At 40.5% G+C, this 57,671-nt stretch carries 55 protein-coding genes and 2 tRNA genes (1 of these 57 running past the window's edge); 40 read left to right on the plus strand and 17 right to left on the minus strand.

Features of this window, described 5'->3' with window-relative positions; translation table 11 throughout:
- Window positions 1-775 precede the first annotated feature (775 nt).
- On the minus strand, window positions 776-1,933 hold the full coding sequence (queG, locus tag ACTH6U_RS03095; protein ID WP_294104288.1) for a tRNA epoxyqueuosine(34) reductase QueG: 1,158 nt from the start codon (window positions 1,931-1,933) through the stop codon (window positions 776-778).
- A gap of 216 nt (window positions 1,934-2,149) precedes the next feature.
- On the opposite strand from queG, the gene tsaE reads away from it, so the two are divergent.
- The 16 genes from tsaE (at window position 2,150) to rplI (ending at window position 18,537) form a co-directional block, all read left to right on the plus strand.
- The gene (gene tsaE, locus ACTH6U_RS03100) at window positions 2,150-2,614 is read left to right on the plus strand and encodes a tRNA (adenosine(37)-N6)-threonylcarbamoyltransferase complex ATPase subunit type 1 TsaE (protein ID WP_294104287.1); all 465 of its coding nucleotides are present in this window, start codon (window positions 2,150-2,152) and stop codon (window positions 2,612-2,614) included.
- A gap of 14 nt (window positions 2,615-2,628) precedes the next feature.
- Window positions 2,629-3,924 carry an N-acetylmuramoyl-L-alanine amidase AmiB gene (amiB, locus tag ACTH6U_RS03105; RefSeq protein WP_441831572.1) on the plus strand — a complete coding sequence of 432 codons (1,296 nt, stop codon included), beginning with the start codon at window positions 2,629-2,631 and terminating at the stop codon, window positions 3,922-3,924.
- Between the two features lie 12 nt (window positions 3,925-3,936).
- Entirely contained in the window at window positions 3,937-5,910 is a 1,974-nt protein-coding gene (mutL, locus tag ACTH6U_RS03110; protein ID WP_441831573.1) for a DNA mismatch repair endonuclease MutL, read from the plus strand.
- Complete coding sequence (miaA, locus tag ACTH6U_RS03115; RefSeq protein ID WP_294104279.1) at window positions 5,903-6,841, plus strand: tRNA (adenosine(37)-N6)-dimethylallyltransferase MiaA; 939 nt, start codon at window positions 5,903-5,905, stop codon at window positions 6,839-6,841. The genes mutL and miaA overlap by 8 nt, the downstream gene beginning before the upstream one ends.
- Before the next feature lie 235 nt (window positions 6,842-7,076).
- Entirely contained in the window at window positions 7,077-7,379 is a 303-nt protein-coding gene (gene hfq, locus ACTH6U_RS03120) for an RNA chaperone Hfq (protein ID WP_294104277.1), read from the plus strand.
- Between the two features lie 92 nt (window positions 7,380-7,471).
- Window positions 7,472-8,752 (plus strand): ribosome rescue GTPase HflX, encoded by a 1,281-nt coding sequence (gene hflX, locus ACTH6U_RS03125; protein ID WP_294350776.1) that lies wholly within the window; start codon window positions 7,472-7,474, stop codon window positions 8,750-8,752.
- A 152-nt stretch (window positions 8,753-8,904) separates the two neighbouring features.
- Window positions 8,905-10,107, plus strand: a complete 1,203-nt coding sequence (gene hflK, locus ACTH6U_RS03130; protein ID WP_441831574.1) for an FtsH protease activity modulator HflK — start codon at window positions 8,905-8,907, stop codon at window positions 10,105-10,107.
- 2 nt (window positions 10,108-10,109) lie between these two features.
- Window positions 10,110-11,114, plus strand: a complete 1,005-nt coding sequence (gene hflC / locus ACTH6U_RS03135) for a protease modulator HflC (protein ID WP_294104269.1) — start codon at window positions 10,110-10,112, stop codon at window positions 11,112-11,114.
- A 296-nt stretch (window positions 11,115-11,410) separates the two neighbouring features.
- Complete coding sequence (locus tag ACTH6U_RS03140) at window positions 11,411-12,712, plus strand: adenylosuccinate synthase (protein ID WP_294104268.1); 1,302 nt, start codon at window positions 11,411-11,413, stop codon at window positions 12,710-12,712.
- A gap of 447 nt (window positions 12,713-13,159) precedes the next feature.
- A complete protein-coding gene (gene nsrR, locus ACTH6U_RS03145) occupies window positions 13,160-13,582 on the plus strand; it encodes a nitric oxide-sensing transcriptional repressor NsrR (RefSeq protein ID WP_294104267.1) in 423 nt (140 codons plus the stop codon).
- 40 nt (window positions 13,583-13,622) lie between these two features.
- The gene (gene rnr / locus ACTH6U_RS03150; protein ID WP_336429370.1) at window positions 13,623-16,094 is read left to right on the plus strand and encodes a ribonuclease R; all 2,472 of its coding nucleotides are present in this window, start codon (window positions 13,623-13,625) and stop codon (window positions 16,092-16,094) included.
- Window positions 16,095-16,165: 71 nt separating this feature from the next.
- A complete protein-coding gene (gene rlmB / locus ACTH6U_RS03155; protein ID WP_294104264.1) occupies window positions 16,166-16,903 on the plus strand; it encodes a 23S rRNA (guanosine(2251)-2'-O)-methyltransferase RlmB in 738 nt (245 codons plus the stop codon).
- A gap of 193 nt (window positions 16,904-17,096) precedes the next feature.
- On the plus strand, window positions 17,097-17,492 hold the full coding sequence (rpsF, locus tag ACTH6U_RS03160; protein WP_294104262.1) for a 30S ribosomal protein S6: 396 nt from the start codon (window positions 17,097-17,099) through the stop codon (window positions 17,490-17,492).
- 7 nt (window positions 17,493-17,499) lie between these two features.
- A complete protein-coding gene (priB, locus tag ACTH6U_RS03165; RefSeq protein ID WP_294104260.1) occupies window positions 17,500-17,817 on the plus strand; it encodes a primosomal replication protein N in 318 nt (105 codons plus the stop codon).
- 4 nt (window positions 17,818-17,821) lie between these two features.
- Window positions 17,822-18,049 carry a 30S ribosomal protein S18 gene (rpsR, locus tag ACTH6U_RS03170; protein WP_000135199.1) on the plus strand — a complete coding sequence of 76 codons (228 nt, stop codon included), beginning with the start codon at window positions 17,822-17,824 and terminating at the stop codon, window positions 18,047-18,049.
- Between the two features lie 38 nt (window positions 18,050-18,087).
- Window positions 18,088-18,537: a 50S ribosomal protein L9 gene (gene rplI, locus ACTH6U_RS03175; protein WP_294104240.1), complete on the plus strand. Its 450-nt coding sequence runs from the start codon at window positions 18,088-18,090 to the stop codon at window positions 18,535-18,537.
- A 276-nt stretch (window positions 18,538-18,813) separates the two neighbouring features.
- Here rplI and ACTH6U_RS03180 read toward each other — a convergent pair whose 3' ends face one another.
- On the minus strand, window positions 18,814-19,431 hold the full coding sequence (locus ACTH6U_RS03180; RefSeq protein WP_441831575.1) for a LysM-like peptidoglycan-binding domain-containing protein: 618 nt from the start codon (window positions 19,429-19,431) through the stop codon (window positions 18,814-18,816).
- Window positions 19,432-19,675: 244 nt separating this feature from the next.
- Here ACTH6U_RS03180 and fklB point away from each other — a divergent pair, with 244 nt between their 5' ends.
- The gene (fklB, locus tag ACTH6U_RS03185) at window positions 19,676-20,296 is read left to right on the plus strand and encodes an FKBP-type peptidyl-prolyl cis-trans isomerase (RefSeq protein WP_294104236.1); all 621 of its coding nucleotides are present in this window, start codon (window positions 19,676-19,678) and stop codon (window positions 20,294-20,296) included.
- Window positions 20,297-20,450: 154 nt separating this feature from the next.
- Window positions 20,451-21,191, plus strand: a complete 741-nt coding sequence (gene cysQ / locus ACTH6U_RS03190; protein WP_294104233.1) for a 3'(2'),5'-bisphosphate nucleotidase CysQ — start codon at window positions 20,451-20,453, stop codon at window positions 21,189-21,191.
- A gap of 50 nt (window positions 21,192-21,241) precedes the next feature.
- Here the strand turns inward: cysQ and mqo are convergent, their stop codons facing one another.
- The 4 genes from mqo to ACTH6U_RS03210 form a co-directional block, all read right to left on the minus strand.
- Complete coding sequence (gene mqo, locus ACTH6U_RS03195) at window positions 21,242-22,735, minus strand: malate dehydrogenase (quinone) (protein ID WP_294104232.1); 1,494 nt, start codon at window positions 22,733-22,735, stop codon at window positions 21,242-21,244.
- A gap of 12 nt (window positions 22,736-22,747) precedes the next feature.
- Complete coding sequence (locus ACTH6U_RS03200) at window positions 22,748-23,140, minus strand: cupin domain-containing protein (RefSeq protein WP_294104229.1); 393 nt, start codon at window positions 23,138-23,140, stop codon at window positions 22,748-22,750.
- Window positions 23,141-23,601: 461 nt separating this feature from the next.
- Complete coding sequence (locus tag ACTH6U_RS03205; protein ID WP_294104227.1) at window positions 23,602-24,192, minus strand: NUDIX domain-containing protein; 591 nt, start codon at window positions 24,190-24,192, stop codon at window positions 23,602-23,604.
- Between the two features lie 161 nt (window positions 24,193-24,353).
- Window positions 24,354-24,782, minus strand: a complete 429-nt coding sequence (locus tag ACTH6U_RS03210; RefSeq protein WP_294104223.1) for a YgiW/YdeI family stress tolerance OB fold protein — start codon at window positions 24,780-24,782, stop codon at window positions 24,354-24,356.
- Between the two features lie 177 nt (window positions 24,783-24,959).
- Between ACTH6U_RS03210 and qseB the strand changes: the two genes are divergently transcribed.
- Window positions 24,960-25,622 carry a quorum sensing response regulator transcription factor QseB gene (qseB, locus tag ACTH6U_RS03215; protein WP_434719696.1) on the plus strand — a complete coding sequence of 221 codons (663 nt, stop codon included), beginning with the start codon at window positions 24,960-24,962 and terminating at the stop codon, window positions 25,620-25,622.
- A complete protein-coding gene (gene qseC / locus ACTH6U_RS03220; RefSeq protein ID WP_441831576.1) occupies window positions 25,619-26,968 on the plus strand; it encodes a quorum sensing histidine kinase QseC in 1,350 nt (449 codons plus the stop codon). Before qseB ends, qseC begins: the two co-directional genes overlap by 4 nt.
- Window positions 26,969-27,164: 196 nt before the next feature.
- Here qseC and ACTH6U_RS03225 read toward each other — a convergent pair whose 3' ends face one another.
- On the minus strand, window positions 27,165-27,725 hold the full coding sequence (locus ACTH6U_RS03225) for a YtfJ family protein (RefSeq protein WP_441831577.1): 561 nt from the start codon (window positions 27,723-27,725) through the stop codon (window positions 27,165-27,167).
- 314 nt (window positions 27,726-28,039) lie between these two features.
- Between ACTH6U_RS03225 and ACTH6U_RS03230 the strand changes: the two genes are divergently transcribed.
- Window positions 28,040-28,246 (plus strand): DUF1107 domain-containing protein, encoded by a 207-nt coding sequence (locus ACTH6U_RS03230; RefSeq protein WP_294104215.1) that lies wholly within the window; start codon window positions 28,040-28,042, stop codon window positions 28,244-28,246.
- A gap of 117 nt (window positions 28,247-28,363) precedes the next feature.
- Here ACTH6U_RS03230 and ACTH6U_RS03235 read toward each other — a convergent pair whose 3' ends face one another.
- Window positions 28,364-29,746: a hemolysin family protein gene (locus ACTH6U_RS03235; RefSeq protein WP_336429357.1), complete on the minus strand. Its 1,383-nt coding sequence runs from the start codon at window positions 29,744-29,746 to the stop codon at window positions 28,364-28,366.
- A gap of 450 nt (window positions 29,747-30,196) precedes the next feature.
- Entirely contained in the window at window positions 30,197-30,826 is a 630-nt protein-coding gene (gene msrA, locus ACTH6U_RS03240; RefSeq protein WP_441831578.1) for a peptide-methionine (S)-S-oxide reductase MsrA, read from the minus strand.
- A gap of 151 nt (window positions 30,827-30,977) precedes the next feature.
- Here msrA and tamA point away from each other — a divergent pair, with 151 nt between their 5' ends.
- The 3 genes from tamA to ACTH6U_RS03255 are packed head-to-tail and all read left to right on the plus strand — an operon-like array spanning window position 30,978 to window position 36,853.
- Window positions 30,978-32,720 (plus strand): autotransporter assembly complex protein TamA, encoded by a 1,743-nt coding sequence (tamA, locus tag ACTH6U_RS03245; RefSeq protein WP_441831579.1) that lies wholly within the window; start codon window positions 30,978-30,980, stop codon window positions 32,718-32,720.
- Window positions 32,717-36,496, plus strand: coding sequence for an autotransporter assembly complex protein TamB (tamB, locus tag ACTH6U_RS03250; protein WP_441831580.1), 3,780 nt, complete (start codon window positions 32,717-32,719; stop codon window positions 36,494-36,496). Before tamA ends, tamB begins: the two co-directional genes overlap by 4 nt.
- 3 nt (window positions 36,497-36,499) lie before the next feature.
- Window positions 36,500-36,853 carry a gamma-glutamylcyclotransferase family protein gene (locus ACTH6U_RS03255; protein WP_294104207.1) on the plus strand — a complete coding sequence of 118 codons (354 nt, stop codon included), beginning with the start codon at window positions 36,500-36,502 and terminating at the stop codon, window positions 36,851-36,853.
- Between the two features lie 174 nt (window positions 36,854-37,027).
- On the opposite strand, the gene ppa is transcribed toward ACTH6U_RS03255, so the two are convergent.
- Together ppa and fbp are read right to left on the minus strand one after the other, a co-directional pair.
- Complete coding sequence (gene ppa / locus ACTH6U_RS03260) at window positions 37,028-37,558, minus strand: inorganic diphosphatase (protein ID WP_294104206.1); 531 nt, start codon at window positions 37,556-37,558, stop codon at window positions 37,028-37,030.
- Between the two features lie 217 nt (window positions 37,559-37,775).
- Entirely contained in the window at window positions 37,776-38,783 is a 1,008-nt protein-coding gene (gene fbp / locus ACTH6U_RS03265; RefSeq protein ID WP_294104204.1) for a class 1 fructose-bisphosphatase, read from the minus strand.
- A 161-nt stretch (window positions 38,784-38,944) separates the two neighbouring features.
- On the opposite strand from fbp, the gene mpl reads away from it, so the two are divergent.
- Complete coding sequence (gene mpl, locus ACTH6U_RS03270; RefSeq protein ID WP_294104202.1) at window positions 38,945-40,324, plus strand: UDP-N-acetylmuramate:L-alanyl-gamma-D-glutamyl-meso-diaminopimelate ligase; 1,380 nt, start codon at window positions 38,945-38,947, stop codon at window positions 40,322-40,324.
- A gap of 89 nt (window positions 40,325-40,413) precedes the next feature.
- Here mpl and ACTH6U_RS03275 read toward each other — a convergent pair whose 3' ends face one another.
- The gene (locus ACTH6U_RS03275; protein ID WP_441831581.1) at window positions 40,414-40,830 is read right to left on the minus strand and encodes a DUF6122 family protein; all 417 of its coding nucleotides are present in this window, start codon (window positions 40,828-40,830) and stop codon (window positions 40,414-40,416) included.
- Window positions 40,831-41,021: 191 nt separating this feature from the next.
- Window positions 41,022-41,492, minus strand: a complete 471-nt coding sequence (gene argR / locus ACTH6U_RS03280; protein WP_294104200.1) for a transcriptional regulator ArgR — start codon at window positions 41,490-41,492, stop codon at window positions 41,022-41,024.
- 493 nt (window positions 41,493-41,985) lie between these two features.
- Between argR and mdh the strand changes: the two genes are divergently transcribed.
- A complete protein-coding gene (gene mdh, locus ACTH6U_RS03285) occupies window positions 41,986-42,924 on the plus strand; it encodes a malate dehydrogenase (protein WP_294104198.1) in 939 nt (312 codons plus the stop codon).
- Window positions 42,925-43,391: 467 nt separating this feature from the next.
- On the opposite strand, the gene ACTH6U_RS03290 is transcribed toward mdh, so the two are convergent.
- On the minus strand, window positions 43,392-43,664 hold the full coding sequence (locus ACTH6U_RS03290; protein ID WP_336429347.1) for a helix-turn-helix domain-containing protein: 273 nt from the start codon (window positions 43,662-43,664) through the stop codon (window positions 43,392-43,394).
- Window positions 43,665-44,176: 512 nt separating this feature from the next.
- On the opposite strand from ACTH6U_RS03290, the gene ACTH6U_RS03295 reads away from it, so the two are divergent.
- Window positions 44,177-44,524, plus strand: a complete 348-nt coding sequence (locus ACTH6U_RS03295) for a DNA-binding protein (protein ID WP_294104194.1) — start codon at window positions 44,177-44,179, stop codon at window positions 44,522-44,524.
- Window positions 44,525-44,656: 132 nt separating this feature from the next.
- Complete coding sequence (locus tag ACTH6U_RS03300; protein ID WP_294104192.1) at window positions 44,657-45,019, plus strand: DNA-binding protein; 363 nt, start codon at window positions 44,657-44,659, stop codon at window positions 45,017-45,019.
- A gap of 31 nt (window positions 45,020-45,050) precedes the next feature.
- Here the strand turns inward: ACTH6U_RS03300 and ispB are convergent, their stop codons facing one another.
- Complete coding sequence (ispB, locus tag ACTH6U_RS03305; RefSeq protein WP_294104190.1) at window positions 45,051-46,022, minus strand: octaprenyl diphosphate synthase; 972 nt, start codon at window positions 46,020-46,022, stop codon at window positions 45,051-45,053.
- Between the two features lie 333 nt (window positions 46,023-46,355).
- Between ispB and rplU the strand changes: the two genes are divergently transcribed.
- The 3 genes from rplU to cgtA all read left to right on the plus strand — a co-directional run bounded on the left by rplU (window position 46,356) and on the right by cgtA (window position 48,244).
- Complete coding sequence (gene rplU / locus ACTH6U_RS03310) at window positions 46,356-46,664, plus strand: 50S ribosomal protein L21 (RefSeq protein ID WP_294104188.1); 309 nt, start codon at window positions 46,356-46,358, stop codon at window positions 46,662-46,664.
- Window positions 46,665-46,682: 18 nt separating this feature from the next.
- A complete protein-coding gene (rpmA, locus tag ACTH6U_RS03315) occupies window positions 46,683-46,940 on the plus strand; it encodes a 50S ribosomal protein L27 (RefSeq protein ID WP_219244886.1) in 258 nt (85 codons plus the stop codon).
- A 128-nt stretch (window positions 46,941-47,068) separates the two neighbouring features.
- The gene (gene cgtA, locus ACTH6U_RS03320) at window positions 47,069-48,244 is read left to right on the plus strand and encodes an Obg family GTPase CgtA (RefSeq protein WP_294104180.1); all 1,176 of its coding nucleotides are present in this window, start codon (window positions 47,069-47,071) and stop codon (window positions 48,242-48,244) included.
- A 103-nt stretch (window positions 48,245-48,347) separates the two neighbouring features.
- Here the strand turns inward: cgtA and dacB are convergent, their stop codons facing one another.
- Window positions 48,348-49,796, minus strand: coding sequence for a serine-type D-Ala-D-Ala carboxypeptidase (gene dacB / locus ACTH6U_RS03325; protein ID WP_336429340.1), 1,449 nt, complete (start codon window positions 49,794-49,796; stop codon window positions 48,348-48,350).
- Between the two features lie 257 nt (window positions 49,797-50,053).
- On the opposite strand from dacB, the gene greA reads away from it, so the two are divergent.
- Window positions 50,054-50,530: a transcription elongation factor GreA gene (gene greA, locus ACTH6U_RS03330; RefSeq protein WP_336429338.1), complete on the plus strand. Its 477-nt coding sequence runs from the start codon at window positions 50,054-50,056 to the stop codon at window positions 50,528-50,530.
- A gap of 118 nt (window positions 50,531-50,648) precedes the next feature.
- On the opposite strand, the gene yhbY is transcribed toward greA, so the two are convergent.
- Complete coding sequence (yhbY, locus tag ACTH6U_RS03335; RefSeq protein WP_294104176.1) at window positions 50,649-50,942, minus strand: ribosome assembly RNA-binding protein YhbY; 294 nt, start codon at window positions 50,940-50,942, stop codon at window positions 50,649-50,651.
- Between the two features lie 135 nt (window positions 50,943-51,077).
- Between yhbY and rlmE the strand changes: the two genes are divergently transcribed.
- The 8 genes from rlmE to rimP all read left to right on the plus strand — a co-directional run.
- Entirely contained in the window at window positions 51,078-51,707 is a 630-nt protein-coding gene (gene rlmE / locus ACTH6U_RS03340) for a 23S rRNA (uridine(2552)-2'-O)-methyltransferase RlmE (protein WP_294104175.1), read from the plus strand.
- Between the two features lie 57 nt (window positions 51,708-51,764).
- Window positions 51,765-53,777: an ATP-dependent zinc metalloprotease FtsH gene (gene ftsH, locus ACTH6U_RS03345; protein ID WP_294104174.1), complete on the plus strand. Its 2,013-nt coding sequence runs from the start codon at window positions 51,765-51,767 to the stop codon at window positions 53,775-53,777.
- A gap of 71 nt (window positions 53,778-53,848) precedes the next feature.
- Window positions 53,849-54,697 (plus strand): dihydropteroate synthase, encoded by an 849-nt coding sequence (gene folP / locus ACTH6U_RS03350; RefSeq protein WP_441828911.1) that lies wholly within the window; start codon window positions 53,849-53,851, stop codon window positions 54,695-54,697.
- Window positions 54,690-56,027, plus strand: coding sequence for a phosphoglucosamine mutase (gene glmM / locus ACTH6U_RS03355; protein ID WP_294104172.1), 1,338 nt, complete (start codon window positions 54,690-54,692; stop codon window positions 56,025-56,027). The genes folP and glmM overlap by 8 nt, the downstream gene beginning before the upstream one ends.
- A gap of 313 nt (window positions 56,028-56,340) precedes the next feature.
- Window positions 56,341-56,679 (plus strand): preprotein translocase subunit SecG, encoded by a 339-nt coding sequence (gene secG / locus ACTH6U_RS03360; RefSeq protein ID WP_294104171.1) that lies wholly within the window; start codon window positions 56,341-56,343, stop codon window positions 56,677-56,679.
- Window positions 56,680-56,782: 103 nt separating this feature from the next.
- A tRNA-Leu gene (locus tag ACTH6U_RS03365) sits at window positions 56,783-56,872 on the plus strand.
- Window positions 56,873-56,932: 60 nt separating this feature from the next.
- A tRNA-Met gene (locus ACTH6U_RS03370) sits at window positions 56,933-57,009 on the plus strand.
- 279 nt (window positions 57,010-57,288) lie between these two features.
- Window positions 57,289-57,671, plus strand: partial view of a ribosome maturation factor RimP gene (gene rimP / locus ACTH6U_RS03375; protein ID WP_294104432.1) — the 5' portion only. The gene runs 70 nt beyond the window's last position; the window shows 383 of its 453 coding nt (coding positions 1-383); its start codon is at window positions 57,289-57,291; the stop codon falls past the right edge of the window.

A 57,671-nucleotide genomic window follows, 5' to 3' on the forward strand; every position in this document is an offset into this window, starting at 1 on the left:
AGCACGACCTTGCCAAGGTCGGGGTCGCGAGTTCGAGTCTCGTTTCCCGCTCCAAAAATTCAATTCAGTATATTGAAACTCTTATTTTTAAAATTCCAATCAGTGTCCTTATTCTTCCTATTTATATGCTTTTATCTCATTCCTTATGACTTAGTCAGTAAGATCATTCAAACTGTGATTAATTCTATAATATGCAATTTTTTGATCTCTTAATTCACTGAAAATAATGATCAATATCCATATTGGGATCTTTTTTAGATCTTGTTGGGGGTTTTTACTTGCATTCATTAACTCGTCACCATAGAATAGCCACCCCTTAGCAATAGGGCTATCAAGACAAACTCACGTTTTGCTTATATGAGTTTGAACATCGCATAAAAAGTGATTTTTTCATCGATTCAGTTAAATTTTCTTTACAACCTGATTTTTTCACATCATTAGTATGATTTGTTAACCTAAAATCAGCCTTATCATTAGTTTTTTATTATCGAATAGTTATCCACAGGACAATGATATTAAGGTTGTCGTTATCGCTATTTGAAATAAGTTATTACACAGAGTTATCCACAGGTTTGAATGTTAACAATTTAAGTATTGTCTTGAAGATATTAGCATTGAGGATTATGTAACAAATTGATTTAAATGTATTAATTTATTTATTCAAAATGTGCTAAGCATAGCTTGTAAATTCTTTACCTATTGTCTACTAAGCAATTTTTATTTTATTCACACTTATTTGACAAATTCTGAATTGAGATATATAGCCGCATTTTTTTTAAGCATCTCTCGGTAAACCTTTGGTAATAACGCGTACAAGTCGTTTTTGTTGTGAAGTCTGAATAGTAACTTGATTCTCCTCCCGACGATTAAGCTGTTGTAAAATGGCCCAATGAAAGTGCTCATCCAACATTTCATTGATACCCAGTTTTTCTTGTAATGCTAATACGATACGATCTTGATAGGCGGCATTACCTAACGCGACACTAATATTTCTTAGCCATTTTATGTAACCGATACGACGTATGGCTGAACCTTCCGTGACCCGTAAAAATTTCTCTTCATTCCAAGAAAAAAGATCAAGTAGCTCAGGTGTATGTAATGCTTGCCTTGGACTAAAATCTTCTTCATCTGTTAATTGAGAAAAACGATTCCATGGGCAAATCAGTTGGCAGTCATCACAGCCATAGATTCGATTACCCATCAATGAGCGGAATTCTTCAGGAATAGCAGTATCGAGCTCAATAGTTAGGTATGAAATACAGCGCCTAGCATCAATGGTATAAGGCTCGACAATTGCACCTGTTGGACAAGTTGTCATGCAGGCAACGCAGCGGCCACATTGTTCTTCAACGGGTTGATCAACGGGTAAGGGGAGATTGACCAACAATTCTCCCAAGAAAAACCAAGATCCGGCTTCTTGATTTAAAACTAAAGAATGTTTACCTGTCCAGCCTAAACCGGCCTTAACGGCCAGAGGACGTTCTAAAATAGGTGCAGAGTCAACAAAAGGGCGAAAGTTCAACGCATCTGGATAATCGAATTCAAGACAATAGGCTAAAATCTTATCCGCTAGTATTTTTAAGCGTTTTTTTAATAGCTTATGATAATCTCGACCGAGAGCATAACGGCTGACATAACCCAGATCTGGATTATTGAGAGTACTGGCGAAAGCGGCTTTTGCAGGAAGGTAATTCATACGGACGCTGATTACGCGTAAAGTTCCTGGATGTAGCTCATGAGGCCGAGCTCGCATCATGCCGTGGCGCTTCATCCATTCCATATCCCCATGATATTGTTTATCTAGCCATGCTTGCAGTTTGGGTTCTTCAAGGGATAAATCGGTATCGCAGATACCCACTTGCTGGAAGCCTGCTTCGATTCCCCATTGTTTAATATTTTGAACTAACGTGTTGAGATCGAGGAGTTTTGCCATCAAATTTTATCAAGGTCAGGGTGGATGCGGTTGGCACTCTATCATTTTCATGATGTTTAGCAAAATGAATGAAACTAAAATGCCTAAAGAAGTTAGGATCAATTATAGGATATTTCTGATCTCATGATTAGCACAATGTAAATTAAGAAAAATACACAGGTATAGGTTATTATAGACTGTAATATCTATATTCAAAATAAGTTGGCTATGACATCGATGAAAGAACGCACTCTACAATTGGCGAATGAAGAGCAAACTGTTGCGTTGGGACGCGCTGTTGCGAAGGCTTGCCACCAAGCTACGATCATTAACCTTTATGGGGATCTTGGCGCGGGGAAAACAACATTTAGTCGTGGTTTCTTACAGGCACTAGGCCATAAAGGGCATGTAAAAAGTCCAACTTACACATTAGTTGAGCCTTACGAATTAGCCGATAGACAAGTATTTCACTTTGATCTATATCGTTTAGCGGATCCTGAAGAACTTGAATTTATGGGAATTCGCGACTATTTTTCTGAAAATTCGATCTGTCTGGTTGAATGGCCACAGCAAGGTAAAGGTTTTTTACCTCAAGCAGATCTTGAGCTCCATCTGACATATCAAGGTGAGGGGCGTCAGGCTCACTTTGTCGCTCTTTCAGTATATGGGGAGTCGTTGTTAGAAGCATTGCAGGTACTCTAAGGAATTTATCGCTCATGTTGAATGCATTTATGATTAGAATAACAAAGAAAAGTCTTTTTTCTTTTCTGCTACTGTTTATGGTATCCATTTTGTGGGGGTTTACATCACAAGCACAGGCCGCCGCATTATCAAATATTCAAGTAAACAATAGTCCTTCACAGTCTCTTGTGACGCTAACATTTATTGATGGTAAGCCTGATTACTCATATTTTCCTTTGCATTCACCTGAGCGTCTTGTCATTGATGTTAAACAACGTGGAGAAATTGTTGGATTGCCTTTGACGTTACCATCAGGTGATTTGGTTAAGTTAGTGCGTGCTAGCCAACCCGCCGATAGCCAACATAAACGTATTGTTTTAGAATTATCACAAGCGGCAAAAACTAAAGCTGTGCTGAAACAAGTTTCAGGTCAGTATCAATTGGAGTTGACCGTTTCGACGGGGAAAGCTAACTCATCGACTGTCTTTAATAATACTGCTGTACCTCGCCAATCTGTGAATAATAACCTACCAGTTTTGCAAGATAAGCCACTTAAAATGAATACGCCGGCGATGGAGCCTGCGCCTGTTGCGGTTAAAAATAAAACGATGCCTAAAGGCTCGAAACAAGTAGTTATCGCTATTGATGCAGGGCATGGGGGGAAAGACCCCGGTGCAATTGGTAAAAATGGTTATAAGGAAAAAGACGTTACGCTAAGTGTTTCGCGTAAGTTGTATCAAAAACTTGCCGCAGATCCGATGTTTACACCTGTAATGACACGAGACAGTGATTATTTTATTTCTGTCAGTGGTCGCTCTGATGTTGCTCGTAAAAAGAATGCCAACATGTTGGTATCCATTCATGCGGACTCAGCACCCAATAGCAGCGCTCGCGGTGCTTCGGTTTGGGTATTATCAAACCGTCGAGCGAATAGTGAGTTGGGTAGCTGGCTTGAACAACGTGAAAAACAATCTGAATTATTAGGTGGTGCAGGGGATGCGCTTAGTGGTGCTGACCCATATTTGAGTCAAGCCGTTTTAGATTTGCAGTTTGGTCATTCACAACGAGTCGGCTATGACGTTGCGGTTCAAGTTATCCAGCAACTCAGAAAAGTGGGTAATATTCATAAGAAAACGCCAGAACATGCAAGTCTTGGGGTATTACGTTCACCGGATATTCCCTCGATCTTAGTCGAAACTGGATTTATTAGTAATGCCGCAGAAGAGCAGCTACTTAAATCAAATGATTATCAAGAAAAAGTCGCTGAGGCTATTCATCAAGGATTACGCCAATATTTTTTAGCTAACCCGATACAAGCAGCGCCTAAATAAGAGGTTTGAGCAATGGCAATTCATATTCTCTCCCCTCAATTAGCGAATCAAATTGCGGCAGGTGAAGTGGTCGAAAGACCTGCATCTGTCGTTAAAGAGCTAGTTGAAAATAGCCTTGATGCTAAGGCGACACGTATTGATATCGATATTGAGCGTGGTGGAGAGAAGCTTATTCGTATCCGAGACAATGGCTGCGGTATTAGTAAAGATGAGTTAATACTTGCTCTAGCGCGTCATGCAACGAGTAAAATTGCCACATTAGATGATCTTGAAGCCATTATGAGTATGGGATTTCGTGGTGAAGCACTGGCGAGTATTAGTTCGGTTTCACGGCTGACCTTGACCTCAAAACCTGCGGAACAAACCGAAGCATGGCAATCCTATGCGGAAGGCCGTGATATGCAAGTTTCTGTAAAACCAGCGGCTCATCCTAATGGCACAACGGTAGAAGTGTTAGATTTATTCTACAATACGCCAGCTCGGCGCAAGTTTATGCGTACAGAAAAAACAGAATTTGGCCATATTGACGAAATTGTTCGCCGTATTGCGTTATCACGCCCAGATGTTGCCATTAACCTTAGCCATAATGGAAAGTTGGTTAAGCAATATCGTGCGGCTAATGATGATAAACAACAAGAAAAACGCTTAGCAACAATTTGTGGTACTGGCTTTATGCAAGGGGCGCTTGCACTTTCATGGGAACATAGCGACTTAGGAATTAAAGGTTGGGTGGTTTCGCCATCGAGCACACCAGTTAGTGAAATTCAGTATTGTTATGTGAATGGGCGAATGATGCGAGATAGGTTAATTAATCACGCGATCCGCCAAGCTTATGAAGGCCATTTAGATGAGAATCAACAACCTGCCTATGTACTATATTTAACTATCGATCCGAAACAAGTTGATGTTAACGTACATCCAGCAAAGCATGAGGTACGTTTTCATCAGGCAAGATTAATTCATGACTTTATTTATCAAGCGGTTCGTACGGCATTGATGAGCACATTAGCGGTTGATGAACTCCCCGGTATTGAATCTGCATCGACGGAAATAGCAAATCGTTCTTCTGCTGGTGATAATTATTTTTCATCAACGCATAAAGTTACGCAGCCAAAGGTTTCTCATCAAAATACGCGTCATGATATATCAGCTAAAGAGCCTAAAGTTGCCTATACTGATGTGACAGAATCTTGCGCCACTTCTGATGCCACTCCGGCCGTTTCTCAGGCCAAACAATCGAATTATGCGCAAGAAAAAATGAGTGAAGGGAATATAGCACCCACTTATGATCGTAAAGCAGGGCAACTTTATCAAAGTTTGATGTCAATCCCAGTGGCAAAAGAGGATAAAAAGCCTCTGTTTCCAGCGCGACAACCTCTCGCTGGTATTGCAGTTGCTTCTGAACAGGTTGCAAAAAATGCGGATAACTACCAATTTGGTAAAGTCTTGACAATTTACGCAAAAAACTTTGCATTAATTGAGTCTTCATTGGGCCTAATGCTGTTATCCTTAACTGAAGCTAATTTCTTGTTGAGATTATCTCAGTTGTCGCCTAATGGTGAGGCATTAAAACCTCAACCACTGTTAATACCCTTAAAATTGTCACTTAATCGTGATGAAATTGAGATTTTACAGCGATACAAGGAACAATTGACACTATTTGGTATCGAAGCCACGATATTTCATGGAAAAGTAACAATTCATACGGTATCGTTACCATTAAGAACACAAAATTTATCACAGCTTTTTTCTGATTTAATTATTTTTTTGTCTACAAAAGAAAGTGTAACGCACGAAGATATCGCACAATGGTTAGCTAAAGCGATTTCGCAGACAAAAACCGAAGAAAGTTGGAATTTAGCGCAGGCTGTTCAGTTACTCGCAGATGTTGAGCGGATTTGTCCGCAGTGGGTTCAAAATCCACCATCAACATTATTACAATTAATTAATTTACAATCCGTGGTAGCGACACTAACAAATGAGTGATTTAGTAACTCAAAAAAGGCCTGATGCAATATTCCTGATGGGCCCTACGGCTTCAGGTAAAACAGCTTTAGCGATTGAGCTTTGTCAGAGATTGCCTGTCGAGGTTATTAGTGTCGATTCGGCATTAATTTATCGTGGCATGGATATCGGTACGGCAAAGCCAAATCAAGATGAACTTAGTCAAGCGCCACATCATTTGATTGATATTCTTGACCCATCATTGCCTTATTCCGCCGCTGATTTTCGGCGTGATGCATTGAATGTAATGGGAGAAATTACGGCGAGAGGTAATATTCCATTATTGGTGGGCGGTACAATGCTTTATTTTAAAGCATTGCTTGAAGGCCTTTCTCCATTGCCTTCTGCTGATCAGGCTATACGTGAAGAAATTGAAAATATAGCACGCGAACAAGGATGGTCCGAAGTGCATCGCCGTTTAGCTGAGGTAGATCCTGTGGCTGCGGCTAGGATTCATCCTAATGATCCGCAAAGATTATCCCGGGCTTTAGAGGTATATCTCATTTCGGGACAAACTTTGACTGAAATGACACAAACAGCGGGTGAAGAATTACCTTATAATGTGTTTCAGTTTGCTATTGCGCCCCAAGATCGTAAAATTTTACATGAGCGTATTGAGCAGCGTTATCATTTGATGTTAGACGCTGGTTTCGAAGAGGAAGTTCGTGCTCTTTATAATCGAGGTGATCTCCATGCCGATTTACCTTCGATCCGTTGTGTCGGATATCGGCAAATGTGGTCATATCTCGATGGCGAAATAGATTATGATGAAATGGTTTATCGGGGAATTTGTGCAACACGCCAATTGGCAAAACGCCAAATTACCTGGTTGAGAGGTTGGGAGAACATTCACAGGTTAGATAGTGAACAATCCCAGCATGCGCTTAAAGCGGTTATGCAGGTATTAGCGTAGATAATTCGTGTTGTGTGTAGGCAGTAAGTGAAGCTTCTTCTAGAAACAGAACAAAGGCTATGACTAGGAGCGCTGAGAAGTCTAACACTTAAGCAACTTGAAGCATGACGAGTATATACGTGCATAGGGCTATTGTTTGTGTGTACAATTAGAACGTTAAGCGCAATTTTTGAGTAGTTAATTTTTGGAATCGTAAGGTTCTCATTTAAAAACAACAAAATAAGGAAAACATAGAATGGCTAAGGGGCAATCTTTGCAAGATCCGTTCCTGAACGCATTACGTCGTGAAAGGGTTCCGGTATCTATTTATCTCGTTAATGGCATCAAATTGCAGGGACAAATTGAATCTTTTGATCAATTTGTCATTTTACTGAAAAATACGGTTAGTCAGATGGTTTATAAACATGCTATCTCTACCGTTGTCCCTGCTCGTCCTGTTTCTCACCATAGTGGCACTCCTACTGCTGGTGGCGCAGGCAATAGCAATTACCATTCAGGTGGTACTCCTGCAGCGCAGGATGGCGAAGTTACTGAGTAAGTTTGCACGCTAAAATATAAGGAAAACATAGGTAGGGAGACTATACCTGTGTTTTTCCTTTGCAATTATTGTTTAGCCTAAGAGGTTATATCTTGTTTGATAGGTATGAAGGCGGTGAACTAGCTGTATTAGTACATGTCTTTTTTGCTCAAGAAAAAGACACTGAAAATCTGGCAGAATTTGAGTCACTAGTGACTTCTGCGGGAGTAAAACCAGTACAAATAGTCACAGGCAGTCGTAAGGCTCCCCATGCTAAGTTTTTTGTGGGTGAAGGCAAAGCCGAAGAAATCGCCGAAGCGGTTGAAGCAAGCGGTGCGGATGTGGTGTTGTTTAATCATACGCTAAGCCCTGCTCAAGAACGTAATCTCGAAAGGATTTGCCAATGTAGGGTTATTGACCGTACAGGGGTGATTTTAGATATTTTTGCTCAACGAGCGCGTACACACGAAGGTAAACTTCAAGTTGAGTTAGCTCAATTACGGCATTTATCCACTCGTTTAGTGAGAGGATGGACGCACCTTGAACGTCAAAAAGGCGGGATAGGCTTACGTGGCCCAGGCGAAACCCAACTTGAGACAGACCGTCGGTTACTGAAAGATAAGATTAAACAAATCTTGTCTCGCCTTAGCCGAGTAGAACGACAGCGTGAACAAGGGCGTCAGGCGAGAAATAAAGCGGATATTCCGACTATTTCTCTTGTTGGTTATACCAACGCCGGTAAATCAAGTTTATTTAACCGGATGACCGCTTCTGATGTTTATGCTGCAGACCAACTATTTGCAACACTCGATCCAACACTTCGTCGTATTAATGTTGAAGATGTGGGTGTCGTCGTACTTGCAGATACTGTGGGTTTTATTCGCCAATTACCGCACGATTTAGTCGCTGCTTTCAAAGCAACATTGCAAGAAACTCGTGAAGCAACACTATTGCTACACGTTATCGATGCAGTCGATAATCGCTTAGATGAAAATATCCGGGCGGTCGAAAGTGTGTTGGAAGAAATCGAAGCGGATGAAATCCCTGTACTATTAGTCATGAACAAAGTTGATATGCTGGAAGATTTTGTCCCGCGTATTGACAGAAACGAGGATAACAAGCCAGTTCGTGTTTGGGTTTCAGCACAAACAGGTGAAGGTATCCCCTTGCTGCTACAAGCATTAACGGAACGCCTTTCAGGTGAAATCGCACATTTTGAATTGCGTTTACCACCAAACGAAGGTCGTTTGCGTAGTCGTTTTTATCACCTTCAATCTATTGAACGTGAATGGCTGGAGGAAGACGGCTCAATTGGCCTTGAGGTGCGTATGCCAATGGTGGATTGGCGACGTTTATGTAAGCAAGAGCAGCAGTTACCTAGTTATGTTATTTAAATTGAATTAAATTTAAATTAGCAAAACTAGGCAATGGAATTGATATTAAGAGCCTAATATACCCAAAATAATGAAAAATGCCTGAGGCAGCTTAAATTATAATGAGTATCGCTCTTAGCCCTGAAAATCAATCATAAGAATGGAGCTAAAACATGGCGTGGAATCAGCCCGGTAATGACGGACAAGACCGCGATCCGTGGGGAAGCGGCAATAAAGGCGGCAACTCTGGCGGGAATAAAGGCGGTCGGAAACGTGGGGCTTTTGATCTCGACGATTTCTTTCGTAATCTAGGTAGCAAACTTGGCGGCAACAAAGGTAGCGGCGGTGGTGATGGCGAAAATAAACAGCCATTACGTATCAGCGGTCGACTGGGTATGTTGGCAATTGCTGTTATCGTCGTTGTATGGGCAGGATCGGGTTTCTATACCATTAAAGAAAGTGACCGTGGCGTAGTTTTACGTTTTGGTGAATATAGTGGTGTTGTTGGACCTGGTTTGAACTGGAAACCAACTTTTATTGATAGAGTTGAGCCTGTTAACGTAGAAACTGTTCGTGAACAAGCTACAAACGGTATGATGCTAACATCAGATGAAAACGTTATTCGCGTTGAAATGAACGTGCAATATCGTGTCACTGATCCTGCGGAATATCTGTTTAGCGTGACCAATCCAGATAATAGTTTACGTCAAGCGCTAGACAGTGCTGTACGTGGTGTTATCGGTCAATCCGAAATGGAACAAGTGCTAACAGCAAATCGTGCATTTATTCGTGACGAGACGCAAAGAGAATTAGAGTCAACAATTGCACCATATAAAATGGGTATCACATTGCTTGACGTCAACTTCCAAGCAGCGCGTCCACCTGAAGATGTTAAAGCGGCATTTGATGATGTGATTTCAGCAAGAGAAGAAGAACAAAAAACAATTCGTGAAGCGCATGCTTACCGAAATGAAGTTCTGCCACTTGCGAAAGGTAACGCACAAAAAATGATTGAAGAAGCCGAAGCTTATAAAGCCAGTGTGGTCTTTAAAGCAGAGGGTGAGGTGGCAAGCTTTGCTAAAATGCTACCTGAATATCGTGCTGCACCAGAAATTACGCGTGAGCGTCTATACATCGATACGATGGAGCGTGTTTTAAGTAACACACGTAAAGTTATTGCTAATGATAAGAGCAACAGCATGTTAGTTCTGCCTCTTGATCAATTACTGCGTGAAAGCAAAGCTTCAGCTGCTAAAGGAGCTTCGTCCGCAAGAATGGAAACCCAAAGCAATAATAGCTCATCATCGAATAGTGCGGTATCAACGCAATCAAGCAGCGATATTCGTGGCGGTGCGGCTAGAGTAGGGAGACAATAATCATGCGTAAATCATTTATTTTTATCGTTATTGCCATTTTGGCAGTCGCATACGCATCTATTTTTATTGTTCCTCAAACGGATCGTGGCATTGTGTTACGTTTTGGTAAGGTTCTACGTGATTCTGAAAACAAACCGATCATTTATGAGCCGGGTTTACATTTCAAAGTACCATTCCTTGAAACTGTGAAAATGTTAGATGCGCGTATTCAGACACTAGAAATTCAAGCTGACCGTTATTTAACAAGTGAAAACAAAGACTTAATGGTGGATTCATACTTGAAATGGCGTGTGACTGACTTCAGTCGTTACTATGTGGCGACGGGCGGCGGTAATCCATTCCAAGCAGAGACACTGTTAAAACGTAAATTTAGTGACCGTTTACGTTCTGAGTTTGGTCGTTTGAGTGTCAAAGACATTATTACAGATTCACGTGGCCGTTTAACTGTAGATGTTCGTGATGCACTGAATAAAGGAACAGCGACAGACGAAGCAACGAAAGATGCAGATGCTGCTATTGCTTCTGCGGCTGCACGTGTTGAACAAGAAACTAACTTAAAGCCGCTGGTTGTTAATGCGAACAGTATGGCTGCATTAGGTATTGAAGTTGTTGACGTACGTATTAAACGTATTGAACTGCCTAATGAGGTTTCTGAAGCAATTTATGCACGTATGCGTGCAGAGCGTGAAGCAGTTGCTCGTCAGCATCGTTCACAAGGTCAGGAAGAAGCAACGAAAATTCGTGCGGTAGCTGATAAGACCGTGACGGAAACTCTGGCTAAATCTGAGCGTACTGCGCTGACTTACCGAGGTGAAGGTGATGCAATGGCAACTAAACTGTTTGCTGATGCATTTAATCAAGATCCAGAGTTCTATGCCTTTATTCGTAGCCTACGTGCTTATGAGCAAAGTTTCAAAAGTGGTGAAGATATTATGGTCCTAAGTCCGGACACAGACTTCTTCCGCTTTATGAAAGCGCCAACTAAGTTACGTGCGGCGAGCGAATAAACTTTGTACTAAAAAGTAAACAGATTAAGTTGCGTGCAACGGACTAAAATAACTGTTAAGCTATTAAAGAAAAGCCCGCTTCGGTGGGCTTTTTTTCGCCTGTCGTTTTAAGTCTAAGATTTTTCAGGGAAAATTTTAGCGGCTCAGCATGTAAATACACATTTTGAGTTTACGGCAGAAATAAATACCATTTTACTTGCTTTCCAGAAAAAAATTTTTGCAATGCTTAAATTATCACTGGAACAGTTTATTTTTGATGGTAGAATTCATTTTTAAGCAACCGAGTGAATTTCGAAATGGGTAAGAACGTTGTCGTACTGGGCACCCAATGGGGTGACGAAGGAAAGGGCAAGATAGTTGACTTGCTGACAGAGCGTGCTAAATACGTAGTTCGCTATCAGGGCGGCCATAATGCTGGCCATACTCTTGTTGTAAACGGTGAAAAAACCGTTCTCCACTTAATTCCATCCGGTATTCTTCGTGAAAACGTCATCAGTATTATTGCTAATGGTGTCGTTCTTGCGCCTGATGCACTGATGAAAGAGATGAAAGAATTGGAAGACCGCGGTGTTCCTGTTCGTGAACGCTTACATATTTCTGAAGCCTGCCCACTGATCCTGCCTTATCATGTTGCATTAGATAATGCGCGTGAAAAAGCGCGTGGCGCTAAAGCTATCGGCACAACAGGTCGTGGTATCGGTCCTGCTTATGAAGATAAAGTTGCTCGTCGCGGTCTGCGCGTTGGTGATTTATTCGATAAAGCAACATTTGCTGAAAAACTGAAAGAAATTGTTGAATATCATAATTTCCAACTGGTTAATTACTACAAAGAGCCAGCGGTTGATTATCAAAAAACACTCGACGATATTATGGCAGTTGCCGATATTCTAACTGGTATGGTCGTTGATGTTTCTGATCTGCTGTATAAAGCACATCTGAAAAATGAATTTGTCATGTTCGAAGGTGCACAAGGCACTTTACTGGATATTGACCACGGTACATATCCATATGTGACCTCTTCAAACACTACCGCGGGTGGCGTTGCAACAGGTTCAGGCTTAGGCCCACGTTATGTAAACTATGTATTAGGTATTATTAAAGCTTACTCTACTCGTGTTGGTGCTGGTCCATTCCCAACTGAGCTTTTCGATGAGATAGGTGAATTCCTACGTGAAAAAGGTCAAGAGTTTGGTGCTACAACAGGCCGTAAGCGTCGTACTGGTTGGTTAGATATCGTTGCAATTAATCGCGCGGTACAAATTAACTCACTATCAGGCTTCTGCATGACTAAACTTGATGTTTTAGATGGTTTAGACGAAGTTAAAATCTGTGTGGGTTACCGTCGTCCAGATGGCAAAGTGCTAGAAACTACGCCATTAGCAGCGGATGAGTGGGTTGGTTTAGAGCCAGTTTACGAATCAATGCCAGGTTGGAATGAAACTACGTTTGGCGTGAAAGAAAGAGCTCTGTTACCACAAGCTGCTCTTAACTTCATTAAGCGTGTTGAAGATTTAACCGGTATTCCAGTTGATATTATCTCAACAGGTCCAGATCGTTCTGAAACGATGATCCTGCGTGACCCGTTTGATGTTGAGTAATAAAACTGACAGCGCTCTTAATGGGCGCTGTTTTTTTATTTCATTGTCATCATCTTAATTTCCCTTCCTCCGTTATAAATCCCCTTTGATAAAACATCAGAAATTCAACATAATGACGAATAAAAGTGAATGTTCTGTGTAATTGGATACATATTTGCCCTTGGTAATAAGCTAAACTGTCAATACCGTTATACTTCAAGTCACAGCAACTTGAATGATTTAGCTTATAATATGTTATGTATGCTTATGCGGTTGTGTAGTATTGTTATTGTTGACTTCTTTTTGATGTCAACCTTGTAATATCGAGCTCAGGCTATATCTAACTTTAAGATATCGTTGAGAGTTGGATATTTTAAATAGGTTGTTTGCGCTTTTGAATAAATTATTTTGATGAGAGTCGATAAATCGGCGACCTGAAAGTAAACAGCCAAAAATTTTGAGGTGATTGTGCAGCTTACTAGTTTTACAGATTATGGGTTACGAGCGCTTATTTATCTTGCATCGCTCCCTGAAGGAAAAATGACTAGCATTACACAAGTCACTGATGTATATGGTGTCTCTCGTAACCATATGGTTAAAATTATTAATCAACTCAGTCATCTCGGTTATATTAAAGCCACTCGTGGCAAAAATGGCGGCATCACTCTTGGCCAGCCAGCAGAATCAATTCGTATAGGGGATGTCGTCAGAGCACTTGAACCCCTAACCCTTGTTAATTGTAGTGGCGAGTTTTGTCATATTACGCCTGCGTGTCGTTTAAAAAGCGTACTTCAGCAGGCAATACAACAGTTTTTACAAGAACTTGATCAATATACGCTGGCGGATATGGTGAAAGATAACAGTCCGCTCTATCAATTACTGCTTGATTAATATCGCAGTAGTTATGAATTCTGATGACACGGAGGTAACGATGTCACAAGATCCTTTCCAGGAAAGAGAAGCAGAAAAATACGAATCCCCGATTCCTAGCCGAGAATTTATTCTCGATCTTCTCTCTAAACGTAGTACACCAGCTAGTCGCGAAGAAATCGCTGAAATATTAAACTTATCGACTGAAGATGAGTTAGAAGCTTTACGTCGTCGCTTAAGAGCGATGGAACGTGATGGACAATTAGTTTTTACACGTCGTAAATGCTATGCATTACCTGAACGCTTAGATTTACTGAAAGGTAAAGTTATTGGCCACCGAGACGGATATGGCTTTTTACGCGTAGAAGGTAAAAAAGAAGATTACTATTTATCTCAAGAAGAGATGAAACGTGCGTTGCACGGTGATGTTATTTTGGCTCAACCTCATGGACAAGACCGTAAAGGTCGTACCGAAGTCCGTGTAGTTCGCGTGCTTGAACCAAGAAATAATCAAATTGTTGGTCGCTATTTTATTGAAGCCGGTATGGGCTTTGTTGTCCCTGATGACAGCCGTCTTAGCTTTGATATTTTGATCCCTAAAGAGCAAAATTGTGGCGCAAGAATGGGTAATGTTGTTGTTGTCGAGTTAGTCACAAGGCCACAACGTCGCTCTCAAGCAGTCGGCAACATCATTGAAATTCTGGGTGAAGCCATGGGAACGGGTATTGCGGTTGAAATCGCATTACGTACTCACGAAATTCCACATTCATGGCCAGCACAGGTAGAAAAACAAGTTGCTGATTTGAATGAAAATGTACCTGAATCCGCTAAAAAAGGCCGGGTTGATTTACGCAAGTTGCCATTAGTAACTATTGATGGCGAAGACGCGCGTGACTTTGATGATGCGGTTTATTGTGAACCGAAAAAAGGTGGCGGCTGGCGTTTATGGGTTGCTATCGCGGATGTGAGTTATTATGTGCGTCCGCAAACTGCATTAGATACGGAAGCACGTAGCCGTGGTAACTCGGTTTATTTTCCGTCACAAGTTGTACCTATGTTGCCGGAAGTATTGTCAAATGGCCTATGTTCATTGAACCCAGGGGTTGATCGTCTCTGTATGGTTTGTGAAATGACCGTTTCAGAGTCGGGTCGTTTGTCATCGTATAAATTTTATGAAGCGGTGATGAGCTCTCATGCTCGATTGACTTACACTAAAGTGTGGAAAATTTTACAGGGCGATGAAGAGTTACGTGAGCACTATAAAGCATTAGTGCCACATATTGAGCATTTGCATCAATTGTATAAAACATTAGATAGTGCGCGTATTGAACGTGGGGCAATTTCTTTTGAATCAGAAGAAGCTAAGTTTATCTTTAATGCAGAGCGCCGTATTGAACGTATTGAGCCTGTTGAAAGAAACGATGCGCACAAATTGATTGAAGAGTGCATGATTTTAGCGAATATTGCTGCTGCACGATATGTTGAGAAAAACGAAGAACCGGCGCTATACCGCGTGCATGATCGTCCAAAAGAAGAAAGCGTGATGAACTTGCGCTCCGTCTTTAGTGAATTAGGACTGACTTTACCAGGTGGAATGAAACCTGAGCCGAAAGATTATGCGCAGGTGATGAAAGATGTTGCAGAACGTCCTGATCACGAATTATTGCAAACGATGATTTTGCGTTCTATGAAACAGGCTATCTATGATCCAGAAAATCGCGGTCACTTTGGACTAGCACTGAAATCATATGGTCATTTTACATCACCAATTCGTCGTTATCCTGACTTATCATTGCATCGTGGTATTAAATACCTATTAGAAAAAGAGCATGGCAACTCAGGTAAACATTGGACGGAAACTGGCGGTTGGCACTATGACATGGAAAGCATGTTGCAGCTGGGTGAACATTGTTCACTGACTGAACGTCGTGCCGATGAAGCCACTCGTGATGTAGCTGATTGGCTGAAATGTGATTTTATGCAAGATCATGTTGGTGAGGTATTCACTGGGCTTATCACGAGTGTGACAGGCTTTGGTTTCTTTGTCCGTTTAAACGACCTATTTATCGATGGGCTGGTGCATATTTCAACGCTTGATAACGATTATTATCGCTATGATGCTGTTGGGCAGCGCTTGATTGGTGAATCATCGAGCACAACTTATCGATTAGGTGATGAAGTTGAGATCCGTGTCGAAGCTGTTCATATGGAAGAACGCACAATTGATTTCGCATTAATTTCGACAACGCGTAAAGCAAAAAATCCGGGTAAAACGGGTCGAGATAGAGCTAAAAAAGAAGTGAAAGGTGCGACGCGTCCTCCTCGTAGAAAAGGGGCGGCAAGTAAAGAGAAAAACTTCGAGCCAGACGCTGCTTTTCGTCGTTCAGAGAAAAAAGGTAAAGGTAGTGACCAAAAATCTGAAGTGAAAGATCAGGCTAAAAGTAAAAAACCGTCGGATAAAACCAAAAAAATTAGTGCAAAATTACAAGCAAAACGTGTCGCGAAAAAATCCTCCAAAAAAGCGGATAATTGAGTTTTGACCGGTTTGTTCATTAAGTAAGGTGGCCGAGGCCACCTTTAACTCCCTCAACACAAAAGATATTTATGAGCGAAATTATTTATGGCGTTCACGCAGTGAAAGCCTTGCTTGAGAGTTCTCCTCAGCGCATTAAAGAAGTGTTTATTTTAAAAGGTCGTGAAGATCGTCGTTTGCTATCTGTGGCTCGTGAAGTTGAAGCGCTAGGTATTGTTGTGCAAGTGGCAAATAAACAGTGGATGGATTCTCAGACTGAAGGTGGAGTACATCAAGGTATTATTGCCAATGTCCTGCCGGGTAAACAGTATCAAGAGGGGGATTTACCCGATTTACTCGAAAAAATCGAGTCTCCTTTTTTACTGATCCTTGATGGCGTGACTGATCCACATAATCTTGGTGCTTGCTTACGTAGTGCCGATGCTGCGGGTGTTCATGCCGTTATCGTTCCGAAAGATAAGTCAGCTCAATTGAATGCGACAGCTAAAAAAGTGGCAAGTGGTGCAGCTGAAAACGTTCCACTTATTCGTGTCACAAATTTGGCGAGAACATTACGTTTGCTGCAAGAATATAATGTTTGGATTGTCGGTACGGCGGGTGAAGCTGATCATAATCTATATCAGAGCAAACTGGATGGCCCTCTTGCGCTTGTAATGGGTGCAGAAGGTGAAGGTATGCGCCGCCTGACTCGTGAGCACTGCGATGAGCTTATTAGCATTCCAATGGCAGGTTCAGTCTCATCACTGAACGTTTCTGTTGCAACAGGTGTGTGTTTGTTTGAAGCTGTTCGTCAGCGTTTGGCAAAATAAGTTATCAATATAACTTAGCTAAATAAGCGAATATTAAAATATTAGTTTAATTTAGCTTCCATCCCTTGAGTTTTTCTTCAGGGATGGGTATAGTTACGCGTCAATTTTTTAGCCGCACTCAATAAGTTCCTTGCCTCCGCGGGCCGCGGTTAACCCTGACAGGAGGCTAATAATCCGTAAGGAGCAACTACTCATGCGTCATTACGAAATCGTTTTTATGGTCCATCCTGACCAAAGCGAACAGGTTCCGGGCATGATCGAGCGTTACAGTGCTACAATCACTAACGCGCAAGGTCAAATTCACCGTCTGGAAGACTGGGGCCGCCGTCAACTGGCTTATCCAATCAATAAACTGCACAAAGCACACTATGTTCTTCTGAACGTAGAAGCTCCACAGGAAGCGATTGATGAGCTGGAAACTAACTTCCGCTTCAACGATGCCGTTATCCGCAGCATGGTTATGCGCGTTAAACACGCGGTGACAGAAGCTTCTTCTATGGTTAAAGCTAAAGACGAACGTCGCGGCCGTGACCAATCTGATGATTATCAGGATGAAGAAACTGAAGAAGCTGGGGATTCTGAAGAGTAATTGACAGGTGACCACTAATCGTTTGGTGCTAACAGGCACAGTCTGTAAAGCATTGATTCGAAAAGTGAGTCCATCGGGCATTCCTCACTGCCAGTTTGTTTTAGAACATCGTTCACAACAACTGGAAGCCGGAATGTCTAGGCAAGCATGGTGCAGAATGCCCATAATTGTCAGTGGACAAGCCTTGCAATCCCATACTCAGAGTATAACGGTCGGCAGTTGGATTACCGTTACCGGTTTCATTAGTACCCATCAGGGTCGTAATGGAATCAGTAAATTAGTTCTCCATGCCGAGCAGATTGAATTGATAGATTCTGGAGACTAGCCATATGGCACGTTATTTCCGTCGTCGCAAGTTCTGCCGTTTCACAGCGGAAGGCGTTCAAGAGATAGACTATAAAGATATCGCAACGCTGAAAAACTACATCACTGAAAGTGGTAAAATTGTACCAAGCCGTATCACCGGTACTCGTGCAAAATATCAGCGTCAGCTCGCTCGTGCTATCAAGCGCGCTCGCTACCTGTCTCTGTTACCATACACTGATCGTCATCAGTAATTGGTACTGTCCATTAACGACTTTAAGAGGATAAGGTAATGCAAGTTATTCTGCTTGATAAAGTAGCTAACCTAGGTAGCCTGGGTGATCAGGTTAACGTTAAATCGGGCTATGCTCGTAACTTCTTAGTACCACAGGGTAAAGCTGTTCCTGCGACTAAGAAAAACATCGAATTCTTCGAAGCTCGCCGCGCTGAATTGGAAGCTAAATTAGCTGACGTTCTCGCAGCAGCACAGGCTCGTGCAGCAGCAGTTACTGCGCTGGGTTCTGTTACTCTAGCTTCTAAAGCTGGTGACGAAGGTAAATTATTTGGTTCAATCGGTACTCGTGATATCGCTGATGCAGTTACTGCAGCTGGCGTTGCTATCGCGAAAAGCGAAGTTCGCCTGCCAAATGGCGTTCTGCGTACAACTGGTGACCATGTAGTTCACTTCCAGTTACACAGTGATGTTTTCGCTGAGCTTAACGTTATCATCGTTTCTGAGTAATTAGTTACGATGGTAGGTACTATTGAGTGATCAGTAGTGCTATGAAAAACACCGGCCTGTCCGGTGTTTTTTGCATTTAAATTCACACCTTCCTCAATTCTATTTCTACCTTACTTCCTATCTACTGATAATTTTATTCGTCGATATCATGACTCATTCAGCATGAAATATAATCAATAAACGATGTATTAACCGTGTAGGTCGTTAATATCTATTAGGTAGCAGATGGCTTACAACTGACAATGGAGTATCAGTTATCGCCACCTGCAAAGACGACTATGGTGTCCGGTAGTAGCTACCATCACTGAGTCTGGCAAAACTATACGTTTTTCCATCCGGTGTGGTGATTTCTAATAATTGAACCTCACCTTTTGCATTAGCCTTCAATCGGATCTTTTGACCTTGTTGTAAATTACTTAAGGGTTTTTCAGCGCCTTCAACCCGTGCCATGACAAAAGCATCATTCGCTTGTAAACGGTTATCACGAAACAGTTGGGCAAGCGTTTTGCCTTTTTGTACTCGATAATTTTGCCATTCATTTGTCGTTGGTCGAGTCGATTGAGGCTTTGTTGGCCTAGTTGGCTGTGTTGTTGATGGCTGTTGTGTTACCGTAGGCTGCTCTGTTACAGGCGGCTCTATGGGGTCAGGTATCACTTCTGGTTCAAGGGGCAACATACCTTGATTACCCGTTGGCGACTCTGGCTCTTGAGTTTGTGGCGTCGCTACTGGTTCAGGAATTGGCTCGGGGACAATTTCAGGTGTTGTCGGCGGTGGGATCACAATAGGTTGATTTTGAACGATTGATTTATCATCCGCGGGCCAAAATAGGGCAACGATAATAATCAGCGCCAAAATCGCAATACCATAGCGATGGAATGTTGAAAGTTTAAACATCACTCCTCCCTTATTATTGAGGAAATAGCCTGCTAATCAGCAAAATATAGAGTATTTATACGCATACTAGCACCCTTTTTTAGCAATTTAATAACCTAACACTATTTTTCAGAGAACACTGAGTCCGTGATACAAAATTCTGACATAAATAGAGAGTTTTATTCTTTATAGCTATAGTTTAGGTTTACCCATAGGTTAGGGGCTGTTATTCTTGGTTTTTTCACAAAAACATACAGGTGTTTTCATGGCAAACCAAAATTTTGATTCAGTAGAAGCTCAAGCGAGCTACGGTATTGGTCTACAAGTTGGGCAGCAATTATTGGAATCAGGACTTGAAGGTTTAGTCCCAAATGCGATTTTGGCAGGTTTAACGGATGCTTTAGAAGGCAATATGCCATCAGTTCCAGTTGACGTATTGCATAATGCATTGCGTGAAATCCACGAACGTGCTGATGCAATTCGTGTTTCTCGTCAAGAAGCGATGGCAACAGAAGGTCAACAATTCCTTGATGAAAACCAAAAGCGTGAAGGTGTATCAACCACTGAATCTGGTTTACAATTTTCTGTGATTAACCAAGGTGACGGTGCAATTCCTGCACGTACTGATCGCGTTCGTGTTCATTATACGGGTCGTTTAGTGAATGGCACTGTATTTGATAGCTCTGTTCAACGTGGAGAACCTGCTGAGTTCCCTGTCAGTGGTGTTATCCCTGGTTGGATTGAAGCATTGACACTGATGCCAGTGGGTTCTAAATGGGAGCTGTATATCCCTCATGAGCTTGCTTACGGTGAGCGTGGTGCTGGTGCATCAATTCCACCATTTAGTACGCTTGTTTTTGAAGTAGAGCTGTTGGAAATCCTGTAATTTTCAGCGAGTAATCTTCAACTTTAGCTATTTTTATAAAATCCTTCATCATTTTAACCAATGGTGAGGGATTTTTTTATAGTCTAAATTTCGTGCACTTGATTGGTTGGGCTGCTAGTCTTGATAGAAAGAATGAGAGAAAGAGGTGGATAAAATGCTAAAACAAATTTGTGAATTGGCGATCGATGCCGGCAATGCCATTATGAAAATCTACAATGCACCTGAACCGCTACAGGTTGAGCGTAAAAGTGATGATTCTCCTGTGACAGATGCGGATATTGCAGCTCATAAAATTATTGAGGCAGGTTTAGCACGTATCGCGCCGGATATTCCTCAATTGTCTGAAGAAGATCCACCTGAATGGTCAGTAAGACAAAATTGGCAGCGCTATTGGCTGATTGATCCTCTTGATGGAACAAAAGAGTTTATTAACCGTAATGGTGATTTTACGGTAAACATTGCTTTGATAGAAAATGGTGTACCTGTGATGGGAGTTGTTTATGCGCCAGCTAAAGAGTTGCTGTACTATGCGCAAGATGATCAAGCATGGAAAGAAGAAGGTGGAAAGAAGCTACCCATTCATGTCTATGATGCCAAACCACCCGTAATAGTGATCAGTCGTTCTCATCAAGATAGTGAGTTGATGGACTATTTGACTCAAATGGGTGAGCATACGACGGTAGAAATTGGCTCATCACTTAAGTTTTGTTTAGTCGCAGAAGGTAAAGCTCAGCTTTATCCACGTTTTGGGCCAACCAACATCTGGGATACGGCCGCAGGACATGCAGTAGCAATTGGTGCGGGTGCTAAAGTCATTGATTGGACTGGAAAAACACTCGATTATACACCTCGTGAGTCTTTTTTAAATCCGGGTTTTCGCGTGATATTATTTTAATTAACTGATTTTTAGGTTGGGTAAGTAGTTACCCAACCTATTAACAAAGACTAATTATCTAATTGAAGCACTTTTGCGGTTGCTGTTCGGATATCCAAACAAGCTTTCGCATCCTGTTTTAAATCGATTCCATAAGTTGGAATAATCTCTTTTAAGCGAGCTTCCCATCCATTGGTATCTAATTCATTTTTAAAACATTCTTTTAATATATTCAGTGAAATAAATGCCGCAGTAGAGGCACCTGGCGATGCGCCCATTAATACGGTAAATGACTTATCTGCGCTGGTAATTAGCTCCGTACCAAACTCTAAAACACCTTTCTTATCGTGATCAGGTTTGATGATTTGCACACGCTGACCTGCGACAACTTCTTTCCAATCTTCATGCTGTGCTTCTGGGTAGAATTGTTTGAGCATGGCGAACTGATGTGCTGATGTTTGTAATACTTGACCGACTAAATATTCGGCTAGCGGCCAGTTATCCTTGGCGACTGCTAACATCGGTTCGATATTATTCGGTCTTACTGACTCGAATAAATCCAAGTAGGAGCCATGTTTGAGGAATTTACTGGAAAATCCAGCATAAGGGCCAAAGAGTAGAGAACGCTTTCCATCAATGATACGAGTATCTAAGTGTGGGACAGACATTGGTGGTGAGCCTTTATCCGCTTTACCATAGACTTTAGCATGATGGCGAGCTGCAATTTCTTCATTATCGCAGCGTAGCCAAATCCCGCTAACAGGGAAGCCTCCGTACCCTTTTCCTTCTGGGATACCTGATTTTTGTAGCAGTTCAATGGCGCGACCACCGGCTCCAACAAACACAAATTTTGCAGAAGTCACTGATTTTTCATGGGTGAGCAAGTTTTTGACTTCAACTCTCCATCTACCATCTGCGGTTTGCTTTATATCGATGACTTCTTGTTTGTAATGCAGTGCAAAACCTTCTTGTTCACTAAGTTGAGCCATCAATAAGTGGGTGAGTGCGCCATAGTCAACATCTGCGCCAGTGGTGACACGAGTGACCGCAATTTTTTCTTCTGGATCACGCCCTTCCATAATAAGTGGCGCCCATTCATTTATTTGTTTAGGGTCGTCACTGTATTCCATGTTGTGGTAGCAATGGTGCGCTGACATTTGACGATAACGCTGTTGTAAAAATTTCACGTTATCTTCACCCCAAACAAAACTCATGTGTGGGCAGGGGTGTATAAAATCGCGCGGGTTTTTGATTTTTCCTTTAGAAACAAGGTATGACCATAATTGGCGAGATAGATCGAATTCAGTATTAACTTCAAGAGCTTTACTGATATCAACAGTACCATCGGGATTCGGTGGCGTATAATTCATTTCGCAGTTAGCCGCGTGACCTGTTCCCGCATTATTCCACGGGTGAGAACTTTCTTGCGCACAGTCATTCAGTCTTTCAAATACGGCGATATTTAATGAAGGTTCTAATTCTTTAAGAAAAGTGCCGAGTGTGGCGCTCATAATACCCGCGCCAACGAGGGCGATATCAACATTTTCTGAGATAGGTTTTGTCATGAAAAATTCCTATTACTTAGCAGGTGTGAAACACAAGTCTGTCCCTTCTTGATACATAACATAAGCACGACGCCATGGTTCATCACCAATGAGCCGCCATTTATGTCCTGTACCTGTATTATCTTGCGCCAGTAAAATATCACCTGGCTTTATAATAAAGGTGGAACCATCTTTGGTTTCAAATTCTAAAGTACCTGTAAGGGTGATGACATAACGAGGGACGGGATCTTTGTGCCAGTCAAATGATCCACCAGATACAGTTTCACGAAAAGAGAGCGCGCTAGCAGCGATATTTGGAGTTTGGCTATCTCCCTCTGCATTTGCGACTTTATTGAGTTCTAGACTACCTTCTTCAAATAAGGAATTACCATCTTCACCTGTCCACATACGAATACAACGTATCATCTTATTTAGCTCCTCAATTAATAATAATATTGCTTAATAATTAACACTAAATCAGCATTCATAGATTATAAATAAAAAGCAATTCATAAAAAGACTATATTGATGTTTTGGTTAGAAATTAAAAATGTAAGATATTTTCAAGACTAGCTTAAAAGCATTATTGATTTTATTTCTCTGTATCGCAATGAAAATAACCTATATTTTAGTTTTTTTTACATGTGTGATAAAAATAGTTGAAATTTAAATTTAAATTTTCATTTAAATGATTAATATCAGTTAGTTGTGGTTTTTTAGCTGTATTAATTATATGGATAAATTAATAGTCCAATAAAGACCGTCTTTAATGGATTATTGCGAATATACAAGTGATAATAAAATATGTCGACAATTTCCCTTTTCATTATTGAGAAGGGAAATAAGTTAAATATAATGAAATTGTCTTTTAATGAAGCGCAGATAATTTATTTTTTTAAAATTGTGTTGAGCGCTAAATGTTGTATTAACATAATGGTCTTGCCATCGACAATTTCACCATTTTTAATCGCCTCTAAAGCTTTGGGAAAAGGCCATTCTAAAACTTCAATATCTTCACCTTCTTCTGCGAGCCCACCTCCACAACTTTGACGATCAATATCATTATATTCAGCAATATAAAAATAGAGTTTTTCAGTTACCGATCCGGGGCTCATAAAGGCTTCAAAAATTTTTTCGATTTTATTGATTTTAAAACCAGTTTCTTCTTCCGCTTCAGCGATAATTCTTTCTTCTGGAGAAGCGTTATCAAGCAACCCTGCGGGAGCTTCGATTAATAAATGAGGGTAGCCATTGAGGTACATTGGCATCCTAAATTGGCGAATAAGAATAATGCTATTTTTTATTTTATTGTATAGCAGTATGACAGCGCCATTGCCTCTATCATAAACTTCACGTTCTTGTTTTTGCCAACTTCCATCACTTCGCTGAAGTTCATAAGTGAATTTTTTGAGAATATACCAGTTATCAGAAAGTAATTTTTCAGTGATATTACGGATTTGAGGCTGCTTTATAGACATCTTGCTACCTTAACTGACCTATTAATAACAAATAATTTAGCACTGTTGTTAGAAAGGGGGGAATAGGTGAGAGATGAGAGTAGGCGGTAATGATTAAGGCAAGGTGACTATTTATATCGTCACCTTGCCATAGTTGTTAAAGATAACTAGATTTTAATCATTTACTTAATTATCTGAACTTGTTTAACTTCAACTTCTCTTGAATTCCAATCTTTATCGATTTTGCCACGAATCTCAATTTTATCTGTCGGGGTGACATTCACTCCGTTCCAGCGTTTTGGACTGATTTCTAGTGTAATGGAGCCAGTACCATCAGTGAATTCATAATGTTTATTATCTAACTGTTTAACAATATTACCACGTAAAATAACCCAGCTGTCATCTGACATATCCAGTGCTTTAGCGACAGTAGTTTCGCTATTGTTTGGTCCTGAGAATCCACCCGTTTGAGTTGATTGATTCGGTGTACTTGTCACCGTGCCAGGGCCATTAAATCCACCATTAGCAACATTATTCGCATTACTAGTAGCAGCAAGAACAGGGGCAGCAGCGAGTGCAGCGATTAAGGCAATTAAAGGTAATTTTTTCATCAGTATTATCTCCGTTAATAACGTAAACTTGCTTTATGGAGTGTATTAAAGCAGGTAAATCTTAACAGGATCTTAAGAACTCAAATTAAAAAAATATATTTTTAATTTGGCTAATAATAGCTAGTCATCCTTAATATTATAATATAAATATACCAATATTCCGAGATGGAGGAAAAAATGCGAATTCTTTTGGTCGAAGATGACAGGTTAATTGGCGATGGTTTAAAGGTGGGGTTAACGCAGTTAGGTTTTACCGTTGATTGGTTTATGGATGGAAAACAAGGACAGGTAGCTTTATTTGATGCTCCTTATGATGCGGTTGTACTTGATCTTTCACTTCCCGCAATAGATGGCATGGATATTTTAAAGTACTGGCGAAAAGAAGGTCGTGATGAACCCGTTTTAATCTTAACGGCTAGAGATGCGTTGGATCAGCGTGTCCAAGGGTTGCAGCAAGGCGCTGATGATTATCTTTGCAAACCTTTTGCTTTAGTTGAGGTTGCTGCACGCTTGCAAGCGCTAAATCGACGCCGTAGTGGCCAGCTTTCTCCTAAACTGACTCACGGTGATGTTGAACTGGATCCCGTTGCAATGACCGTCACGATGAAGGGTGAATCCATTCAACTTAAGGCTAAAGAGTTCGCATTGTTATCACTTTTTTTACATAACCCTAATAAAGTACTTTCGCGGGCACTGATCGAAGAAAAACTTTATAACTGGGACGAAGAAGTTTCCAGCAATGCGGTTGAAGTGCATATACACCATTTAAGACGCAAGTTAGGTAATAAATTTATTCGAACTATTCATGGCGTTGGTTATCGATTAGGTGATGAGCAATGAAAACATTTAGCTTGAGACTGAAATTAACCTTAACGCTACTTTTACTGGCTTTAATGACTTGGGGAATTGCGAGCTCTCTCGCATGGTATCAAACCTATAAAACGATTAATGAATTATTTGATACTCAGCAAATGGTTTTTGCCAAGCGGTTATCTGTATTACCCTCAGATCTTGAACTTAGCCAGCCTTCACTCGTGAAAACTAAAAAATTATTGCGTAAAAATCGAGGTGATCAGGATGATGATGCCTTAGCATTTGCTATTTTTACACCAAGCGGCGAAATGGTACTCAATGATGGTGACAATGGTAAAAAAATACCATTTCAATTTAAGCGAGAAGGATTCACTGAAGGTTTCATTAAAGACAGTAAAGATCCGTGGCGTTTTGTCTGGTTAAAATCACTCGATGATCAATATATCATTGTGGTAGGACAAGAATGGGAATATCGGCAAGAAATGGCAGCAGATATCATGATTGCTCAGTTTATTCCTTGGTTAGTGGCATTGCCTATCATGTTGGTTTTATTTTTATGGCTATTGACTCGTGCATTAAAGCCATTGCGTGATGTTGCAACTCAGTTAGTTGACCGTAAACCTGATGAATTAACCGCAATTAAAGTGCCAAAGATCCCTAGTGAAGCAAAGCCCATATTAGATGCACTCAATGGTTTATTTGAACGCATTAATCACATGTTTGTACGTGAACGTCAATTCACTTCTGATGCAGCCCATGAGTTACGTAGTCCACTTGCCGCGCTTAAAGTTCAGGCTGAAGTTGTACAAATTGCCGGAAATGATCGCGCTATTCGAGAACATGCGGTAGCTAATTTATCGGAAGGGATTGATAGAGCAAGTCGGTTAGTCGACCAATTATTGATGCTGTCACGATTGGAATCATCGACTCAGTTGGAAGATGTTGCGCAATTATCATGGATAAATCTGATTGAGTCGTCAGTTAGCGACATAGCGGCAGAAGCACGCGCTAACCAAGTAACATTTGAAACAGTCATTATTAAGGAACCACCCGTATTTCAAGGTCAGCAACTTTTATTGTCTGTTTTATTAAGAAATTTACTCCATAACGCAATTCGTTATGGTAAAGAAAAAGGCAAAATTGAGTTGATACTTTTTCGTGACCATCTTGAGATTAAAAATGATGGTGATACAGTCCCACCAGAGGTGCTCAGTCGGCTTGGAGAGCGATTCTATCGACCACCGGGACAAGAAAAAACGGGTAGCGGTTTAGGATTGTCGATTGCAAAACGTATTGCACAGCTACATCACATGCGGCTGTTATTTTCAAATGTTGAAGCGGGAGGCTTTTGCGTGAAAATATACTGGGGGTGATGTTAAATACAATTACATTGATATTATTACTTTGCTTGATTATTAACAAAATAGAAATAATTATGCATATTTAATATAAGGGTATTTTAGCATAACTGACTGTAAAAATTGAGATGACTTCCTTGAGGTAAACTTAAACCTAAAGAAGTCATCGGCTAAAAATAATAGGGTATGCTCTTGTGATGTTAATTATTGCCTATTTAGCAAGTTCAGAGACTAATAATCCAAGTACTTTATCAACTTCTTGTTGGCTGAGAGCGCCTTCTTTGAAAAATAATACTTTTCCTTGTTTATTCAAGATGATAATCGCCGAATTCTCAGGTGATAACTCCCACGCACTTTTTACCAAGCCATCGCTATCAACAATAAATTGTGAGTAAGGGAACTCTTTTTTACTGTCCTCAACGCTATTTTTAACAAACACACCGGTGCCAAAGATAGCATCGTCAGTATTGATGATTGTGGTTGTTTGATAGGTATCATGAGGTAGTTTGGCTTGCTTAATTGCTTCAATTAATGGGTTATTAAGCTCTTTCGCAGATGAGCGACCTGCAATGTGTTGAATAGTACGAACTTTCCCGATGAGTTGTTGGCTTTTCCACGGTTGGTAATCTAGTTTATCTTCATTATTTAATATTAGCTCACCTTTATCAGTGACGGAAACTGAAGGAACTGATTGATTTGTCAGTATATTACTTGCTAATACCGTCGAGGATAGCCCAAGCAAACAGATCAAAAGTAAAAATTTTCTTATCATAGGGGTACCTTTAGTTATCGTTTTGATTGTTGATTTTTGTGAATAAAAATCATGCTTTTTGTACTCATACTTATAGCATAGCTCATCGGATGAGTTGCAAGAAGAAAATTAACATTTTTTTAAAATTCAGCATAAACACAAGGTTTGTCGGGGTATTTTTAGATATTTTATAGTGTCATTTTCTGTCAGTGAATTGAATAAAATTGCAATTTTAGAACCAAAAGCTGAATTACTGGTCTATGATTAGTAACAGTATGAATTAACGGATACCGTAAGAGAACGACCGCAAAAGAACATAGGGGAGAAAAGTTCTAATGAAAATTTTTAACCGCTACAACCCATTTAAGATTGCTCTTTATGTCAAAACCCTCTTCAGTGGCAGACTCTATATAAAGGATTTCGGAGCTTTTGAGTTTAATTATGGGAAGATTTTACCACCCAAGGTTAGTGATAAGCGCCACTATAATGTCATGAGTGAAGTTAACAAGCAGGTGCTTTTACTGCGCACAGAGCTTGGATAGGGCGTTAGGATTAGATTAATAGTTGAATTATTAGTCAAATAGCTAAAGTAACAAAATAGTTAGTTTGATTAATAATAGCGCCACAAAAGTGGCGCATTGAAAGAAATGGCTTTGCTATCAAGCTGGTTTATTATCACTATCTTTGGTTTGCTTTTTGGTGTTAGCCGTTTCTGTACTGTTTTTTCCAGGTTGAACAATGACAGGTGCCGGAGCATTTGTAATACGTGTCACTAATAGCTGGTCGATTTTGTAATTATCAATATCAACGACTTCAAACTTGTAACCTGCATATTTCACATAGTCAGTGCGTTTAGGCATCTTTCTGAGTCGATACATCATGAAACCCGCAATTGTTTCGTAATTGCTAAAGTCAGGGAAATCATCAATATCTAATGTTCTTTGCACATCTTCGATAGGTGTTCCACCTTCGACTAGCCAAGAATTTTCATCTCTAGCAATAATCTGTTCTTCTTGCCCCGGGTTTGGCCCAATTAAATCGCCCATTAAAGTGATCATTACATCATTGATAGTAATGATACCCATCACGAGTGCATATTCATTTAGAATAACGGCAAAATCGACGGCATTGGCTTTAAATGCTTCTAATGTATCCGATAGTGAAAGTGTATCAGGGATCATCAGGGCACTTCTAATATGTACACCATCTTGCAAGCCTAGGCTTTGACCGTTTAGAACGCGATTAAGTAATTCTTTTGAATCGACATAACCAATGACATGGTCAATATCATCTGAGCAGACAAGGAATTTTGAATGGGGCTGTGTCGAAATTTTATGTTTAATGCTGTCTTCTGATTCATGTTTATCAAAGTAAATAATACTTTCACGTGGCGTCATCGCAGATGGAACGGTTCGTGATTCAAGTTCAAATACATTCTCAATTAATTCATGCTCTTGTTTACGTAAAACACCAGCCACAGCACCCGCTTCAACCACCGCAAAAATATCATCAGAAGTAATATCTTCATTACGAGCGATAGGTAATTTAAATAATTTGAGGATCAGGTTTGCTAATCCATTAAAAAACCAGACTAATGGACTCAGTAGCAGTAGGCAAAAGCGCATCGGATTAACAATACGCATAGCGATCGCTTCAGGTTTTACCATGCCAATACGTTTAGGAATTAAATCAGCGACTAAAATAAATAAACTTGTCACAATGGCAAAAGAGAGAATGGAACCGATTTGTTGTGCCAATGCAGGAGATAAAAACTGAATAAAGAACCCTTGTAATGCGGGGGAAAATGCGGATTCCCCGACAATACCAGCTAAGATAGCCACGGCATTGAGACCAATTTGAACAACAGTAAAAAACATTCCCGGCATTTCTTGTAACTTTAGGACTCGAGCGGCATTAATATTGCCTTCATCAGCCATAAGTTTGAGTTTAATGCGGCGAGAGGCGGCCAGAGATATTTCTGACAAAGAAAAAAATGCGCTTATTGCACATAATAAAAGAACAAACAGCAAACTGTTAAGCATAAGTTATCCAGACACACCTTCAGGAATTTATTGCATTCAACAAAGCCCTGAAGGTATCGTTTCGAATATATAAATATATTAAGTACGTAAATATATTGTAGCGCAATATGCGCGAAGTATATGAGTAGTCACGCCAGTATAGCATTAGGTTAAATTGTCTGGCTATATATTCGTCATAATCCTTATTCGTCATAATTCAAGCTGTAGCGTTGTTGGCTACATTCAATCGCTTAGGTCACATACTTATGTATGCTCCCCAAGACGCTTTCATTTGCCGCCTAGCTACAATTTGAATTATTTAGAATATTTAAATTCTAATTCAAGCTGTAGCGTTGTTGGCTACATTCAATCGCTTAGGTCACATACTTATGTATGCTCCCCAAGACGCTTTCATTTGTCGACTAGCTACAATTTGAATTATTTAGAATATTAATAAAATCAAAGGAAAGGCTATTGTGGTAAACAAACACCGATCCCACCTAATGCGCAGTAACCATTTGGGTTTTTGTATAAATATTGCTGATGATAATCTTCAGCAAAATAAAATATATCAAGGGGCGCAATTTCAGTGGTAATTGGGCGATTATCATTCTGTTTAATCATTGCTTGTTGATAATCCTGTAGCGTTTTTTCTGCTAATGCAGATTGTTCATCCGATACAGTATAAATCGCTGAGCGATATTGCGTACCAATATCACCACCTTGGCGCATACCTTGAGCGGGATCGTGATTTTCCCAAAATAAAGTTAATAGCTGAGCGTAACTAATGACTTGTGGATCAAATACAATACGTACGGCTTCCGTGTGTCCAGTGAGTCCAGAACATACTTCTTCATAGGTTGGATTTGGCGTGATCCCACCGCAATAGCCTGTAGATGTAGAGTAAACGCCAGTTTGCTGCCAAAATAAGCGCTCTACTCCCCAAAAACAGCCCATAGCAAAGTACGCAGTTTCCGCATTCTTAGGAATAATCTCAATCGAATGATGGTTCACCGCATGGTATGGTGAGGGCGCTATAGCAACTTGTCTACCCGGTAGAGCTTGCGAGTTATTAACTGCGTGAAATTTATTAGAAGACATAATAATTCCTATACATTTGCGTTGAGATAAATATTGTGAGCGCACAAATAAGTTAAAAAATGGGATAAAAACTTGTGTCTATGATCAATTTTACTCAAAATAAATTAATCTGAAGCCTTTAGTCAATCTATCAATCACCTTAGGAGTAGGCGTGTCGAAATACCCTATCATCTGTTTTCTGTGTTTAACTGTGGCTGTGCCTGTGGTGTACGCTGCGAATCTTCGTCTTAATATTGAAGGACTTGAAGGCCAACTAAATCAAAATGTGCGAGTGCAACTTTCTAATATTTCACAAGATGAAGTCGTACCAAATGGACGTTTTCGTGCAAGGGTAGAAAAAGCTATTAAAGAAGGTTTAAAGCCTCTTGGCTATTATGAACCCACGGTTGAATTTAGTTATCAGGAAAAAACACCGCCCGCGCGTTCAATATTGACAGCAAAAGTCATGCCAGGAGAACCTATTTTAGTTCAAGGCGTGAAAGTGGAATTAGAAGGTGCGGCGAAGACAGATTCAGATTATGAAAAGATGATCAAAAGTAATACGCCTAAGGACGGTACTATCCAGAATGATGGCGAGTATGAGGATTTTAAAGGTAAGTTTAGTAGTCTTGCTGTTCGTAAAGGTTATTTTGATGCCGTCATGGAGAAAAGCCAGCTAGGTATTTCTCTTGAAAATCATGCGGCCTATTGGGATTTTGATTTTAATAGTGGTAAACGCTATCGTTTTGGATCAATCTCTTATCAAGGTTCACAAATCCGTGAAGACTATCTAAATAACCTTTCTCCATTTAAGCCGGGTGAGTATTACACTTCTGAGCAATTAGCTGAATTTAACCGTAGGTTGGCTGAAACTGGTTGGTTTAATTCTGCGATTGTGACACCCAATATTGCTAAAGCGAGAGAAGAGAATACAGACGAATTACCGATGGACGGTGTGATGACGCCTCGGGCACAAAACTTCATTGAGCTCGGGGGCGGTTATGGTACTGATGTGGGGCCTCGTGTAAAAACAACGTGGAATAAGCCGTGGGTTAACTCTCGCGGGCAAAGTTTATCTTCCAGTATTAGCTTGTCTCAGCCAGAGCAACTTATTGATGCAAGCTATAAAATTCCGTTAAAAGCGAATCCACTCGAACAATACTATGCCGTTCAAGGCGGGTTTAAACGTACCGATTTAAACGATACTCAATCGAATACCACGACATTAAACGTTTCGCGTAACTGGGACTATTCAACGGGATGGCAATATGGCGTGAATATGCGTTGGATGCTCAGTAGCTTTACCCAAGCAGATATCACAAATACTACCATGTTGCTTTATCCTGGCGCCAATGTGAGCCGTATTCGCCAGCGTGGTGGCGTCATGCCAACATGGGGTGATAGCCAACGTTATTCAATTGATTACTCAAATAAAATTTGGGGTTCAGATATTGATTTTCTTGTATTACAAACTAAGCATGTGTGGATCAGAACACCATGGGAAGGCCACCGCTTTATCTTGCGTGGTAATTTAGGGTGGATAGAAACCAATGCTTTTGACAAAGTACCACCAGACCTACGTTTCTTTGCGGGGGGGGATGGTAGTGTTCGCGGTTATGGTTATCAAAAAATCTCGCCTGAAGATAGCAAGGGTAAATTGACGGGCGCTTCTAAATTAGCTGTCGGTTCGATGGAATATCAATACAATTTTACGGGTAATTGGTGGGGGGCGACCTTTATTGATTCCGGTGAAGCCGTGAATGATATTAAAACTAGTGATTTTAAAACGGGTGCCGGTATCGGACTGCGTTGGGTATCTCCTGTTGGACCTATCAAATTTGACCTCGCAACACCGATTGGCGATCCTGATAATAACAAAATTCAGTTTTACATCGGTTTGGGGACAGAACTATGAAATGGATGAAGTGGTTTAAATGGATCAGTATTTCCATTTTATTAATTCTAGTTCTTATTATTGCTGCTCTAAGCTGGGTATTGGGAACACAATCAGGTTTACATTTTGCCTTAAATTCGGCCACACGTTGGGTGCCTGAACTAAAGATCCAATCAATTGAAGGGGATATTAGTAATTTAACGTTATCGGGTGTGCAATATCAAATGCCTGGTGTTGATGTTAATGCGCAAAAACTTCATTTGGCCTTACGTTTAGGTTGTTTAACTCGCCGTGAAGTATGCATCGATACACTTTCTACTGATAATGTTACCGTTAATATCGATACAACCGCATTCCCTCCTTCAGAAGAAACACCGCCATCGGAGCCATTAACATCCTTAAATGCACCACTGACTATTCGCTTGAATCAGTTATCGTTGGTTTCAACTCATGTCAATGTGGATGGAATGACGATTGATTTAGCGAAATTCTCGACAGGGATAACGTGGCAGAAAAAGGCCATGACTATTATTCCAACCGATATTATTGATTTAGCAATTAATTTACCGGTAATGGAAGAGGCGGCGAAAGAACAAGCTGAGGCACCGATTACAGAAATACCTATCAATGAACAGAAATCGATAGGTGATGAACTAAAAGCCTTATTTGCTAAGCCATTGCTGGCGCAATTACCTGAGATAATTTTACCAGTAGACCTCAATGTTGAAGGTATCAACGCCTCTAATTTTCAATTGAAAGGCAGTACTGACCTTACTATTAATCGCCTTTATTTGAGCCTATCAAATGATGGGCAAAATGTATTATTAAAACAGCTTGAAGTAGATGCGCCTGAAGGTAATTTAGCTTTATCAGGAACTGCAACATTAAAAGATAAGTGGCCAGTATCTATTTCTGTGGTGGGGGAAAGCCGTTTAGAGGATCTCAATGGGCAGAAAGTTGATTTATCACTAAAAGGTAGCTTGTTAGATGAGCTCAAATTAGCACTGAATTTAAACGGTCCGATTAATGCCACATTAGAGGCAGAAACAGATTTGAGTCAGGCTGATTTCCCAATATTGCTTACGCTCGAAAGTGATAAGTTGGCTTGGCCGCTAGTCGGAGAATCGCAATATCAGCTTGATGGAACACGTTTACGCCTAAATGGCCGCCCATCAGCTTACGATTTATCTCTACGCTCTGCAATTACAGGGCAAGATTTACCACCATCAACCTTAATGTTAGATGCCAAAGGTAATGAAGAACAAATCAATTTAACGCGTTTGCGTTTAGCTGCATTACAAGGGAATGCTGATATTACAGGCGTTGCGGATTGGAGCAAAGCTATTAGCTGGAATGCAGTATTGACATTATCGGGAATTAATACAGCTAAACAATGGCCTGAATGGCCGGCAAAAGTCGATGGTAAAGTGGCGACTCGCGGCAGTTTATATGGTGGTAGTTGGCAGCTTGAAATCCCTGAAATTGCCCTCGACGGTAATGTTAAAAATAATCTCTTAAAAGCACGTGGACAAGCTAAAGGTAATGCCGCAGGCCAATGGGATATTCCCAATTTCAATTTAGCGTTAGGTAAAAATAACGTTGATATTAAAGGATCGCTGGCAGATAAATGGAATTTAGATGCAAAAATTAATGCGCCCGCACTAAATGGCCTATTGCCAGGATTAGGGGGTGTAATTGCCGGTGATATTAAATTACGCGGTAATTTACAAACGCCTCAAGCCGTCGCCAATATCACGGGACGTAATGTAAGGTGGCAAGACAGCCTATCAATCGAGAATGTGGTTATCAAAGGGGATGTTGCGACGGGCGAGCAAATTAAGGGGGAGTTATCTGTTGTATTGCGTCAGTTAAGGCAAGCAGATATCGTTATCAGTAACTTGACCTTAGATGCGAAAGGCAGCGAGAAACAACATACCTTAAAATTAAATATGAAAGGTGAGCCAGTTTCAGGGCAACTTGCCCTAGCGGGCAGTTTTGATAGAAACACTGAGATTTGGAAAGGTAATCTTAACAATACCTTGTTTGATACTGTCGTGGGCGAATGGCGATTAAATAAAGCCATGTCGCTAAATTATACGAATCAAACACAGGAAGTGGTGATTGGAACACATTGCTGGGTAAACCCAAATGCACGTTTGTGTGTACCTAAGCCTATCAAAGCTGGTAAGAGTGGTAGTGCCGATATTGTATTAGAACGCTTTGATTTAGCGATGATTAAACCATTTATGCCAAAAGATACGCGGGTAAATGGCGTCTTTAGTGGTAAAGCAAATGCGGTTTGGAAAGAAGGTGGCAGTCTACCGCAAGTGAAACTTGATCTTCAAGGTGATGGTATTAAAGCTACACAATTCGTGGATGGCACACGGTTACCATTTGAATTTCAAACTCTCACACTAAGCGCGGCCTTGAAAAATGGTAAAGCTGACCTTAATTGGTTATTTAAGATAGCGAATAACGGGCAGCTTAAAGGCAACGTTCAAATTTCTGATTTAGAAAAGCGCCGTTTGCTAGCAGGCAACATTGAAATAAATTCAATTACATTGGATTTAATCAAGCCCATGTTAGGGCATAAAGAAGTCGCGAACGGTAGCTTGAATGCGAACTTGCGTTTAGGGGGATCTGCTAATAACCCATTGATGAATGGTAATTTATCTTTATCAAACTTAGAAATTAAATCAGCCATGATCCCATTTGACATTAAAAGTGGTCGTTTAGGTGTGACGTTTAATGGGGCAAGTTCGGTGATGAGTGGGCAAATCAATACGCCAGAAGGTTATCTGAATATCGATGGTGAGGCGGATTGGCGTAACGTAGATGCGTGGCGTGCAAAAATCATGGCTCGAGGTAACAATTTACGTGTTTCCTTGCCACCGATGATTAAAATTGATGTGCAACCTGATTTAGTTTTTGAAGCATCACCTACGTTACTGGTTTTAAATGGGAGCGTGACAATCCCATGGGCTCGTATTACAGTGCAAGAACTGCCTGAGTCAGCGGTTAGTGCTTCCTCTGATGTCGTTATGCTTGATAGTAACTTGCAGCCAATTGAGGAAAAAGCACCTTCGATTCCTATCCAAACAAATTTGGATATTAAAATTGGTAATGACGTTAGGTTGGATGCATTTGGGTTAAAAGCCCGATTAACAGGTTTATTAAAAGTTACGCAGAGTAAACAGGGACTTAGCCTAAACGGACAAATCGATATTCCTACAGGTCGTTTCCGTGCCTATGGGCAAGATTTGCTCGTACGTAAAGGTTTAATTCAGTTCTCAGGCCCCGCTGATCAGCCATTTTTAAATCTGGAAGCGATTCGTAATCCAGATAATACGGCAGATGATGTCGTTGCGGGTGTTAGAGTCACAGGGCTTGCAGACAAACCGAAAGTAGAGATATTTTCAGAACCCACTAAATCACAGCAAGAAGCACTATCCTATTTGTTAAGAGGGGAAGGTTTGGATAGCGGTGATGCAAATGGCTCCCAAATGACATCTATGCTAATTGGCCTTGGTGTTGCACAGAGCGGGCAGTTAGTGGGTAAAATTGGTGAAACATTTGGTGTATCTGATTTGGCTGTTGATACGCAAGGTGTGGGAGATGGTTCCCAAGTTGTGGTGAGTGGCAAAATTACCAATGACTTACAAGTCAAATACGGCGTTGGGATATTTGACTCATTGGCAACATTGACTCTGCGCTATCGTTTAATGCCAAAACTTTATTTGGAAGCGGTGTCTGGTGTAAACCAGGCCTTGGATCTCCTTTATCAATTTGAGTTTTAAATTATGCGAGTGATTGTTTATGGTAGTTTAAGGCGCCAGCAGGGAAATCATCACTGGATGACCTATGCTCAACTGTTAGGAGAGCATACACTAGAAGGCTATGAACTCTATGATCTAGGGTATTATCCTGCGGTCGTTAAAGGAAATGGTTCGATTGAATGTGAAGTTTATCGTATCAATCCGTCTATTTTAACTGAGTTAGATGAACTGAAAAAAAACTCACAGGACTACGTCAGAGAGTTAATTCCGACGCCATACGGTAATGCTTGGATTTATCTGTATAGGCACTCTGTTGATGGTTTGCGCCACATTAAGAGCGGTGATTGGCTCAAGCGAGATGAAGAAGCGGGCCAATAAGAATTATAGTCCGTTAATTAAAATCATAGAAGTGATGAAAGTTATAGAACGCTGGCGGATGTGCCGGCGTTTTTTTTAAGTTTTGAGTCGAAAAAACGGTAGCCCAAAAAATAAAAAGAACAAAAAAAAAGTTCTGACCTTAGCCAGAACTTTGATTTTCTTAAAGAGAATAAACTATTTTTTTGCAGCGCGTTCGAAAGAAGCGATGATCTCTGCTTTAGCAGCATTGATATCATCCCATCCGTCAACTTTTACCCACTTACCTTTTTCAAGATCTTTATAGTGTTCAAAGAAGTGAGTGATTTGTGCACGCAGTAATTCTGGCAGGTCGTTCACATCTTTGATGTGATCGTATTCTTTGCTCAGTTTTGTGTGTGGAACAGCAACTAGTTTCGCATCTTCACCTGATTCATCCGTCATTTTCAGCACGCCAACTGGACGGCAACGGATCACTGAACCTGGTTGTAATGGGTAAGGTGTTGGTACTAATACATCGACAGGATCGCCATCTAATGACAGCGTGTTGTTGATGTAACCATAGTTGCATGGATAGAACATCGCAGTAGACATAAAGCGGTCTACAAATAGAGCGCCAGATTCTTTATCCACTTCATATTTGATTGGATCTGCGTTAGCAGGGATTTCAATGATAACGTAGATATCATCAGGCAGATCTTTACCTGCCGGTACATTGTTCAGGCCCATGAAAAGTATCCTTTAATGTTATAAACCAATCTATCTATTATTGCTCAAATTGCATTTGTACGGGCTTAGTTTATGGCCGTTATACAACCTGAATTCCCTAGAGTAGATAATGTGGCAAATATTATAGCTGTAAAGAGGGACGAATTCATTGAAAAAAGTGAATAAAGAAGGCGGGGTGAGCCCGCCTTGATATTCATATATCGAGTGCTAAGAGATATTACTCAGAATCTGGAAATTCACGCATAAATGATTCTGCTTTTTCAACCATCGACTTCGTACCGACAAAGAAAGGTGCACGTTGGTGTAATTCAGTAGGGATTATGTCCAGGATACGATTCACGCCGTCACTTGCTTTACCATGTGCTTGTTCAGCTAAGAATGCAATTGGGTTACACTCATACAGTAAACGCAGTTTTCCATTAGGATGGCTTGCGGTACTCGGGTAGATATAAATTCCACCTTTGAGTAAGTTACGATGGAAATCAGCCACTAAAGAGCCAATATAGCGTGTGGTATAAGGACGACCTGTCGCTTCATCTTGTTCCTGGCAGTATTTAATATACTTTTTAACGCCCATTGGGAACTTGATGTAGTTACCTTCGTTAATCGAGTACATTTTGCCTTCTGCCGGATACATTACTTTTTCGTGAGAAAGGCAGAAAACACCTAATGATGGATCATAGGTGAATGCATGAACGCCACAACCGGTCGTATAAACCAGCATTGTAGAAGAACCGTAAACGACATAACCTGCAGCAACTTGGCGATGACCTGGCTGTAGGAAATCAGCCTCAGTAACCGATTGCCCGATTGGTGTAATACGATGGTAAATTGAGAAAATTGTACCAACGGAAACGTTTACATCGATATTTGAAGAACCATCTAGTGGGTCCATTAAAACGACATATTTTGCGTTTTCTGCACGGTCACCTTCGAAAATGACAATTTCATCTTCTTCTTCAGAGGCGATACCGGCGACTTCTCCACGCGCTTTCAAAGCCGCTTTCAGCTTTTCATTTGCATACAGGTCGAGCTTCATCTGAACTTCACCTTGAACATTTGACACACCACTTGTGCCAAGAATGTCTACAAGTCCAGCTTTGTTAATATCACGATGGATAATTTTAGCGCCCAGTTTGATTGCTGACAGTAATGCAGTCAGCTCTCCTGTTGCATGAGAAAATTCGTGTTGCTTTTCGACGATGAATTCGCCTAATGTTTTCATGACGAAGGTCCTGAATAAAATTGACAGAGGTTTGAGGGCTTATTGTACCCTTGCGCGAGGAGTTTAACTAAATAAAGAAAAGATTAATAGGTTAATGCATTTATAAAGCGGCTATTGATGGGTAGAATGGTGACAAACCTCATGCTATTGGATGAAACATAATGCACATACATATTTTAGGGATATGCGGCACCTTTATGGGAAGCTTAGCAATATTGGCTCGTTCTTTAGGCTATAAAGTCACAGGCTCGGATGCAAATGTGTATCCACCGATGAGCACGTTGCTTGAAAAACAAGGTATTGAACTTATTCAAGGCTATGATCCCGCTCAGCTAAGTCCTGAGCCTGACATGGTTGTTATTGGTAATGCAATGACACGTGGTAACCCTTGTGTTGAAGCAGTATTAGAAAGAGGCTTACCATATACATCGGGTCCTCAATGGTTACATGAACATGTTTTACCTGAGCGTTGGGTACTCGCAGTAGCTGGTACTCATGGAAAAACCACAACAGCAGGTATGTTGGCTTGGATACTCGAAGATTGTGGCTACAAACCAGGCTTTTTAATCGGTGGTGTACCGGGTAACTTTGAAGTCTCTGCTCAAATCGGTGATAGCCCATTTTTTGTTATTGAGGCTGATGAGTACGATTGTGCTTTCTTTGATAAGCGCTCTAAATTTGTGCATTACAGCCCAAAAACCTTGGTGTTAAATAACCTTGAGTTTGATCATGCTGATATTTTCGAAAACCTAGAAGCGATTCAAAAGCAATTCCATCACTTGGTGCGTATCGTGCCGGGTAGTGGAAAAATTTTCATGCCAGACAATGATAGTAACCTAAAACAGGTTATTGGTATGGGATGTTGGAGCGAACAAGAGCTAGTAGGTGACAGTGGCGAGTGGCAAGCTAAAAAATTAAATCATGATGGCAGCCATTATGAAGTTTACTATCAACAACAAAGTGTCGGTGAAGTGAATTGGGTTCAAGTTGGTAATCATAATATCCAAAATGGTTTGATGGCGATTGCTGCTGCGCACCATGTTGGAGTACCGGCCAAAGAAGCTTGCCTTGCTTTAGATAAATTCATTAACGCACGACGTCGCCTTGAATTACGTGGTGTTGAATTTGGTGTTAATGTTTATGATGACTTTGCCCATCATCCAACAGCAATTTTAGCGACGTTAGAAGCATTACGCAGCAAAGTTGGCGGTACTTCACGTATCATTGCCGTACTTGAACCTCGTTCGAATACCATGAAAATGGGGATCAATAAAAATGATATTGCGCCTGCATTAGGTCGCGCTGATGAAGTATTCTTATTCCAACCTGCTAATATTCCTTGGATGGTTACGGATATTGCTGAAAATTGTGTGCAACCTGCGCGTTGGAGTGCAGATATTGATGTTTTGGCTAATATGGTCATTGAAACTGCTCAGCCAGGAGACTATATCCTTGTCATGAGTAACGGTGATTTTGGTGGCATTCATGGCAAATTACTGGCGGGTTTGAAGAGCAAGGCTGATATTGAAATAGAAGAGTAGCGCTTATAAGTAACAAAGCCCTCGCTAAATATTAAACTACACCCCAAAAGTTGGATAGTCACTTTGGGGTGTTTTTCTATGTTAAAGATTTATTTAATTTTTAAAGCTCTATCCCAAAGACTTTCACTTCCATTTCCATTTCCACAATTCAAAAAAGAGATCGTTGTTTCTTGTTTTAAACTTCCCATATAACAATCAAGTGAATCAGTGAATAAGTGAAATAGACAACCTACTGCGATTGCTTTTAGTTTCCATGATGGTATTAAAAATAAGCAAACATAGGCAATTGCTGCCCAAACCGTATGCATAGGATGAAAACCGATGCCGCAACGATTAGGATCAAAAATTGGCGTCGCCAGTAAATGATCTAAATCGATAGCCATCGTCGATATCATGATTAATGATGCTAATTTCCAATTTTTTCGCCAAAATAGATAGCCAAAAAGAATCGGAACCAGAAAGTGGAAACCGTAGTGTACGATGTTTCTAAAGATCTCAAATATCACAATATAATCTCAATCTTATGATTTATAACTCAATTAATTATTTATTTTCATGTGATTTAAATAATTAATTTTGTATTAACTCGCGTAACTAACTTTGATAAACAAAAAGAGGGAAAATGATATTTCCCCCTCTTTAATCGCTATCTCAATGGTAATAATGAGATAGCACTTGGAAAATGCATTGTGTGAATTTAAAGCTCTTGATCAAACAGCGTTAATATTGCTTCGTAAAGTTCAAGAGTGGTGAAATTATTCGCTGGGGTAGAGAAAATAGTGTCATCACCTGCAATACTACCAAGGATACCTTCTGCTTTACCTAAAGAATCTAACAAACGTGCAATAAGTTGGGCTGCACCAGGACTTGTTCTAATCACTACAACCGAGTGGTTGTAATCAATATCAAGTACAAGATTTTTAAGTGGGCTCGTTGCTGTTGGAACGCCAGGCTCTGATGGTAGGCAGTAAACCATTTCCATTTTTGCATTACGCGTGCGAACCGCGCCAAACTTAGTTAGCATTCTGGAAATTTTAGATTGATTAATGTTATCAAAGCCTTGTTCTTGAAGCGCAATCACTATCTCGGCTTGAGAACTGAATTTTTCTTCTTTAAGTAGGGCTTTAAAAGCCTTAACCAAGTCTTCTTGTTTAGACGGTGTACGCATAATTAACCCATTCTTTGGCATTAAACTAAGTTGTATTATCCGTAAATGTGCATTTTTATGCAACAAAATTGCGTTATGACCGTTTTATAAGCAGCAAGGAATTAATTTTTTACGATTTAAGTGATATATTTTACAGCGACAAAAACTGGCTTATATTAAATTAGCGATGTGAAAATATAATATAGAGTATTAATAAATTTACCTGAGAAAATTGTGAGAATATTGTTAATTTTCTGGTCTTTGTTCGAATAATAAACAGCGAAAACAACTTATTGTGCGAAATACAATAGTGAGAAAAACTATTTGTTAAAAAAGTGCCCGTTATCTCATTAACAGATAAGGAATTTGTTTAGAATAGTGAAAATTAGTATACAAATTATCTCGCGTTAATATCTCTCTATATCTGTTAATAAATTGTTTTTTATACGTAATGTGTTTAGTGCATAATTAGATGAATTCATATTTTTGAAAGTACAATTTAAGGAGTTTCAGAATGAAAGTTGCAGTCCTAGGTGCAGCAGGTGGTATCGGTCAGGCTCTAGCCCTTCTTCTCAAAAATCAGCTTCCAGCAGGTTCAGAACTCTCTCTCTATGACATCGCACCCGTTACTCCAGGTGTTGCCGCCGACCTTAGCCACATCCCAACAGATGTTAAGGTTGTTGGTTTTGCCGGTGAAGATGCCACTCCAGCGCTAAAAGGTGCTGATGTTGTTCTGATTTCTGCGGGTGTTGCGCGTAAACCAGGAATGGATCGCTCTGACCTGTTTAATGTTAACGCAGGCATCGTACGTAATCTGACTCAACAAATAGCGGTGACCTGTCCAAAAGCGCTCATTGGGATTATTACTAACCCAGTTAATACCACTGTGGCAATTGCTGCAGAAGTGCTGAAAAAAGCAGGCGTTTATGATAAAAACCGTTTATTTGGTGTGACTACACTGGATATTATTCGTTCTAATACTTTTGTCGCTGAATTAAAAGGCAAAAAAACACACGAAATTGAAGTGCCTGTTATTGGTGGCCACTCTGGTGTCACCATTTTGCCTCTACTGTCTCAAGTGAAAGGTGTTAGCTTCACTGATGAAGAAGTGGCAGCGCTAACTAAGCGTATCCAAAACGCAGGGACTGAAGTTGTTGAAGCTAAAGCAGGTGGCGGTTCTGCAACTTTGTCTATGGGGCAAGCAGCTGCACGTCTGGGTTTATCATTGATCCGTGGACTGCAAGGCGAAAGCAATGTTGTTGAGTGCGTATACACAGAAGGTGAAGGTGCACATGCACGTTTCTTTGCTCAACCTGTTCTGCTCGGTAAAAACGGTATTGAAAAACACTTGCCTATCGGTGAACTAAGCGCATTTGAACAAAAAGCACTGACTGAAATGTTAGATGTATTGAAAGGCGATATCGAGTTAGGTGAAAAATTTATCAATAATTAATATTGATAAATGAATTGCTCATGAGCAATTCTTATAAATTGTCCTAAAATGTGTCGTTTATAACTAAGGTTGAGCCTCTATACTTAAAGCTCAACCTTTTTTTATTTTTAAAAAATTTTCATTTGATTGAAAGATGCTAGATAGCGATGACTTGATCATTATGATTCAACCGCTATAACATAACGAGATAACGATAAGCTTTAAAATATGAAATGTCTTAAAACTGGAATGATATTACACATCCCACATAGTCTTTATAATTTCATACTTAGATATAGCGCCTAAATACCTTTAAGAATGAATATATTTGTCTGTTAGATAAATTTATCATATTAGTTAAGTCATTTTTTATATTATTAGCTATAAATGAAGTCATGTCTAAAGACAGTCAAAAGATAAAAGCCGTATTTCTGTGTACTACAACCTCAAAATGGCATATCACTGACGGCTTTTGTCTTTGCCTATTCTCAGATTAAATCAGGTGACCGCTCTCTAACCTTCCTTTCTAATAAATCACCTGTAATTGAGTCATAATAACGGCTTGGCCAAATCTCTGATGGGTGTATTCCTAAAAAATTAGCAATAATCCACTCACCTTTAGGCCAAGGTCGTGAAAGTGCATTTGCAAGTGTTGAAGAGCTTAATCCTGCTCCTCGAGAAATTGCGGCGAGTGTTGTTCCACGCTTACGTAAAGCTGCGATGATATCTGCTGGATGCCAGTCGGATTTCCGTAAAATCATTTTTTAGTCCTTTTTTCACTCAGAATCATGTAGAGTTAGTGGTACATGTAACAGGGTATTGTGATACATTCAGTGTAATCTCCCTGTTATTGGAAATAAAATAACAGAATTTTCTCAAAAAGATTTCTAAATTTTTCTTAAAATTCAGTTTTATGAAACTATCGTTGTTTTTATGAAATATATAGAAACTTGGAAATGATAATTGTGAAATAAGCTAATGCTTTGAAAGTAAAACTAACTATTATTAGTTAGTTGTGTAAATGACGTATTTAACGGTTGTCCTTACTTGTATATATAATACCTATATAGTTTTTATGAATTTTGTCTTGGCTATTAACGGTTACGCTATTTAATTAGCTGTTATTAAAAGAAATTAAAATATAAATAACATATATGCTTTATATATTATTTTGTACTAATAAAAAGAAGAATGATTCAACGAGGTTTTAAGAAAATATAGATAGTTTTCAGCAACTGTAAACAAGTTGCCATCATGACTAGGAGGGTCAGTTATGTATAAGGAGTGGTTAATGGCAAAAGAGTTAGTTGGATTACAAGGACTTCCAATGACAACTCAAGGTGTTAATGCTATGGCAAGGCGAGAAAATTGGATTAGTCGTAAAAGAAAAGGTATCCAAGGAAAGGCTTTGGAATATCATGTTAGTTCTTTGCCAATCGATATTTTTGAACATCACTTTGCCAATGAAACGCCGGCTATCTACCAAGTGAAACGTAATGATAACTCATCTATTTGGCAAGAAGTATATAACCAGCTTTCTAGTGATGAACGAGCGCTTATCTTAGCCTTTATTATACGAGAAGGTGCTCTAGCATTAGTTGATTTAATTAATAAAAAATAATTAGCAGAACATTAAGACGAAAATAATTAATTTATAAAAACAATATTATCTTTAGCCTAAAATGCCTTAACAGATAATAATTTATTATAGCTACAGCAGCTAGTTTCATAATATAAGCGTGAATGTGAAAATATGAAAAAATTGTGGTTCACTGCGAAAGAGTTAGCAGGATTAGAGGGTCTTCCAACTTCGCCTCAAGGGGTTAACTTGATGGCAAGAAGAGAAGGCTGGAAAAATCGTCGGAAAAGAGGCGTTCAAGGAAAGGCGGTAGAGTACTATGCCGAGAGTTTACCCGGGGAAATACAAGGTCAATTAAGTCTTGGTGAACCTCCTGCGCCTTACCAAAGCAAAAGGACGGACGCCTTACAAATATGGTCAGAAGCTTACTACCAATTAACGGAAACTGAGCGCAATACTATCGTAAAATATATTTTACGATATGGGCTATCATCACTTCTTGCCCGAATAGAAGAGGAAGAAAAAAGGGTGAAATAGCTTCACCCTTTTTTAAACAAAAATAGCTAACCTATGAGTGGCGCTGGATAGCAACCTGTGCAAGGCTGACTAATGCGTCTTTATATACTGAGTTTTCAATCACACTTAAAGCATCAACCGCTTTTTGAGATTCTTGCTGAGCACGTGCATAGGTATATTCTAATGAACCACAACGCTTCATTGTTGCAAGCACAGTATCTAATAAATGACGCCCATTCCCTTGCTCAATTGCTTGGCGAATTAAAGCTGATTCCTCTTCATTACCATGTTGCATAGCATGGAGAAGAGGTAATGTAGGTTTCCCTTCATCAAGATCATCGCCTGTATTTTTACCTAACTGGGTATTATCAGCGTCATAATCAAGCAGATCGTCAATCAATTGGAATGCAGTACCAATGTAACGACCATAATCCTGTAAAGCTTTCTCTTGTTCAGGTGTTGCATTGGCTAAAATTGCTGATGCATGCGCCGCAGCTTCAAATAAACGCGCCGTTTTACTGTAGATAACTTGCATATAGTTTTCTTCAGTAATATTAGGATCGTTGCAGTTCATCAGCTGTAATACTTCACCTTCAGCGATCACATTAGTTGCTTCAGACATCAATTTGAGCACGCGCATTGAATCAAGATCCGTCATCATTTGAAAGGATCGAGTGTAAATAAAGTCGCCAACTAGTACGCTTGCAGCATTACCAAAAACTGCATTTGCCGTTTGTTTTCCTCGACGCATATCTGATTCATCGACAACATCATCATGTAATAGAGTGGCTGTGTGGATAAACTCAATTAAAGCGGCTACTTGGATGTGTTTTTGGCCTGAATAACCTAAGGATCGACCTGCGAGTATCGCGATCATCGGACGGATCCTTTTTCCACCACCACTCACGATGTAATAACCAAGCTGATTAATCAACGCGACATCTGAATTCAATTGGCTGAGGATCACTTCGTTAACCGCTGACATATCTTCAGTTGTTAGTTCAATAATAGATTCTAAATTCATCGTAAATTATTCATATTATTAGTTTTAGTTCATTCCCTGAATACAAAAAAGGGAAATCGATAGCACATGTATGGCGTAAGCATAACACTATTAATTATAAGATTATCAGGTGTAATGCAAAAAATGTTTAAATAAGTAACAATTTGAGTTATCAATGATAAATCGGCCTCAAAAAGAGAGTCTTGATAAAAAAGTCGTATTTTTTATAATCTGACTGCATTATTGGCTTGTGTTCTGGTGCTTTTTTGCGTAGAATTCGCGCCCTATTGTGAATATTTTATAGCGTGCTCTGGAATTGAAATATTTAGCGAGTACGCGGAAAGCGGAGTTAATATGTACGCGGTTTTCCAAAGTGGTGGTAAACAACACCGAGTTAGCGAAGGTCAAACTGTCCGCCTAGAAAAGCTGGACATCGCAACAGGTGAAACTGTTGAATTTGATCAAGTTCTGATGGTAGCTAATGGCGACGAGATCCAAATCGGCGCTCCTGTCGTTGAAGGCGTTAAAGTGAAAGCGGAAGTGGTTGCACACGGTCGTGGCGAGAAAATTAAAATCGTCAAGTTCCGTCGTCGTAAACATAGCCGTAAACAACAGGGTCACCGTCAGTGGTTCACTGATGTTAAGATCACTGGCATCGCTTAAGATTAGGAGAGCAGATTAATGGCACATAAAAAGGCTGGCGGCTCGACCCGTAATGGTCGCGACTCAGAAGCTAAACGTCTGGGTGTGAAACGTTTCGGTGGTGAAGCTGTATTAGCAGGTAGCATCATTGTTCGTCAACGTGGTACTAAGTTCCACGCAGGTAGCAACGTAGGTTGTGGCCGTGACCACACTCTGTTCGCTCTGGCGGACGGTAAAGTTAAATTTGAAGTTAAAGGTCCTAATAATCGTAAATTTATCAGTATCGAAGCTGAATAAGTTTTCTGACTTTTAATTTAGAATTAAAGCCCTGCAAAACTTTTTGCGGGGCTTTTTATATTTAAAATACGCCATCTCTGGGTAAAACTGCCATCCAGCTCTATAATGGCTAGATACGGAGAAAAATAATGAAATTTGTAGATGAAGCCAAAATATTGGTTGTGGCGGGAGATGGCGGCAATGGTTGTGTCAGCTTTCGTCGTGAAAAATATATCCCAAAAGGCGGGCCTGATGGTGGTGATGGTGGTGATGGTGGTGATGTCTATTTACAGGCAGATGAAAACCTCAACACGCTAATCGACTACCGTTTTGAAAAATCGTTCCGCGCGGAACGTGGTCAAAATGGCCAAAGCCGTGAATGTACAGGTAGACGTGGTCAAGATATCACGATTAAAGTCCCTGTAGGAACGCGTGTACGCGATCTTGGTACTAATGAAGTACTTAGTGACATGACTCGTCATGAACAGCGTCATATGGTTGCTAAGGGCGGTTTTCATGGCCTTGGTAATACTCGCTTTAAAACATCAGTAAACCGTGCTCCGCGTCAACGTACCATGGGTACCAAAGGCGAAGAACGCGAACTCATGTTAGAATTGCTGCTATTAGCGGATGTCGGTATGTTAGGAATGCCGAATGCGGGTAAATCAACCTTCATTCGTTCTGTTTCAGCAGCAAAACCAAAAGTTGCAGATTATCCATTTACTACCTTAGTACCAAGCTTGGGTGTTGTACGCATGGATAACCAACAAAGTTTTGTGGTTGCTGATATTCCAGGTTTGATCGAAGGTGCTGCTGAAGGTGCTGGTTTAGGAATTCAATTTCTTAAACATTTAGAGCGTTGCCGAGTCTTGTTGCATTTGATCGACATCTGTCCAATCGATGAAACTGATCCTGTTGAAAATGCGAAGATCATCATCGGTGAGCTAGAAAAATACAGCGAAAAATTAGCCGCAAAACCGCGTTGGTTAGTTTTCAATAAAATTGATATTTTAGGTGAAGAAGAATCAGCAAAACGTGCTGCTGAGATCGCTAAAGCCATGGGTTGGGAAGAGAAGTACTACATGATCTCTGCCGTAAATCATGAAGGCGTCAAAGCATTATGTTGGGATATCATGGAGTTCATGAATACTCAACCACGTAATATGCTAACAACAGAAGATGAGCTGCAACCAGAAAAAATTGAATTTATGTGGGATGACTATCATAAAGAGCAATTGGCTGAAGCTGAAGAAGTTGATGAAGACTGGGATGATGATTGGGACGAAGAAGACGATGAAGGTATCGAGTTCATCTACCAAAAATAGTTAATACCAGCTAATTAGCATTAGCGATAAATAAAAGGCGCAAAATTCCGTATGTAACATTAGGAATTGCGCCTTTTTTATTGGATCTTATCTAAGGATAGGATCAATTTTTTTGATAAAGATCTTTATACAATCGACTTTCAAAGCGCACCAGCGGTACTCGTCGGCTACGTTGTTGGCTTTGTGGAACTGCATATGCCGAGATAAATTGTACGAAAGCAACGCGTTGCCCACTTGCTGTCGTTAGAAAGCCAGCAAGATTATAGACTCCTTGTAATGCGCCTGTTTTTGCAGAAACCTTACCATTTACACCTGCCTCATCAAAACCACCACGATAACGCAATGTGCCATCATGTCCTGCCAAAGGTAGCATTGAGATAAAATCAAGTTGTTGATCGTTTTTGGCAATGAATTGTAAAACTTCCATCATGGTTGCGGGGCTAATCAGATTATGACGTGATAATCCTGAGCCATCGACCATAACGGTATTGCCGATATCAATACCTGCTTTTTGCTTTAGAACTTGCCTTACGGCATCAGAACCTGAACGCCAGGTACCTGGAACACCATAATAATCTCGGCCAATAGTGCGAAAAACAGTATCGGCGATCATATTGTCTGATTTTTTTAACATGACTTTTAATAAATCATGTAAAGGCTTCGATTCTGTTTTTACGAGGACTTGAGATTGTGGTGTCAGTTGAGTTCTTTTCTTCACATGTCCTGTTAACTCAATACCCGCTGTTGTGAGTTCATTTTTAACAATTGCCCCTGAATAACTTGCACCATTTTGCACGGCAAATGCGAGAGGCAAAGGCTCACTTCTTTGCATTAAACAGCCGGTTAATGTGTAGCGATTAAGTTCGCCGGGAACAACATCCAACTCACAATAGCGTGCTTCAGTAGAGCCTTTAGCGAGTGTTCTCACTTCGCTAAACATATTCACGGGATAAAAATTTGCCGTTTTTATATAAGCCATCTCACCTGCTTTTTCAGCAGGGTAGAGTGACACTGAAAAACAGTTTCTATCAATGATTGCAGCGGCAGGAGGAGCACTAAAACATTGGGTCATATCATTCCACACCCAACCCGGAGCTTTATCATGACTGGCAAATGCTGAGATATCGACAATTAAATCCCCCTCAACTTTTTGAATACCAATTTGTTTTAATGCATTAGCCATATTGCGAATTTGTTGACGCGTCAATGTTGGATCACCGCTAAATCGGATAACAAGGTCACCCGCTAATGTTTTATCATTTAGCTTTGCACTGGTTTCAAAATTGGTCACAAAACGATAATCAGGACCCAACTGTAGTAATGCGGCAAGGGCGGTAACAACTTTTTGTGTACTGGCAGGAAGCGCCATTTGTTGAGCGTTATAATCGATAAGAGGGGTATTACTCCCGACTTTCTGCGCGACCAGAGCAAGATTAGTGCCATCCGGTAGATATTGTTTATAGTCATCAATAGGAACAGCTAGCGCCTGTGTGGTAGTCACGGCGACTCCTAAAGTGAAGATCAATTTTCTGGCTAAAGTTAATAACGGCATATATTTCACGCATTAGGCTAGACATACTGTACATACTAAAGTGTAATGCCTTATAAAGTAAACGATGACCCGCGATTAACTCTAAGTTAAAATAGCGAATATTATGATAAGATAAGTCAGTAACTTAGTCTGATTGAGTTATTTACACCTAATAGATAATAAGAACCCCCCTGTATTGCAGCGGTGTTCGGTGTACTGTTGTTACAAAATCAGGAAGATACTTATTTTTTATAGGATTGAATCAGAGGTATTTATCAATGAAACAGATTCCAATGACGGTATTTGGTGCAGATAAGCTTAGAGAAGAGCTCGAGTATCTGAAATCTGTCCGTCGCCCTGAAATTATTACTGCGATTGCAGATGCACGAGAACATGGCGATTTAAAAGAAAATGCGGAATATCATGCGGCTCGTGAGCAGCAGGGCTTCTGTGAAGGCCGTATTCAAGAAATTGAAGCTAAACTTTCACATGCTCAAGTCATTGATGTTACGAAATTAACTAATACTGGACGTGTGATTTTTGGCGCGACGGTAACCGTATTGAATGTCGATACAGATGAAGAGCTGACTTATCGTATTGTTGGTGATGACGAAGCTGATATTAAAATTAATAAAATTTCAGTAAATTCGCCGATCGCGCGTGGTTTGGTAGGTAAAGTCGTCGATGATGCGGTTTCGATTAAAACGCCAGGCGGTGATGTAGAGTTTGAAGTTCTTAAAGTTGAGTATATCTGATTCCTATTTCACTGAATTGGTTATATTATTTTACTGATTTAAAGAGAAAGGCCGCAGGCGGCCTTTTTCCTCATATAAAGCATGCGCTCAATGGCATTTTTATATAAATAAAGCGTGATTATTTAGGTAAAATGATTTTACGATCCGCTGAAGGACGGTAAAGAACAAGTATTTTACCAATGACTTGTACATTTACTGCACCGGTTTCACGAACAATTGCATCAGCGATCAAAGTTTTAGTATCACGATCTTCGCCTGCGATTTTGACTTTGATAAGCTCGTGGTGTGCTAAAGAGAGTTCAATCTCCGCTAATACACCTTCTGTTAATCCATTGTTACCGATCATGACAACAGGATTCAAATGGTGAGCGAGACTTTTCAGGTGTTGATTTTGCTTTTTATTAAGTTTCATCGATTATTTGCTTGGTTAGTATTGAAAAAGGCTTATTCTACCGCCATCTGATATCTATCACCATCAATTATATCTATTTGATGGTAAAGAAGCAGTAATATAGATATATTTCTATTAGTATAGTTGGAAAGTGCAATGGCCAATAAAAAACGTACGGCAAGCTCAAGTCGCTGGTTGCAAGAGCATTTTAGTGATAAATATGTTCTGCAAGCACAAAAAAAAGGGCTACGCTCACGTGCATGGTTTAAACTGGAAGAAATCCAGCAAGGTGATAAAATTTTTAAACCAGGTATGACCGTTGTTGATTTAGGAGCAGCCCCTGGTGGTTGGTCACAATACGTAGTCAGCCAAATAGGTAATAATGGTCGAGTTATCGCATGTGACCTTTTGCCTATGGACCCAATTGTCGGCGTAGATTTCCTACAAGGAGATTTTCGTGATGAGGCAGTGCTTGGTGCTTTGTTAGAACGCGTTGGTGATAAAAAAGTACAGGTAGTCATGTCTGACATGGCGCCAAATATGAGTGGGACACCTGCAGTTGATATCCCTCGCTCTATGTATCTGGTTGAATTAGCATTGGATATGTGCCGTGCGGTACTGGCACCTGGGGGTAGTTTCATTGTCAAAGTATTTCAGGGAGAAGGCTTTGATGAATACCTTAGGGATATCCGTTCCCTGTTTACGAAAGTAAAAGTTCGTAAACCCGAATCTTCGCGGGCACGATCGCGTGAAGTATACATTGTAGCGACAGGACTAAAACTTTAGTAACCTGAGCGTTATTTGTTAACACAGTTGTAATATGAGGTTAATCCCTTGAGTGACATGGCGAAAAACCTGATTCTCTGGTTAGTCATCGCAGTTGTTCTGATGTCCTTGTTCCAGAGTTTTGGCCCAAGCGACTCGAATAGTCGCAGAGTTGATTATTCTACGTTTATCAATGAGTTGGCTCAGGATCAGGTACGTGAAGTTCGTATCACTGGTCGTGAACTAAACGTCAGAAAAGCTGATAATAGCCGCTATACAACTTATCTTCCTATGCAGGATGAGAAGTTGTTAGACACTTTGCTGAACAAGCAAGTGACGGTTGTTGGTGAACCACCAGAAGAACCTAGCTTACTAACATCAATTTTTATTTCCTGGTTCCCAATGCTTCTGTTGATTGGTGTCTGGATCTTCTTTATGCGCCAAATGCAAGGTGGCGGCGGTAAGGGGGCAATGTCATTTGGCAAAAGTAAAGCCCGTATGCTGACAGAAGATCAGATCAAAACAACATTTGCAGACGTTGCAGGTTGCGATGAAGCAAAAGAAGAAGTAGGCGAAATTGTAGAATTCTTACGTGAACCAGCGCGTTTCCAAAAGCTTGGCGGTAAAATTCCAAAAGGCGTCCTGATGGTAGGACCTCCAGGAACGGGTAAAACATTGCTCGCCAAAGCGATTGCTGGTGAAGCTAAGGTTCCTTTCTTTACAATATCGGGTTCCGACTTCGTAGAAATGTTTGTGGGTGTTGGTGCTTCTCGTGTTCGTGATATGTTCGAACAAGCGAAAAAAGCAGCGCCTTGTATCATTTTTATTGATGAAATCGATGCTGTTGGTCGTCAACGTGGAGCTGGTCTTGGTGGTGGTCACGATGAACGTGAACAAACACTGAACCAAATGTTGGTTGAGATGGACGGCTTTGAAGGCAACGAAGGCATTATCGTTATTGCTGCAACTAACCGTGCAGACGTTCTTGACCCTGCGTTATTACGTCCAGGTCGTTTTGACCGTCAGGTTGTTGTTGGTTTACCGGATGTCCGTGGCCGTGAGCAAATTCTTAAAGTTCATATGCGTCGTGTACCGATTGACCCAAGTGTTGATACTTTCATCCTTGCGCGTGCAACGCCTGGTTTCTCAGGTGCGGAGCTTGCAAACTTGGTAAACGAAGCAGCATTGTTTGCTGCACGTGCTGATAAGCGTGTTGTTTCCATGGTTGAGTTTGAAAAAGCGCGTGACAAAATTTGGATGGGTGCTGAACGTCGCTCCTTGATGATGACCGAAGAACAGAAAGAATCGACGGCATATCATGAAGGTGGTCATATGATTATCGGTCATTTGATGCCTGAGCATGACCCTGTTCATAAAGTAACAATCGTTCCTCGTGGACAAGCGCTTGGTGTTGCTTTCTTCTTACCAGAAGGTGATGAAGTTAGCCGTAGCCGCTTGAAGCTTGAAGGTATGATTGCAACTGCGTATGCAGGCCGTATTGCTGAAGAGCTGATTTATGGTCGTGAAAAAGTCACTACCGGTGCGTCATCTGATATTCAGTTTGCAACGAATACAGCACGTAACATGGTAACGCAGTGGGGCTTCTCTGATCGTTTAGGTCCAATGCAATATGCAAAAGAAGAAGGCCCAGCATTTTTAGGTCGTTCTGCGGGTAATGGTTCTGGTATTTCTGATGAAACAGCACGTATTGTTGATGAAGAAATCAAAATTATTTTGGACCATTGTTACCAATTGGCTTATAAAACACTGAAAGACAATATCGATATCTTGCATGCAACTAAAGATGCATTGTTAAAATATGAAACTATCGATATGCCTATGATTGATGATTTAATGAATCGTCGTCCAGTGCGTGAACCTGCAGGTTGGGATGAAGACAAAAAAGTGAGCAATGTGACGGGTACCTTTGGTAAAGGTGCAGCGAAAACTGAGCAAGCGGCTAAACCTCAATCTGAAGAGCCAAAAAATAATTCTGAAGAACCAAGTGCAAACGAGAGTTCTGTAGAACCAAAGAATGACGCTGATGAATCAACATCATCAGATAATAATAACGATAATAAGCCACAGTAAATTATCGTGAAAAGTTAGATGCTAATAAAACCCCAGGTCTCTGGGGTTTTTTACGTTAAGGTAAAATAATAATGCAAATCAAAGCAAGAGGAAGTGTCCTTGACTTGTCTACACCGAAAGTGATGGGGATTTTGAATGTTACTCCTGACTCATTCTCAGATGGTGGCACCCATAATCGTTATCATGATGCTTTAGAACATGTTGCTAAGATGGTTCAAGAAGGCGCAGCAATTATTGATATTGGTGGAGAATCAACGCGCCCAGGCGCAGCTGAGGTTTCTGTTGATGAAGAATTAGCAAGAGTGATCCCTATTGTTGAAGCAATCGCTCAGCGATTTGATGTATGGATTTCCGTGGATACGTCGAAAGCGCAAGTGATGGACGAAGCGGCTAAAGCAGGCATGCATATTATTAACGATATTCGCTCATTACATGAACCTCATGCACTTGAAGTTGCCGCTAGTACAGGCCTGCCCGTTTGTATTATGCATATGAAAGGTCAGCCAAGAACGATGCAAGACGCACCTGATTATGACAATGTGGTGTATGACGTTAAACATTATTTAATGGCTGAAATCGAGCGTTGTGTCAGTGCCGGGATTGATAAACAGCAAATAATACTCGATCCAGGCTTTGGCTTTGGTAAAAACCTGTCGCATAATTATCAGTTATTGGCAAACTTAGAACAGTTTCATAATTTAGGACTTCCGCTATTGGCAGGAATGTCACGAAAATCTATGATTGGGCAATTATTGAATGTTCCACCGCAAGATAGACTTGCAGGTAGTCTGACTTGCGCAGTAATCGCTGCCATGCAAGGCGCGCACATAATTCGTGTTCATGATGTGAAAGAAACTGTACAAGCAATGCAGGTCGTTCAGATGACTCTGTCAGAAAAGGAAAAGTTAGCGTATGAGTAATCGTAAATATTTTGGTACCGATGGTATACGTGGAAAAGTGGGTGATAGCCCAATTACACCTGATTTTGTTTTAAAACTTGGTTGGGCTGCGGGAAAAGTACTTGCTCGCCATGGTTCTCGCAAAATTATTATCGGTAAAGATACGCGTATCTCTGGTTATATGTTGGAGTCATCTTTAGAGGCTGGTTTAGCCGCAGCGGGCTTATCTGCTTCATTCACAGGCCCCATGCCAACACCTGCGGTTGCTTATTTAACGCGTACATTTCGCGCAGAAGCGGGAATTGTTATTTCTGCATCTCATAATCCTTATTATGATAACGGCATTAAGTTCTTCTCAATCGATGGCACCAAATTGCCTGATGAAGTTGAAGAAGCTATCGAAGCTGAAATGGAAAAACCAATTACTTGCGTTGAGTCTGCTGAGTTAGGCCGTGCTAACCGTATTGTAGATGCTGCTGGTCGCTATATTGAATTTTGTAAAGGTACGTTCCCAAGTGAACAAAGCCTTGCGAGTTTGAAAGTTGTGATTGACTGCGCAAATGGTGCGACTTATCACATTGCGCCAAATGTTTTTCGTGAGCTAGGGGCTGAGGTTATTACAATTGGTTGCGATCCTAATGGTATCAATATCAATGAAGAATGTGGTGCAACTGATGTGCGCATGCTACAAGCCAAAGTATTAGCAGAAAAAGCAGATGTTGGCCTCGCATTTGATGGTGATGGCGATCGGATTATCATGGTTGATCACCAAGGTAACAAAGTTGATGGTGACCAAATTCTGTATATTATTGCTCGTGAAGCATTACGCCAAGGCCAGCTAAAAGGTGGTGTAATTGGAACTCTGATGAGTAATATGGGATTAGAAATTGCCCTAAAACAACTCGGCATTCCTTTTGATAGAGCGAAAGTGGGTGACCGCTATGTGCTTGAAAAATTGCAAGAGAAAGGCTGGCGTATGGGCGCTGAAAATTCTGGGCATATTATTTTATTAGATAAAACGACCACGGGTGATGGCATTGTTGCTGGGCTACAAGTGCTTAGTGCAATCGTGCGTAATCATATGAGTTTGCATGACCTGTGTAGTGGTATGAAATTATTACCTCAAATTTTGGTGAATGTCCGCTTCAAAGGTAAACATGACCCGCTGCAAAGTGATAGTGTGATTGCAGTTTATGAGCAAGTTGAAAAAGAACTCGCCGGAAAAGGTCGCGTTTTACTGAGAAAATCAGGTACTGAACCATTGATTCGAGTGATGGTTGAGGGCGAAAACGAGGCCGAAGTTACGGAAATGGCAAATCGGATTGCTGATGCAGTAAAAGCGGCGGGTTAATTTTTTCGCTAACCTTAGTCATTGCTTAATCGTCTGCTTATAAGACGCGATTAAAATATTGAAAAAGGTGAAGTATGGGTGTGGTTGAGCATTATTTTACAGCTTTGATTATTTTTTCTGCAAATAACCAAATCGCGTCAAAATAGACTTGCTTGTCAGCTCAGCTTTGGTTAGTATTCGCACCTGCTCAATCTCGTTAAAGCGCTTTCCTCAAAAGTAGCTTTAAGCGAAATAGTTAAAAATAATTGAGCAGGTGTGCAGTGATATAGGTCATAGCAATGCGCTATGGACCGTAACTGAATAGGTAACTCAAATGTATATAGCTCTTTTAATTATTTTCTTGCTAGCGTCTATTGGGCTTATTTGCCTAGTTATGTTACAGCAAGGTAAAGGTGCTGATATGGGTGCATCATTCGGTGCGGGTGCCTCTGCAACACTGTTTGGTTCATCGGGCTCAGGTAACTTTATGACCCGTATGACTGGAATTTTGGCTGCTGTGTTTTTCATTATCAGTTTAGTGCTTGGCAATATGACTGCCAACAAATACGGAACAGGTAGTAAATGGGAAAACATTAGTGAACCGGCAAAAGTCGAGCAACCAACAGACGTTCCGGCAGCACCAGCAACACCAACGAGCGATATTCCTCGTTAAGTGTGAATAATTCCGGATGAAGGCTTATAGTCATCATCAAAAGCAGTAAGCAGTAAAATAAAGAATTAGAGGTTATTAAGTCAATTAGTAGCCTCACCTCAGTGCCGAGGTGGTGAAATTGGTATACACGCTACCTTGAGGTGGTAGTGCCTACAAAACGGGCGTACGGGTTCAAGTCCCGTTCTCGGCACCATTATTTTAAGATAACTTGAGATTTATAAGTTATCTGTGTAGAATACGACACGTTTTCGAACGCGGGATGGAGCAGTCTGGTAGCTCGTCGGGCTCATAACCCGAAGGTCGTCGGTTCAAATCCGGCTCCCGCAACCATATCTTAGTCAGCATATCTTGTCAGATATAATTATTTATTAGTATAGCTAGCAATTGTTGTTATCAATTTTAGTTATTATCTAGTTATTAAAAAATAATTGTCGGAATTTCTCATCGATTTGTCTAGACTTTCAAGATATACTAAGCATATGGTGAACCCGTGCACTACACGTGCACACAGGGTCCAGTTACTTAAAACCCCGAAATCGGGGTTTTTTGTTATTTGACAACCGAATTAACTGGGCTTTTATAGCCCTTTTTTTATGTCTGGGGGTGGGCTTGTCCACATTAGAACAAAAATTGACAGAGATGATTTCAGCACCTGTGGAAGCACTAGGCTTTGAATTTGTTGGCTTAGAGTTTATTCGTGGGCGTACATCGACACTGCGCATTTTCATTGATAGTGAAGAAGGCATCAATGTCGATGATTGTGCTGATGTAAGCCATCAGGTAAGCGCAGTATTGGATGTCGAAGATCCAATCGCTGTTGTTTATAACCTTGAGGTTTCGTCGCCAGGGCTTGAGCGTCCATTATTCACTATCGCTCATTATGAGCACTTTCTCGGTGAAGAAATATCTTTAACTTTACGTATAGCAATGCAGAACCGCCGCAGATGGCAAGGTATAATCAAGGCTATTGACGGTGAAATGATAACGGTTAC

The organism is Providencia sp. (assembly GCF_052096715.1).
Lineage (GTDB): Bacteria > Pseudomonadota > Gammaproteobacteria > Enterobacterales > Enterobacteriaceae > Providencia.

Coding starts and splice junctions, on each gene's coding strand:
- queG (WP_294104288.1), bottom strand. CDS start 1,933: ATGGCAAAACTCCTCGATCTCAACACGTTAGTTCAAAATATTAAACAA.
- tsaE (WP_294104287.1), top strand. CDS start 2,150: ATGAAAGAACGCACTCTACAATTGGCGAATGAAGAGCAAACTGTTGCG.
- amiB (WP_441831572.1), top strand. CDS start 2,629: ATGTTGAATGCATTTATGATTAGAATAACAAAGAAAAGTCTTTTTTCT.
- mutL (WP_441831573.1), top strand. CDS start 3,937: ATGGCAATTCATATTCTCTCCCCTCAATTAGCGAATCAAATTGCGGCA.
- miaA (WP_294104279.1), top strand. CDS start 5,903: ATGAGTGATTTAGTAACTCAAAAAAGGCCTGATGCAATATTCCTGATG.
- hfq (WP_294104277.1), top strand. CDS start 7,077: ATGGCTAAGGGGCAATCTTTGCAAGATCCGTTCCTGAACGCATTACGT.
- hflK (WP_441831574.1), top strand. CDS start 8,905: ATGGCGTGGAATCAGCCCGGTAATGACGGACAAGACCGCGATCCGTGG.
- hflC (WP_294104269.1), top strand. CDS start 10,110: ATGCGTAAATCATTTATTTTTATCGTTATTGCCATTTTGGCAGTCGCA.
- ACTH6U_RS03140 (WP_294104268.1), top strand. CDS start 11,411: ATGGGTAAGAACGTTGTCGTACTGGGCACCCAATGGGGTGACGAAGGA.
- rnr (WP_336429370.1), top strand. CDS start 13,623: ATGTCACAAGATCCTTTCCAGGAAAGAGAAGCAGAAAAATACGAATCC.
- rlmB (WP_294104264.1), top strand. CDS start 16,166: ATGAGCGAAATTATTTATGGCGTTCACGCAGTGAAAGCCTTGCTTGAG.
- rpsF (WP_294104262.1), top strand. CDS start 17,097: ATGCGTCATTACGAAATCGTTTTTATGGTCCATCCTGACCAAAGCGAA.
- rpsR (WP_000135199.1), top strand. CDS start 17,822: ATGGCACGTTATTTCCGTCGTCGCAAGTTCTGCCGTTTCACAGCGGAA.
- rplI (WP_294104240.1), top strand. CDS start 18,088: ATGCAAGTTATTCTGCTTGATAAAGTAGCTAACCTAGGTAGCCTGGGT.
- ACTH6U_RS03180 (WP_441831575.1), bottom strand. CDS start 19,431: ATGTTTAAACTTTCAACATTCCATCGCTATGGTATTGCGATTTTGGCG.
- fklB (WP_294104236.1), top strand. CDS start 19,676: ATGGCAAACCAAAATTTTGATTCAGTAGAAGCTCAAGCGAGCTACGGT.
- cysQ (WP_294104233.1), top strand. CDS start 20,451: ATGCTAAAACAAATTTGTGAATTGGCGATCGATGCCGGCAATGCCATT.
- mqo (WP_294104232.1), bottom strand. CDS start 22,735: ATGACAAAACCTATCTCAGAAAATGTTGATATCGCCCTCGTTGGCGCG.
- ACTH6U_RS03200 (WP_294104229.1), bottom strand. CDS start 23,140: ATGATACGTTGTATTCGTATGTGGACAGGTGAAGATGGTAATTCCTTA.
- ACTH6U_RS03205 (WP_294104227.1), bottom strand. CDS start 24,192: ATGTCTATAAAGCAGCCTCAAATCCGTAATATCACTGAAAAATTACTT.
- ACTH6U_RS03210 (WP_294104223.1), bottom strand. CDS start 24,782: ATGAAAAAATTACCTTTAATTGCCTTAATCGCTGCACTCGCTGCTGCC.
- qseB (WP_434719696.1), top strand. CDS start 24,960: ATGCGAATTCTTTTGGTCGAAGATGACAGGTTAATTGGCGATGGTTTA.
- qseC (WP_441831576.1), top strand. CDS start 25,619: ATGAAAACATTTAGCTTGAGACTGAAATTAACCTTAACGCTACTTTTA.
- ACTH6U_RS03225 (WP_441831577.1), bottom strand. CDS start 27,725: ATGATAAGAAAATTTTTACTTTTGATCTGTTTGCTTGGGCTATCCTCG.
- ACTH6U_RS03230 (WP_294104215.1), top strand. CDS start 28,040: ATGAAAATTTTTAACCGCTACAACCCATTTAAGATTGCTCTTTATGTC.
- ACTH6U_RS03235 (WP_336429357.1), bottom strand. CDS start 29,746: ATGCTTAACAGTTTGCTGTTTGTTCTTTTATTATGTGCAATAAGCGCA.
- msrA (WP_441831578.1), bottom strand. CDS start 30,826: ATGTCTTCTAATAAATTTCACGCAGTTAATAACTCGCAAGCTCTACCG.
- tamB (WP_441831580.1), top strand. CDS start 32,717: ATGAAATGGATGAAGTGGTTTAAATGGATCAGTATTTCCATTTTATTA.
- ACTH6U_RS03255 (WP_294104207.1), top strand. CDS start 36,500: ATGCGAGTGATTGTTTATGGTAGTTTAAGGCGCCAGCAGGGAAATCAT.
- ppa (WP_294104206.1), bottom strand. CDS start 37,558: ATGGGCCTGAACAATGTACCGGCAGGTAAAGATCTGCCTGATGATATC.
- fbp (WP_294104204.1), bottom strand. CDS start 38,783: ATGAAAACATTAGGCGAATTCATCGTCGAAAAGCAACACGAATTTTCT.
- mpl (WP_294104202.1), top strand. CDS start 38,945: ATGCACATACATATTTTAGGGATATGCGGCACCTTTATGGGAAGCTTA.
- argR (WP_294104200.1), bottom strand. CDS start 41,492: ATGCGTACACCGTCTAAACAAGAAGACTTGGTTAAGGCTTTTAAAGCC.
- mdh (WP_294104198.1), top strand. CDS start 41,986: ATGAAAGTTGCAGTCCTAGGTGCAGCAGGTGGTATCGGTCAGGCTCTA.
- ACTH6U_RS03290 (WP_336429347.1), bottom strand. CDS start 43,664: ATGATTTTACGGAAATCCGACTGGCATCCAGCAGATATCATCGCAGCT.
- ACTH6U_RS03295 (WP_294104194.1), top strand. CDS start 44,177: ATGTATAAGGAGTGGTTAATGGCAAAAGAGTTAGTTGGATTACAAGGA.
- ACTH6U_RS03300 (WP_294104192.1), top strand. CDS start 44,657: ATGAAAAAATTGTGGTTCACTGCGAAAGAGTTAGCAGGATTAGAGGGT.
- ispB (WP_294104190.1), bottom strand. CDS start 46,022: ATGAATTTAGAATCTATTATTGAACTAACAACTGAAGATATGTCAGCG.
- rplU (WP_294104188.1), top strand. CDS start 46,356: ATGTACGCGGTTTTCCAAAGTGGTGGTAAACAACACCGAGTTAGCGAA.
- rpmA (WP_219244886.1), top strand. CDS start 46,683: ATGGCACATAAAAAGGCTGGCGGCTCGACCCGTAATGGTCGCGACTCA.
- cgtA (WP_294104180.1), top strand. CDS start 47,069: ATGAAATTTGTAGATGAAGCCAAAATATTGGTTGTGGCGGGAGATGGC.
- dacB (WP_336429340.1), bottom strand. CDS start 49,796: ATGCCGTTATTAACTTTAGCCAGAAAATTGATCTTCACTTTAGGAGTC.
- greA (WP_336429338.1), top strand. CDS start 50,054: ATGAAACAGATTCCAATGACGGTATTTGGTGCAGATAAGCTTAGAGAA.
- yhbY (WP_294104176.1), bottom strand. CDS start 50,942: ATGAAACTTAATAAAAAGCAAAATCAACACCTGAAAAGTCTCGCTCAC.
- rlmE (WP_294104175.1), top strand. CDS start 51,078: ATGGCCAATAAAAAACGTACGGCAAGCTCAAGTCGCTGGTTGCAAGAG.
- ftsH (WP_294104174.1), top strand. CDS start 51,765: ATGGCGAAAAACCTGATTCTCTGGTTAGTCATCGCAGTTGTTCTGATG.
- folP (WP_441828911.1), top strand. CDS start 53,849: ATGCAAATCAAAGCAAGAGGAAGTGTCCTTGACTTGTCTACACCGAAA.
- glmM (WP_294104172.1), top strand. CDS start 54,690: ATGAGTAATCGTAAATATTTTGGTACCGATGGTATACGTGGAAAAGTG.
- secG (WP_294104171.1), top strand. CDS start 56,341: ATGTATATAGCTCTTTTAATTATTTTCTTGCTAGCGTCTATTGGGCTT.